Origin of the sequence: Campylobacter sp. CFSAN093260, from assembly GCF_012890095.1 — a bacterium.
GTDB classification, from domain to species: Bacteria; Campylobacterota; Campylobacteria; order Campylobacterales; family Campylobacteraceae; genus Campylobacter_D; species Campylobacter_D jejuni.
Genome location: NZ_CP040618.1, coordinates 633029 through 690699 on the forward strand (window position 1 = coordinate 633029; position 57671 = coordinate 690699).

Consider the following 57671-nt stretch of genomic DNA (forward strand, 5'->3'; position numbering starts at 1 on the left):
GGGTTTAAATGCAAATTTGGGAAATTTGGAAGGTAAAGAAATAAGATTTGGCACAGATGGTTCGAGTTTATTTAGTGCTGTAACTACTGCTTTTACTGCAGGAAGCGTCAATAATATGCACGATAGTTTAAATCCATTAAGTATCAGTGCTACTTTGCTAAATATGATGCTAAATGTAGCTTTCGGTGGCGAAGGAGTAGGGCTTATGAATATGATTATTTATGTGCTCTTAACCGTGTTTATTTGTGCATTAATGATAGGTAGAACTCCAGAATTCTTGGGTAAAAAAATAGAAAGCGCACAAATGAAGCTTATAGCTTTGGTAATTCTTATCCATCCTTTATTAATCCTTGTTTTAAGTGTATTAGCTGTTGTTTTTGCAAAAGATAGTATAAGCAATCCTAGCTTTCATGACTTGGCTCAAATTTTGTATGAATTTAGTTCTTCGGCAGCAAATAATGGTTCAGGACTTGAAGGTTTAAAAGATGATAATTTATTTTGGAATTTAAGCACAGCTTTTGCTATGTTTTGTGGGCGTTATTTGGTTTTAATAGCTCAGCTTGCTATAGCTGGATCGCTTTTGGCTAAAAATACACAAGAAAATACTGCAAATTCTTTAAAAACGGATAATTTAACTTTTATGTTTGTGCTTGTTTGTATTATATATATTTGCTGCACTTACTTTTTTTCCAGTGCTTACTTTATCAAGCGTTGCAGAATATTTATCTTTATGGCATTAAGGAGAGTCAATGTCTAAAAAACAAAATAAACTCATTGCAAAAGAAATTTTAAATAATGCCATAAAAGGAGCATTTTTAAAATTTGATCCACGCTTTATGGTAAAAAATCCTGTTATGTTTATGGTGGAAGTTAGATCGATTCTTACTTTGATTTTAAGTATTTTTCCTACTTTGTTTAATGGAAATTCTGATGAAAGAATTTATAACATCTTAATCACTTTTATTTTATTTGTAACCTTGCTTTTTGCAAATTTTGCAGAAAGTATTGCAGAAGGAAGGGGTAAAGCCCAAGCAGCTACCTTAAGACAAAGCAAAAAGGATTCTAAAGCTAGACGCATAAAAAGTGATGGCAGTGAAGAAATGCTTAATTCTAGCGAGTTAAAAATAGGTGATATAGTTTTAGTTAAAGCAGGTGAACTTATACCTAATGATGGAGAAATTATAGAAGGTGCTGCAAGTGTTGATGAATCAGCTATTACAGGTGAAAGTGCTCCTGTTATGCGTGAAGCGGGCGGTGATTTTTCTTCTGTTACAGGTGGGACTACGGTTTTAACTGATTTTTTAAAGATTAAAATTTTAGTTGGAGCTGGGGAAAGTTTTTTAGATAAAATGATCAATCTTGTAGAAGGTGCTGAGCGTCAAAAAACTCCAAATGAAATTGCTCTTAATACTCTTTTAATTGTACTTAGTTTGAGTTTTTTGGTGGTGGTTGTAAGTTTATATCCTTTTATGCAATTTTTAGGCGTGAGTTTGCCTATTTCATGGTTAGTAGCATTGCTTGTATGTCTTATTCCTACAACTATAGGGGGGGGGCTTTTATCAGCTATAGGAATAGCAGGTATGGACAAGGTAACGCGTTTTAATGTGATCGCACTTTCAGGCAAGGCTGTTGAAAGTTGTGGTGATGTTGATACTATGATTTTGGATAAAACAGGAACGATTACTTTTGGAAACCGTTTGGCAAATGAATTTTATGAAGTCCAAGGTATAAGTAAAGAAGAAATGATTAAAGCTTGTGTTTTATCCTCTTTAAAAGATGAAACTCCAGAAGGTAAAAGCATAGTTGCATTGGCTTAAAAAATGGGTTATGAATTAGAAGGTAATGATATTAAAGAATTTATCGAATTTAGCGCTCAAAATAGAATGAGTGGTGTGGATTTGCAAGATAATATAAAAATTCGCAAAGGTGCTTTTGATGCTATAAGAGCTTATATAAGCGAAATGAATGGAAAAATTCCTAGCGATTTAGAAACTAAGGTAATGGAAATTTCAAATCTTGGTGGTACTCCTTTGGTAGTGTGTAAAAATGAAAAAAATTTTTAGGAGTGATTTATCTAAAGGATACAGTAAAACACAGTAAAACCAGGACTTAAAGAGCGCTTTGATGAGCTTAGAAAAATGGGCATAAAAACTTTAATGTGTACCGGAGATAATCCTTTAACAGCAGCTACTATAGCCAAAGAAGCAGGGCTTGATCGATTTATAGCAGAATGCAAGCCTGAAGATAAAATAGAAGCTATTAAAAAAGAACAAGCCCAAGGTAAGATAGTAGCCATGACAGGAGATGGAACCAATGATGCTCCAGCTCTTGCACAAGCTGATGTAGGTATAGCTATGAACTCAGGAACTCAAGCAGCTAAAGAAGCAGCCAATATGATAGATCTTGATTCTAATCCTACTAAAATTTTAGAAGTAGTTGAAATAGGAAAAGGTTTGCTTATTACTAGAGGCAGTCTTACAACTTTTAGTATGGCAAATGATATTGCTAAGTATTTTGCTATTTTACCTGCTATGTTTAGTGTGGTTTTACCTCAAATGCAAATTTTAAATATTATGCATTTAGCTACCCCGCAAAGCGCTATTTTATCAGCACTTATTTTTAATGCTATTATTATACCTTTGCTCATACCTATTGCTATGCGTGGAGTTAAATTTAAGCCTATGAAAAGTGAGCATTTGCTTTTAAGAAATTTGAGTATTTATGGTTTAGGTGGTATGATAGCACCTTTTATAGGGATAAAAATAATTGATATTCCTACAGCTTGGATACTTAGAATTTTAGGAGTGTGATATGCTTAGAACTTTGCTTAGTTTTTTTGTGGTAATGCTAATATTGTGTACTCTTATTTATCCTTTTGCTTTAAATACAGTTGCAAAATTTATTTTTCCTTATCAATCAAGTGGAAGTTTAGTGGGTAAAGAAGGTCGTCCGACTTTGGATATAAGCAAAGCGGTAGGTTCAAAACTTTTGGGTCAAGATTTTAATAAGCCTTATTTTCTACATTCAAGAGCATCTGTATCAAATTACAATACAAGTGATACAAATGAAAGCAGTGTAAGTTCAGGTGGATTTAATTATGCTATGTCAAATCCTGCTTTAAAAGAGCGTGTGCAAAAAGATTTGCAAAAATTTTTAGATGAAAATCCGCAAATTACAAAAGAACAAATTCCTTTGGATTTATTAAGCGCTTCAGGATCAGGATTTGATCCTCATATCAGTCTTCAAGCAGCCCTAGTGCAAATTCCTAGGATAAGTCAATCTTCAAAAATCATCAAAGAAGAATTAGAAAAAATCATTCAAGAAAATACAGAGTCTAAATTTTTAGGGATTTTTGGGGAAGAAAAGGTTAATGTTTTAGCCGTTAATATAGCTATTACTAAAAGCCATGAAAAAAGAATAAACATGTAAAGACAAAGTCCTGAACAAATTCTAAAAAACTTGAGGTTAAAGCTAAGGAAGAAGAAAAAAACAAACTTGCAAAATTAAAAATTTTCTTAGGTTATGCTGCAGGTTCTGGAAAAACTTATGCTATGTTAAGTGAAGCCAGAACTTTAAGGGATAATGGAGTTGATGTTGTTTTAGGCTATATAGAGCCTCACGATAGACCTGAAACAATGGCTTTAGCACAAGGTTTTGAAAGTATAGCTAATCTTGAAATTCCTTATAAAAATATAGTATTAAAAGAATTTGATTTAGACGCTACCCTTAAGAGAAAGCTTGCTTTGGTTTTAGTAGATGAGCTTGCACACACTAATGCTAAAGGCTTGCGTAATGAAAAGCGTTTTCAAGATATAGAAGAACTTCTAAAAGCAGGGATTGATGTTTATACTACTTTAAATATACAGCATTTAGAAAGTTTAAATGATTTAGTCGCTAATATCAGTAAGATAGAAGTTAAAGAGCGTATTCCTGATCGTATTTTTGATGAGGCTGATCAGGTTGAACTTGTTGATATTGAACCTAATAAGCTTTTAAAAAGAATGCAAGATGGTAAAATTTATAAGGAAAAACAAGCCAAACTAGCACTTGAAAATTTCTTTCGCCAAGAAAGACTTATAGCTTTGCGTGAGATTGCCTTAAGAAGACTTGCTTCAAGAGTGAATTTAAGAGCAAGTGAACAAAGGCTTATTAATGATGATTTAGCTTATCATACTGGAGAGCATATTTTAGTTTGTATTAATGCTTCAAATGCAAAGGTTATTCGTGCGGCTGCAAGACTTGCTTTAGCTTTTCATGCTAAATTGAGTGCGCTTTATATAAAAAATCCCAATATTAAAGAAGAAAAAGCCTTAGAAGAAAATATAGAACTAGCTAAAAGTTTTGATGCTGAAATCATTAGCGTATATGATGATGATATAGCAAGACAAATTGCAGAGTATTCAAGTCTTAGCAATGTTTCTAAAATTGTTTTAGGTAAAAATAAAGATAAAAAAAGTTTAAAGAAGAGATTTTTGAAGCTGTTGCTAAAAAAGCACCCAATATTGATTTATATCTTGTTAATGAAAATCAAATTTCTACTCCTAAAATACGAAGTAAAAAAGGTTTTGATTTTTTAGGTTTTTTAAAAATCACAGGAGTTTTGCTTTTAGCAACTTTTATAGCTTTTGTATTTCATAAATTTAATACTCAGCCAAGTAATATGGTTATGATTTTTATTTTAGCAGTTTTTGCTTCTTCTTTTATTTCTGATAATAAAATTTTCGCCTTTTATTCTTCTTTGGTAAGTGTTTTGATTTATAATTTTTTTTAGAACCTATTTTTAGTCTTAAAGTTCATGATAGTGGAAATATTATTACTTTTACAACCATGTTTATAGTTGGATTTTTAACAGCTGTTTTTACTAGAAGATTAAAATTGCAATCTAAAGAACTCACTAAAAGAGCTTATAGAACAGCTATTTTGCTTGAAAATAGTGAAAATTTAGCAAGAGTGAAAAGCAAACAAGAGCTTTGGGAACAACTTGGAAATCAAGCTTTAAAATTATTAAATTTGCCTATTATTATTTATCCTATAAATAAAAACAATATTTTATCGAAATCTTTGTTGTTTTTTAACGATGATAAGCAAATGTTAAAAAATTGTTTTAGTGCTGATGAGATTGCTATTGCTCAATGGGTTGCAACAAATAAAGAAAGAGCAGGTGTTTGTACAAATACCCTGCCTAATGCTAATGCTATGTATTTACCTATAGAAGATGGGAAAAACTAAAGGGGTTATAGGTATAGTTTTAAAAGAAAAACGTCCCTTGCAAGACTTTCAGTATGAAATTTTAAGTGCTTTACTTAATGAGGCAGGAGTTAGAACAAGGGATATATTTTTATTATAAATCCCTTAATTTATTAATCTCATCTCTAATAGCAGCAGCTTTTTCAAACTCAAGTGCTTTAGCTGCTTCAAGCATTTGTTTTCTTAACTCTTTGACAAGTTTAGCTCTTTCGCTAGCAGGCATTTTTTCTAGTTTTTTACCTTTGCGATAAATTTCGCCTAAATCCTCTTCATTTTTTAAACTCTCTTCAATATGGCGTTTGACTGAAGTTGGCGTGATATTGTATTTTTTATTATAAGCCATTTGAAGTTTGCGGCGTTCATTTGTGGTATCCATAGCTTCTTGCATGGATTTTGTGATTTTTTTGCAAAAAAGCAAAACCTTACCATTGACATTTCTAGCTGCTCTTCCCATGGTTTGGATTAAACTTGTAGTGCTTCTTAAAAATCCTTCCTTATCTGCATCCATAATGGCAATGAGTGAAACTTCAGGTAGATCTAGTCCTTCTCTAAGTAGGTTAATGCCAATTAGCATATCAAAAGCACCGCTTCTTAAATCTCTTATGATTTCATTGCGTTCTATAGCATCGATGTCTGAGTGCATGTATTTGACTTTTATACCAAGCTCTAAATAATACCTTGTAAGTTCTTCAGCGAGTTTTTTAGTTAGCACAGTCACTAAAACACGTTCATTCCTTTGTATGACTTTTTTAGCCTCATCAAATAAAATTTCAACCTGATTATCACTATCTTTTAACTCTATTAAAGGATCAAGCAGTCCCGTAGGACGCATGATTTGATGAAAGATGTTTTCTTTGCTAAGTTCAAGTTCTAAAGGTGCAGGTGTGGCTGAAACAAAAAGAAATTGACAATTTTTATGGATAAATTCATCAAACATTAAAGGACGATTATCCAAGGCTGAAGGCAAACGAAAACCATAATCTACCAAGGTTTGTTTTCTGCTTCTATCTCCTGCAAACATACCTCTAAATTGTGGTAAAGATACATGGCTTTCATCGACTATAACAAGAAATTTTCTATCTTTAATCGCAAAATAATCAAAAAGCGTATAAGGAGTATCACCTTCTTTAAGCCCTGTTAAATGCCTTGCATAGTTTTCAACTCCTTTACACATTCCTATGCTTGTAAGCATTTCAAGATCAAATTCAACCCTTTGTTTAAGGCGTTGATATTCTACGAGTTTATTTTCATGTTCAAAATAAGCAAGGCGTTCGTTAAGTTCTGCTTTTATGTCTTTTATCGCTTGTTTTAGTCTTGTTTCACCTACACTAAACTGGCTTGTAGGATAGAGTATGAAGCGTTTTAAATCTTTGCCTTTTTTATTTTCTAAAACATTGTAATGATACATAGCATCAAGCTCATCGCCAAAAAATTCAAGCCTTACTACTTCATCTTCATAATAAGCTGGATAAATGTCTATAATATCTCCTTGAACTCTAAAATCTGCACGATCAAAAAAATTATCATTTCTTTTATAACCCATATCTACAAGTTTTTTTAAAAGTTCTTTTTGTGAAATTTGCATACCTAGTTCAAAGATTAAAACCATGCCTATGTATTCATTTGGATTACCAAGTCCATAATTTGCCGAAACACTAGCTATGCAAACTACATCTTCATAACTTAAAAGAGAAGCAGTAGCACTCAGTCTTAAACGCTCTAAGTCTTCATTAGTGGAGCTGTCTTTTTCTATGAAAACATCAGTGCGTGGAATATAGGCTTCAGGTTGATAATAATCATAATAAGATATAAAATATTCCACATGATTTTTAGAAAAAAAGCCTTTAAATTCGCTATAAAGTTGTGCACAAAGGCTTTTGTTGTGACTCATGATAAGAGTGGGCATATTAAGTTCTTTAATGACATTTGCCATGGTAAAGGTTTTTCCACTTCCTGTAACGCCTAGTAAGGTTTGATATTTGTTGCCTTTTTTTATACTTTTTACTATACCTTTTATGGCTTCTTGTTGATCAGAACTAGGTTTAAATTCGCTGGTAAGTTCTAACATTTTTCTACTTTATTTTTATTTTTGAAAAAATTTTAAAAGAAAATGCTTTAATTAAAAATTAATTGACAATAAAAACCTAAAATTAAATTTTTTTCTGCTACAATATCAAATAATATTTTCCATAAATTACAAATTTTTTAAGAAGGCAAAAATATGTTTGATGAAAAAATAATCAATACTATGACAGATAAAGTAAATGAATTAATTGAAAAGTATAACGAAGTTTGCGAAGCCAATGAGGCTTTAAGAAATGAGCTTGTAAGCGTTAAAGCACAAAATGAAGCAAAAAGTAATCAAATCATGCGTTTAGAAGAAGAACTTAAATCTCGCAATATAGAAAGCGAAGATATTTATAAGAAAATAGAGGCTGTTCTTGGCAGATAATCTAAAACAAGTCATTGTTAATGTTAATGCAAAAGATTTCATTGTTAAGTGCAGTGAAGAATTTGCAAATTTTTTAGAAGATGATATCGCTTTGATTTCAGGGGGTACTAAAAAAATAGAACTTAAACGCTTTGTAGATGCGTTTGTTAAAAAAAGTTATGAAAATTATATTCTAGAAAGAGAACTTAAGAAACTAATAAAAGCAATCAATGAAGAACTCCCGACAAAATGAATAAAGCTTTTACTCTGCTTGAGCTTGTTTTTGTGATTTTGATTTTGGGAATTTTGTCAAGCTTATCTTTATCTTTTATCAATACTACAAAAGATGAGGTTAAAATTTTAAAATTAAAAATGGACTATGAAATGCTAAGCTCAGCTCTTGCTTTAATGCGTAGTCAAATGAGACTTAAAAATTTAAATTTTCCAGAAATTTTAGATAATGCGCAAAACAATCAAGCCAAAGAAAAACTCTTTTATTGTTTAAATGATTGTGATTATTCTTTGCTTGATACACCTATTTATTCTGATTTTAAATCTTGGATAAAAATAGGTAAAAATCACTATAGATTTGCATTAAATGCTAAAGAGATGGTTGAATTTATTTATGATTCTAAAGAAGGTTTGTTAAAGTGTATAGGAAGTTCTAGATGCAAAGATCTGATATAAGATATTATGAACTTGCAATTTGTGGTTTGTATTTGGATAATTTAACTTTTCATAGTTTTGATGAAATCAAACCTTTAACACAGGTATTAGTGGATTTAAAATCTAAAAAAAATCTTAAAGCCATCGTACTTAAAGAATGTCAAAAACCTGATTTTAAAACTATAGAAATTAAAGAAATTACAAAGTATTTTCTAACTCCTTTGCAACTTGAATTGGCAAATTTTATTGTTTATTATTATGCTTCAAAACTTGGTTTTGTTTTGGGCTTTTTCGAAACTAGTCCTAAGTATGAATGTCAAAAAATGTTTTTTAAAGATACCCCTAAGCTAAGCAATCAACAACAAAATGCCTTAAGTTTTCTTCAAAAAGAAAACAATTCCTTGCTTTTTGCTGATACGGGTAGTGGCAAGACTGAAATTTATATTTCTTTGATAAAAGAGTGTTTAGAACAGGGTAAGCAAGCTTTGCTTTTAATGCCAGAAATCGCACTTACTCCACAAATGCAAAAGCGTTTAGAAGTGTATTTTAAGGATAATTTTTTCCTGTGGCATTCTAAAATTTCAAAGAAAAAAAAGCAAGAATATTTAGAGCGTTTTTGCAAGGGAGAAGTGCTTTTAGTAGCGGGTGCAAGATCGGCTTTGTTTTTACCCTTTAGAAATTTAGGACTTATTGTAGTAGATGAAGAACATGATAATTCTTATAAGGCTTCTAATCAGCCTTTTATCAATGCGAGAGATTTAGCACTTTTTTTGGGTCAAAAAAATAATATTAAAGTGGTTTTAGGTTCTGCAACCCCATCTTTAACGAGTTTTTACAAACAAAAAAGTTTTAGACTAAAAGGAACTTTTTTTGAGAGTAAAAAGCATTTTTTATATGATGAAAATGAGCTTGGTATAACGCCTATGCTTTTAAGCGAATTAGAAAAAAGTTTAAAACATCAAAAACAAGCTATAGTGTTTTTACCTACAAGGGCTAATTTTAGGCAAATCATTTGCAAGGATTGTGGGGAAACGATAAAATGTCCTTTTTGTTCTATTGCTATGAGTATGCATAAAAAGAAAAATGTTTTAAAATGTCATTATTGTAATTATACTTCTTTAATAGAGCAAAATTGTCCAAGTTGCAAAGGAGAAATGTTAGAAGCTAGAAAAATGGGGACTGCTGAACTTTTAGAGCTTTTGCAAAATGCTTTGCCTTTAGCAAAAATAGCAAAATTTGATAGCGATGAAATCACAAGCGTTAAAAAGCTTAATATTATTTTAAAAGACTTTAATGAAAATAAGATCGATATACTTATTGGCACTTCTATGCTTGCTAAAGGACATGATTATCATAGTGTGGATTTGAGTGTGATTTTAGGGCTTGATGAATATTTGTTGCGTCCTAGTTTTAGAGCGAGTGAAGAAACTTTAGCTTTAGCTATGCAAGTTGCAGGCAGGGCAGGGCGTAAAGGCGAAGCAAGAGTACTTTTGCAAACAAAAAATAGAGCTTTTTTTGAAAGGTATATAGAGAATTATGATGCTTTTTTAAAAGATGAGTTAGAAAATAGAAAAGATCTTTACCCCCCATTTAAACGCCTTTTAAGAGTTCTTATAGAAGATAAAGATCAAAAAAGTGCACAAAAACTTTGTGAAAAATTTGCTTCTCAATTTAGAAATATCAAACAGGTAGAATTGGTAGGCTATGGAATTTGTGGAGTTGAAATGCTGTATGGAAAATATCGTTTTTATTTGTTGCTTAGAAGTGAAAATCATAAAGCTTTAGTGGCAATTGAAAATTATATTTTGCAATTTAAAAATGCAAGTGCGGATATTGATCCTATTGATTTTGTGTAAGTGATATGATTATTTATCTTTGTATATTTTTTCAAATTCTTTATAATATTTCCAAGAATCAATAATATGAGGATGTGTTTGTTTTAAATGATTTAGTTCATTTTCAAATATATTAAAAAAAGTGTAAATAAGTGATTTATTTTTTATAAAATAATCTATTACATCTTTTTCTTTCATCATTTTTGATTCTGTTTCATCTATGGTTATTTTAATTTGATATAAAAAATCATACAAATAATGTTTAATTGTTGAAAATAAAAGATTGTTTTGTTCTAATTGCTTAAAATCATTTTTATCAATATATACACCCATATCATTACATAGGTCGTTTTTTATAATTTCTTGTATTATGTCTATTTTTTCATGATTGATATGTTTTCTGTCTAAAATTATGGGAATGCTAGAAGTTCTATCAATATTGAAATTTTTATTATTTTTAGGAGTATTGAGATAAAAGGTGTTATTAATATCTTTAGAATTTGCATAAAGTGTAATAGGAAAAAGATAGCGAATATAACCTCTAAATTCTTTAATTTTAAATAAATCTAATTTATCTTTATGGGGGGGGGGTAAAATTAAAATTTATAGCAAGTAAATTCATGGTATCGAAGGCCTTTGATTGGCGGATTTCTTCCATATCAAGATAGTATACATTGTCTTTGTTAAAATATTTTAATAAATAAGAGATGATAAAAACTCCTTGTTGTAGTTCATTTATATCGATTTTAATTTTATGATTTTGATGAGTAAGATAGTTGATGTAATAACGCCAATCATAAGTTAGATTAAATTCAGGGGGATAGTTTCTTAAAACTTTACTCCAATCTCTTCCCCAGCTATGCTTTAAAAGTCCTATTGGATCTCGAACTCCGCAAATAATCTTAGAATTAAAATCTAATAAAGATAGATATTTATCAAAATAAGGTAGATTAATTTCTGATATATTAATAGCATATTGAGCAATTGTATTATCATTTAGACACATGTAATTAATACAATATCTCTCTTTGCTATCAGGTGGTAAAACCCAGGAGGCAAAACAAGTTACATCGCAACATTGATTAAGGTATCTTAAAAATGCTGCTGCTCCAACGCCATGTGGAGAAATATAGATAAATTTATAGTGTTTAGGTAGGGGTAAATTTAAATCCCAAGCTAATTCTGCGCAATGTCGACTAGAATCTATTTCTATAAAATTAGGATTGATTAAAGGTGGATAAGGATGTTTTGTTGATAAATATCTATCCCTAAATTCGTTAGAATTGAGCCAAGTGCAAATTGTTTCAATATTTTTCAAAACAAAGGTAAAAAATTTTTCATTATTCGAATTTTTTAAAGCTTGTAAAAGAATTTGAGCTAGGGTTGGAGTTAGGTTATTTTTTATATAGAGTAAAAGATTTTGCATATAACCTCTTTTAATTGTATTTAATTTATATATAATTCATAAATATTTAAATGTCATGAAATTTAAATATATTATCAAAAATAAACTTTAATTAAAGCAATAAAAAGTTAAAATTTGATATTAAAATTTTTCAAAGAGTGAAGTTATGGAGTATAAAAGATTTAAAACCAGACAAATCAAAGTAGGAAATGTTTTAATAGGCGGTGATGCACCCATTTCAGTTCAATCTATGCTTTTTACTAAAACAAGAGATATAGAAGGTTCTTTAGAACAAATCAATCGTCTTTATTTTGCAGGAGCAAACATAGTGCGTTTGGCGTGCTTGGATATGGCTGATGCAAGGGCTTTAAAAGAGATTAAAGCTAAAAGTCCTCTACCTTTAATCGTAGATATTCATTTTAATCATAATTTGGCTGTATATTGTGCTGAATTTATCGATGGCGTGCGTATAAATCCTGGCAATATAGGCTCTAAAGAAAATATTAAAGAAGTGGTAAAAGCATGTAAAGAACGGGGTATCCCTATACGCATCGGTGTAAATCACGGCTCCATAGAAAAACAATTTAGTGATAAATTTGGTTATGGTGTCGATGCCATGCTAGAAAGTGCGATGTATAATATCAAGCTTTTAGAGGATTTAGACTTTTTTGATATTAAAATTTCCATGAAGACTTCAGATGCTCAAAAAACTATAGAAGCTTATGAGAGATTAAGACCGCTTTGTGATTATCCTTTTCACTTAGGGGTAACTGAAGCAGGAACTAAATTTCATAGCACTGTAAAAAGTTCTATAGCTTTAGGAAATTTACTTCTTAAAGGTATAGGCGATACTATGCGTGTTTCTATGACGGGTGAGCTTGAAGAAGAAATTCGTGTAGCAAGAGCAATTTTGCAAGATAGCGGAGTACAAAAAAGCGGAGTAAATATTATTTCATGTCCAACTTGCGGTAGGATTCAAAGTGATTTGTTAAGTGCGATTAAAATCGTAGAGGAAAAAACCAAGCATATAAAAGAACCTTTAAACATCAGTGTCATGGGTTGTGTGGTAAATGCTTTAGGCGAAGCCAAGGGCGCTGATGTGGCTATAGCCTTTGGGAAAAATCAAGGACTTGTCATAAGACATGGTGAAGTTGTAGCTAAATTAAAAGAAAGTGAACTTGTAGATAGATTTTTAGCTGAAGTTGAAGATGAGGTTAAAAGTAGGGCTGTAAAAGAATAAAAGCCTAAAAGCAAGGTTTAACCTTGCTTTTAGAATGGCCATATCGCTTCTATAACTTTACTACCCCAAGGTTTTCTTGTGCTTCTATCCACTTCTCCTTCTGTTTTATATAGAATTTTAGCATCTGCTATATATTTACTATCTATAGTATTGTCTTGACCGATGTCATAAGGACGAATAACACCGCTTAATTGTATGATTTGCTTCTCTCCGTTGATTAAAAGCTCTCTTGAACCTTCGATAAAATAATTACCATTTGATAAAATTTTAATTACACGTGTTGAAATTGTAGTATTGAAACTTTCATTTCTACTTTGTGAGCCTGTTCCTGTGTAGTTGTTTGAACTATTGGTTTGAAAGCCTATATTAGAATAAGCATTGACTTTATTAAGAGCATTAGCTACCACTCCTGAACTTCCTGTTAAAGCACCTCCGCCTAAATTTGAGGTATTAGTTCTACTTGTTGCTTTATTAGCTTGTGTGCTTTGAGTGGTACTTTCTTGTATAACAACTGTAACTAAATCATTTACATTCATAGCTTTTTTATCTGAAAATAAAGGATTATCCCCTTTGCCAAAAAGCGATCCTGGTGCACTTTCTACATTATTGCTTTGTTTTGGTGCAAGTTCTTCTACATAAGCAGGTGGTTTCATTGAAATTTGCGGATCAACCGTTGCAGAACAACCAAAAAATGCAAACGGTAACACATAAAATAAAACTTTTTTCATTTTCGTCCTTTAAAATATGAATTTTTATTTTTCTTTGTTAAAATTAGAAAAAGCAAAGAGTGTTCCACATTTATAAATTCAAGGAGAAAATGATGGCAAATCTTTATTTGATGAGATCTAGAAGTGATGAGTTAAATACTATTATTAGTACAAATTTGCTTAAAAATTATAGCAAAATTTACAAAAATATCGCAATTTATTGCCCTGTGATATACATACATCGCGTTCCTGTTTTGCAGGGTTGGTTGGAAGAATTTAATATCAATCAAACCGTAAAAAGCGCTTATGGTTTTACCTTTAGAGAGGCAATGGAGGAATTTAGCAAAGATCCTCATAATTTTTTTAATGTTATTTTAGAAGAATACGAAGAGTTAAAACGCAAATACGATTTTGTGCTTGTAAATAGTTTTTGCGAATTTGGAATACTTGATGGATTTGATCTTAGTATAAAATTGGCTAAAAATCTTAATACCCCTATCGCTGCTATTATTAACGATGAAGATAAACTTATAGCTCAAAAATATTTTGATCATGCTCTAGATGGTCGTAATTATGTTTTGATTAATGAAAATTTTAATTTTGAAGAAGTGCAAAAACTTAAAGAATATGATTTTATAACTCCTCATCGTTTTAAATATGAATTAATCAAACAAAGTATAAAAAATAAAAAAACCGTTGTTTTGCCAGAAAGTAATGATGAGAGAATTTTAAAAGCTGCTGAAATTTTATTAAAAAGTAAAGTTGTTGATCTTATTTTATTGGGCGATGAAGAAAAAATCAAACAAGATGCTACTAGATTAAGTCTTGATTTAAGTGCTATGCAAATTATGAATCCACTTAATTCAGAATATAATCAAGAATTTACTTCTATTCTTTATGAAGCAAGAAAATCTAAAGGCATGAGTTTAGAAGAGGCTAAGATGCTAGTTCAGGATAAAACTTATTTTGGAACTTTGCTTATACATACTGGAAAAGCTGATGCTATGGTTAGTGGAGCATCAACTACTACAGCTGAAACGATTCGCCCAGCATTACAGCTTATTAAAACCAAAGAAGGTATTAGTTCTGTTTCAGGAATTTTCTTTATGGGGCTTGAAGATCAAGTTTTAGCTTTTGCTGATTGTGCTGTAAATCCAAGTCCAACTGCCGAACAGCTTGCAACTAGTGCTTATGTAAGTGCTATGACTGCTAAATCTTTTGGACTTGAACCAAGAATAGCTTTGCTTTCTTATTCTAGTGGTGATAGCGGTAAAGGAGAAAGCGTAGATCTTGTAAAAGAAGCATTAAAGATTGCTAAAGAAAAATATCCTGAGTTGAATATAGATGGTCCTATGCAGTTTGACTGCGCTTATGATCCAAAAACTGCAGCAAAGAAAATGCCAAATTCTAAGATAGCAGGTCATGCAAATGTGTATATTTTTCCTGATCTTAACGCAGCAAATATTTGTTACAAAGCAGTTCAAAGAACTGCTAATGCTTTAGCAATCGGTCCTATTTTGCAAGGTCTTAAAAAACCTGTTAATGATTTAAGTCGTGGATGTTTGGTAGATGATATTGTAGATACCGTAATTTTAAGTGCAATACAAGCTCAATAGAAAGGAATGATAAATGAAAATTTTAGTTTTAAATTCAGGTTCTTCATCGATTAAATTTAAATTTTTTGATAATAAAATCGTTAAAGCCAGTGGATTGGTAGAAAAAATTGGAGAGCAAAATTCAAAGGTTGTATTAAAAAATACTTTAAATAATGAAAGTTTTGAAAGAGAATTAACAATAAATAATCACGAAGAAGGCCTTAGTATAGTTAATGAGCTTTTTAAAGAATCAGGAATTTTAGCAGATTTAAATGCGCTTGATGGCTGCGGTCATCGTATAGTTCATGGGGGAAGAAATTTAAGCGAGCATTGTTTAGTGGATGATTATGTTCTTAAAGAGATAGATAGGGTTAGTATTTTTGCTCCTTTGCATAATCCTGCGCATTTAGCAGGTATAAAAACAATGATCAAAGCTGCACCTAGTGTTGCTAATGCAGCTATTTTTGATACAGCTTTTCATCGCACTATGCCTGATTTTGCTTATATGTATGCTTTGCCTTATGATTTTTATGATAAGCATAATATTAGAAGATATGGTTTTCATGGGACTTCTCATGCTTATGTTAGTTCTAGAGCGGCAAAATTTCTTCAAAAAGATCAAAATGAATTAAATGTCATCTCTGCTCATCTTGGAAATGGTGCAAGTGTATGTGCTATAGAAAAAGGTAAGAGTATGGATACTTCTATGGGCTTTACTCCACTTGAAGGACTTATTATGGGAACGCGTTGTGGAGATTTAGACCCTGCTATTTTACCTTTTGTTAGTCATCTTAAGGGTTTAACTATAGAAGAAATAGATACACTGATGAATAAAAAAAGTGGAGTATATGGAATTTGCGGTTATAATGATTTTAGAGATATAGAAAGAGAGATAGAACAAGGTAATGATAAAGCACGCTTGGCTCTTGATATGTTTTGTTATCGTCTTGTTAAATATATAGGATCCTACTTTGCTGTGTTGCCAAAAACCGATGCTATTATTTTTACAGGTGGTATAGGAGAAAATGATAGTTTGGTTCGACAAAAAGTATGCGAGAGATTAGCTCATCTTGGTATCGAGTTAGATTTTGAACTTAACAAACAAAGGATTTCGGGCGAAAGAATGATAAATCATGCAAATTCTAAACTTAAAGTGCTTGTTATTCCTACAGATGAAGAATTAGAAATCGCTAGAATCACAGAAGAACTTATCGGTAAAAATTAAATTTTAAAAACTATATAAATCTTTCATTTATATAGTTTTTAGCAAGGTTGTATATTCACTTTGCTTTTCATTTAAAACTTTAAAAGTGCTTATCATGTAAGAAAATTCATCATCACTTAAATCATAAAGTTTTTTAACCAATAAATCATTTTTTGCTCTTAAGATATCATAAGCCTTTTTAGTTTTTGGAATTTCTTCATTTTTTATATTAAATTCTTGTTTTAGCTCATCAAAATGATGATTTTTATCATTGTAAAGCTGTAAAAGCAAAGCATTTTTAGCGAGGGTTTTATAAATTTCATTGTTTTGAATTTCTTCATCACTTGGTTGAGGCAGAGGAATTCTTTCTAGATAGGTTTTGCTTACATTGATTTGCACCATATTTCTTATGATAAAATCAACCACTAAAGAATTAAACAAAGCCAAAACAAATAAAATTCTTTCATAAGGCACTATATCCATGCAAATTGCATCATCTTTTACAATATATTGTTTCGGAATATTAGAATAAACACTATTTCCGCACCCGCAATTTTTTGGCAATAAAGAAGCTATCAAGGTTCTTTCATTTGTATCGCTTGCAATAGTTCTATATCCAAGTCTAAAAAATTCTCTATCGTATTTTATCAATTTAGGATTTAATTCTTTCCCAGTAGCTTTTTTAGCTCTTGAAAGTTCTTTGCTTTTTAATCGCTCGTCAAATTTAGCCTTTTCTAAAAAATAAGTAGCTTGGCTAAAATTTGTATCAAACTGATGTATCATTTTGCCTTCAAATAAAGGCAAAAGTCCTTCCCTAAACTCTTCTATAAACAAATCTTTATCATTTGTCATATGAAGTTCATTTACAAAATCTATATAATCAAAAGACAAGTTTTGAAAAGCATTGTAGCATTTTCTTAGAATTTCTAAAGCCTGTTTGTCTTTTAACTCCATTAAAGCTAGGTGAGTTGGGCTTAGTTTTTTGATATCTTTTAAACTTAGAGTTAAAATTTCATCTTTGTTTTTTAATGAGTTCATATCTGTTTTATAAAACATCGTTTTGATTTTGTGAGTGTGATTTGCTTGTGTGTTTTTTACTTGCATAAGAGCAAATTTATAGCTTTTATGCACATCAGCAAATATAGCTTGTCTATTTTCAAAACTATAAAAATATTCTAAAGTTTTATTTTCTAAAATTTCTTTTCTTAAAGTTAAGCTTCCATCTTCAAACATCAAAGCACTAGGAAGTACATAAGCTAAATTTCCATCTTGTTTTAAAAGAGAAAGATTTTTTTCTACAAAAAGACGAAATAAATTTCCATCTCCACTGCCTTTGTTTAAAGGATAAGCTTTTTTATAATACTCGCTTAAATCATTTATATATGCTTTTTGTTTTTCATAATTTTGCTTTATATAATCTTTCGCTAGCAAATTGTCTTGAATTTCTTTTTTCTTGCTAGCGATTAAGCTTCTATAATCGCTTTTATATTGCGGAAAGAAATCATCGTCACTAAATTTAGTTTTATCCCAAGGTGGATTACCTATGATGATATCAAAGCCTTTAAAGACTTGATTTTCTACGATTTCAGGAAATTCTAACTCATAGTTAAAGAAATTAAATTCTTTTTGATATTTGCTAATGACAGCTTTTGCTTGTTCATTTTGGCTTAAATTTTGTATATCATCTTGACTTAGGGCTTTTAGAATTTGTAATTCTTCTTTGTTGACAAAATGAAGCGTGTTGATATAGTTTAGATATAAATTTAGTTTCTTAAGTTTTGGTGTGATTTCATTTTGATAGATTTGTTTAGATTGTTTGATTTGTTCTTCGTTGGTATCTTTTAGATTGTCAAGTTTTTCAAATACTTCTTGTAAAATTTCAAATTCTTGTGTTATGGAATTTGTAAAAAGGTTGCTTGAGTTTTGTTTTATCAAATCTTTAAAATCACTTAGGTTAGAATTTATCAAAGCATTGCCGCACTTTATGTGGTGTTCTATAAAAGAAAGTGGGGTTGTAAAGATAAAACTATCTATCCAAAGGCTAAGTTTAGTAAGCTCTATGCTAAAAGGGTTTAAATCCACTCCATAAATAATGCGTTTTAGTAAAAGTCGTTTTAAAATATCACTCTCATCTACTTCATAGTCTTGCACAAAATCTTTTATATGATTTAAAATATTTTCTTTTTCTTCTTCGTAAAGTTCTTTTAAATTTGTAAAATGATCAAAATCTGATAAAACAATGTGTGTAATAGCGTTTAAAACTCCAACTAAAAAATGTCCACTACCGCAAGCATTGTCTAGTATTTTAAATTTCAAAATATTTTCATTGTTTAGTTTGTCTTTTAAAGCACTTTGGATTAAAAAATTAGCTATGGATTGAGGTGTGTAAAAGCTTGCGCTTGCTTTTCTTGAGTTGCTAGTATTTTTAAGGTAAATTTGTCCTTTTTTGTAAAAGGTGTATTTTTCTACTTTTTTTGATTTTTCTAAAATTTTGAAATCATAATTATCAAAATAACATTCTATTTCTTTTGATTTTTCTTTATAGCTTACATAGTAAATATCTTCATTTGCTATTTCAAAAAAATAAGAAAGCAAGCCTTCATAAATCGTGCCTAAATGTTCTACACTTAAAGTTTTGTAATCTCTTTTAAAGCTTAGATTTTTATCTTTAAAATTTAATAATTGGTTTAAAATGAATTTTAAATCTTTATCGTTAAAGATTTTTGGCGTGCTTAAAAGAGCGGTTTTGCTCTCATCAAACAAACCGCCATTAAAAACAGGCATGTCAAAATTGCCTTTGCCTTTGTTGTAAATGTTGAAAATATTTTCAAGTTCTCCAAAGCCACCACTTGAGCTTTCATCTTCTTGTAAATTTTCAAGTAAGGTTCTAAGACTGATTTTACTTTTAAAATACTTATGTTTTTCTAGTATAATTTCAAATTTATCTTCAAAATAAGCAATAAATAAAAGCCTAAAGATAAAATATAAAGAATTTTCATAGATTAGTTTTAAATCCGCCTTTGTTTTATTGTAAATTCTAGAGCCTATGAATTCAAATAAAGATTCATTTCCATTGGTTCCGTAAATGATAGATTTTAAATCATCTTCTATTTTGATTTTTGAAAGTTTATTGTTTTGTAGAGTTATTTCTAAATGATCTTCTTTTTCTGTGAAATTAAAAGCGCTAAATACACTATAAAAATACGCAAAAGCTTCAATATTTTGATCTTCAATGATTTTTTCTAGATTGATTTCGTAAAAAACTTTGTTTGAATTCAGTATAGAATTATCATAAAAACGCCAAAATCTACCATTGGTTAAAAAACCATAATTTTTCTTAAGATTGCCTAGATATCTTAGAATTTGAAAGTGAGGGTTGTCTTTTACTTTTTTATTGTCTATTTCTATATTATAAGCTTTTGACTCTAAAATGATTGTGAAATCATTGCTTGATTTTTTTGTTTCTTTGTCTAAATTTTCGTATTTTGATTTTAATTTGTCATTGCTAAAAAGTAGAAAATCAGGTTTTTCCAATTTTCCTTGTATGATTTTTTCATCTTGTCTTACAAAGCACCACCCTAAAATTTCTAATACTTTTGATATAAATTCATCTTCAAATTGATGTTCGTTTTGTTTTATAAATTTATTTTTGTCGTAAATTTTTGTAATTTTAGTTAAAATATCTCTAAAGGCTTTTTGATTTGCGTTGAAATTATAAATCTTAGGAAAGTCAATTTCTAAAGAATAGCTTGTAAAAAGATTATTGTTGAGGTATTTTTTAAGTTCTTGATAGTAATTCATGGCTTTCTTTCTAAAGTATTTTTAAAAATTTGACATTTTAAATTATATCTAAAAAACTTTAAAGACTTGTGCTTATTTATAAAAATGATTTTTTAGTTGGAATTAATTTTCTTTGGATAAAATTTTAATTAAAAAATAAAGCGTGGATTATGAAAAAATTTAAAGAATTTAGCCTTCGTTTTTTATTTAAAGTATCAGAGCAACCTGTTCTTATAAGAGATTTATTAGAGGCAAATGCACTTTTTAACGATGGAATGCTTGTAGATCCTTCTAAGCTAAATTTTAATTTCAAAATTCTAAATTCTTATATTTATTTTGGTGTTTTTTGCGCTGTGATTTTATTGCCATTGCTTTTGATTACTCATTATTTTTTAACAAAGCTTGACTTTCATATAAGCATAGTGAGCGCTGTTATGGTTACTGCTTGTGTATTTATAGGATATGATATTTTTAAAGTTTATACTCGCAAAATAATCTCAAAAAAAATAATACAAAAAGCCTGGGCTTTACACTTTCCTTATTTTGCTTATGAAAAGTACTCTACAATGGCGGGTGAATTTTATAAAGAAGCTTTAAAAGAAGAAATTCCAAAAGCAAATTTAGAGCAGTATGTTTTAGATAAGATTATTCATTCTAAATAATCTAAAATTTGATTTTGGAATCGCATATTTTCAAGTCTTCTTTTTAAGTCTTTATTTTCCTCGTTTAAAACACTTTCTTCTGTTCTTAATGTAGCAATCTCTCTACTAAGATAATAAATTTGATTTCTAATATAAATTTGTGGGGCAAATAAAAATAATGCAAAACTAACAAGTAAAGCTGCAAAAAGAAGATGATTGAAGTTTAGGTTTCTATCTTCTTTGGTAGCATTAGAGAAGCCTTCTAGTAAAATATTTTTTGCCTTTTGAGCATCTTCATCATTTTGTTGTTTTTCTTGAGCTTGATTAGATGGTTTTGGAAGTTCTTGTTTATTTTCTTGTGGTGTTATTTTTTTTTGTAAATTTTCTAAACTTTTCTTGATATTAGGTTGATTTTTAACATCTAGTTTTTTTTCTATAATTAGAGGTTTTTGTATTTTAGTTTCTGTTTTTTGAATTTTTTCTATAGAATTTGTAAGTTCCTTTTTTTCTTGTTTTGTTTGAGTGGTAGCTTGATTGCTTTTTGTTTGAATTTGTGTTTTGGTTTGGATATTTTTTATTTCATTTGCTTTTTTTCTGCTAAATAAAAAATTTTTTTTAGTTTTTTTATTTTCTTCTTTTCTTCTTTCTTTCATTTTGGAAAAAATTTTTTTAGCAAGAGATTGCTTTTCTTCTAATTTAACATTGATTAGATCTTCTTTTAAATATATATTTGATTTTTTAGTATGTTTTGACTCATACTCTTCATCGAGTTCTTCTAAGAATTTATTAGGAGTCTTTTTTTTAAAACGACGTCTTAAAATATCATCGCTAGAAATTTCATCTCTTAAATCATCATCAAGCGGTTTGCCTTGATTTATGGCGCGAGAAAATTTCAGCATTTTTTGGCGTATGTTTTGGCGTTCTTTTATAAAATCATCTTCTAGCATTATTTATTGTCCAAATTATTAAAATAAAAAGCCCGCATTTTAGCACAACTAGAGCGAGAATTTTTTAAAAGTTCTTCCTTGCTCGCACTTATAGCTTTTTTAGTTATTATTTGTCCTAGGCTATGGTTATTTCCACATTCGCAACGCATTATTTTTTCATTGCAAATGCAGTTTTTTGACCATTTTTTGAAAAATTGTTTTACTATTCTATCTTCTAAAGAATGAAAGCTAATGATAGCTAAAATGCAATTTTTTGGTTTTAAATTTTCTAAATGTTCAAGAAAATCTTTAAGCACTTTAAGTTCTTGATTTACTTCTATTCTAATGGCTTGAAATGCTAAAGTAGCTTTGGAAATTTTTCTATGATTTTGTTTACCTTTTCCTATGATTTGATAAAGCTCTTTGGCACTTTTGATTGGATTTTTACTTCTTTCTAGGCAAATTTTTTCAGCAATAAAATGTGCATCATGTAATTCTCCATAATCTTTAAAAATGGAAGTTAATTGCTCTTTTGTATAAGTATTAATAATCTTATAAGCCGATATTTTGGAGTTTTGATTCATTCTCATATCCAAAAAGTCAGAATTTACACTAAAACCTCTTTCGTTATTATCAAGCTGAAATGAAGAAACTCCAATGTCTGCTAAAATACCTCTTAATTCTTCTTTATGTGAAATTTTTTCTAAAACTTCACTAAAATTACTTTGCATAAAAGTTATCCTATTGCGAAAATCTTTAAGACGTTTTTTAGAAAATTCTAAAGCTTGTTGATCTTGATCACAAGCAATGAATTTAAGATCAGGATGATTTTTAAGCAAAGCTTCACTATGTCCGCCAAATCCTAAAGTGCAGTCTAAAAAATAACCTGTTTTAAGATTTTTAAAAATCTCTTGAACTTCATTAAGCAAAACTGGGATATGAGGAATTTCCAAAATCAATCCTAATAAATTTTTATAAATTATAATTATAACTAAATTTCATTGTAAAAATCATAAAATTTAAAGAACAAATATTTTTTGGTAAAAATTTTATAATTAAACTCCACTTAAACACTTCTACGATACAATATCTAGTTTAAATTTAATCAAGGAATGATATGCTTACTTGGATGCAACATCACAAAAAATATCTTGTTGTTACTATATGGGTTAGTACTATAGCTTTTGTTGGCGCTGGCTTTTTAGGTTGGGGTGCTTATGATTTTAATCTCAATAGAAGTTCGAGTGTTGCAACTGTAGGAAATGAAAAGATAGGTTTTAGTGAATTTGATACTAGATATAGACAAATTTTAAGTTATTATAATCAAATTAGCAATGGTGCTTTAACTCCAGAAAATGCTGAGCAACTAGGCATTAAAAATATAGCTTTAAGCTCTCTTGTTGAAGATAAGCTTTTGTTAAATTTTGCCAAAGATTTGGGTATTGGCGTAAACGAGAATGAAATTTTACAAAAACTTGCAAATACTAGAGAATTTCAAGATCCTACAGGGGATTTTAACAAAACAATTTATTATGAACTTTTAAATGCCAATAATTTAACTCCAAAAGATTATGAAACACAACTTGCAAATGAAGTAATTGCCGATAAACTTAATCAAATTTTTAATATTCCTAGCAAAGATGAGGAATTAAAAATGTTAGCTTCTAGTTATTTTATGCAAGATGCTTTAAGTATTGCAAAAATTGATTATGACAAAAAAAATATTAAGATTAACGAAGAGGATTTAAAAAAGCTTTGGAATGAACATAAAGAAGATTATAAAACTAAAAAAATATATGAAATTTCAACTTATTTTTTGCCAGTTAGCAATGAGAAAATTGACGACAAAGAATTAGAAAAATTTTATAATCAAGATGAAAATAAACTAAAATATAAAGATTTTGCAGGTAAAGTGATGGATTTTCAGTCTGCTAAAAATGAAGTTGCTAAAGATTACGCCTTAATGCAACTAAAGAATGTGGCTAATGCTAAATTTTTAGATTTAAAAAATGGGAAAGATAATTTTCAAAAAGATCAAAATATTAGTGAATCTGATGTTTATTATCCAATTGATCTTTTGAATAAAGCTAAAAATGGAGATGTTTTACGGCCAGCACCTTATAATAACGGATATATCATAGTTAAACTAAATAAAGTAGATCCTATAAGAAATAAAACTTTTGAAGAAGCTAGAGAAGAAGTTTTACCTATGTATTTAAGCGAACAAACTAGAAAAAATTTAGAAGAAAAAGCTAAAAATAGTTTAGTAAATTTTAAAGGCGATGATATAGGCTTTGTAAGTCGAGATAGTTCTCGCGAGAGTGTAAAGGTTAGCGATAAAATATTAAACGATTCTGAATTTGCTTATTTTTTAATGAATGTATTTAATACTGATCAAAATAGTTCTTATGTGGTCATTAATGACAATAAAGCAATATTATATAAAATAAATAAACAAAAATTAGATATGAACTCCGATAAATTTGAACAATACAAAACTATGCTTGAACAAAATTTGCAAAATTTAAAAGCAAATGAGCTTAAGCAAGAACTTGTTGATGAACTTAAAAAGATATATCCGATAAAAATTTATTATAAAGGGAATTGATTTTGAATATATTAGGAATTGACTTAGGCTCAACCCAGACTTGTGCCATTATTGCTCAAAAAGATGAAGATGGATTAAAAATTATTGGTTTTTCCAAGTCGAAAACCAACGGGGTTAAAAAAGGTGCCATTACCAATATAGAGCTTGCTTCTAAATCTATTGAAGAGGCTGTTAGAAGTGCTGAGATGATGAGCGGAGTTCATTATGATAGGGTTGTGGTGTCTATATCAGGTGCTTATACTAAAAGCGTTGATAGCATAGGTGTTGTTAATATTCCAAATCATGAAATAGGCATTAAAGAAATTCATCGTGCTGTAAGTACAGCTAAGCATACTGCCAATCTACCAAGTGGTTATGAAATTATCCATGTTTTGCCTTATAATTTTAAGGTTAATGATCTTGAACATGTTGATGATCCTTTGGGAATGAGTGGTAATCGTTTAGAAGTTTCAACCCATATAGTGATTTCACAAGAATCTCATATTAAAAATCTTAAGAAAGCAGTTGAATTAGCTGATTTAAGAGTGGATAATATAGTTCTTTCAGGATATGCTTCAGCTATAGCTTGTTTAGATGATAGCGAAAAGGAATTAGGTGCTGTTTTGATTGATATGGGTGGAGCGATTTGTGATATGGTTGTTCATACTGGAAATTCAATTAGATATAATGATTGTTTGCAAATTGGCTCGATTAATATCACCCAAGATTTATCAATGGCATTGCATACACCTTTAAAAGAAGCAGAAAAAATCAAGCTTAATTATGCAGCTCTTTCACAACAGCCTAATACCCTTATACAAATTCCTTCAATGGGTGATGAAAGAAAAGTTAATGAAGTTTCTTTGGATATTATTTCAAACGTAATTTATGCAAGAGCGGAAGAAACTTTGATGATTTTGGCAAAAATCTTAAGTGATAATCGTTATGCCAATGCTATAGGTGGCGGAGTTGTTTTAACAGGTGGAATGACTAAGTTAGCAGGTATTGATGAGCTAGCTCCTGCAACATTTGATAATCGCTCAGTTAGACTGGCTACTGCAAGAAAAGATTTGATTACTGGTTTTAGTGAAATTTTTAATGATCCTGAAAATACTTGTGCTATAGGACTTTGTTTATATGGAGCGGGATATTTTACGCCTTATGAACTTGATTCTAATGAGAAATTAAGATATAAAGGGGAAATTGAAAATTTTAATCGTCAAATTAAACAAGATATTGTTTTGCAAAAAGATACAGAAAGTGAAATAAAATCTGATTTTTTTGATGAAAATTTGCAAGAAAATGATACAATTGCAATACAAGAACAATTAGATTTTAAAGAGCCAAAAGAAAAAAAACCTAGTGTTTTTTCAAATATCTGGCATAAAATTATGAATCAATTTTAACAAGGAGAAATTTTTATGAGTGAATTTTTAGTAGAAGAAATGCAACATAATAAAGGTGCAAAAATTAAGGTTATAGGCTGCGGTGGCGGTGGCGGTAATATGATTAACCATATGGTTAAAATGGGATTAAATGATCTTGATTTAATTGCAGCGAATACTGATGCACAAGCTATTTCAATTTCATTAGCAAAAACTAAAATTCAACTTGGCGAGAAAAAAACTAAAGGTTTGGGCGCTGGTATGCTTCCTGAAGTAGGTGCAGAAAGTGCTAGAGAAAGTTTTGAAGAAATAAAAGCAAGTCTTAGTCAAAGTGATATTGTATTTATTGCTTCAGGTTTTGGTGGAGGTACTGGAACGGGTGCCACTCCAGTTATTGCACAAGCAGCTAAAGAGATTGGAGCTTTAACTGTTTCTGTTGTAACTATGCCTTTTGCATTCGAAGGAAAACAAAGAAAAAAACTTGCTGAAAGCGGTCTCCTTGAGCTTAAAAAAGAAAGTGATTCTATTCTTGTAATTCAAAATGAAAAATTATTGAGCATTATTGATAAAAAAGCAGGCATTAAAGATGCTTTTAGGTTGGTTGATGATATTTTAGCTCGTGCTGTAAAAGGTATGGTGTCTATCTTACTTGATAATGGAGATATTAATGTTGACTTTGCGGATGTAAGAACCATCATGAGTCATCGCGGACTCGCGCTTATGGGTGTTGGTAGTGCTAGCGGTGAAAATGCTATAGAAGAGGCTCTTTCAAACGCTATAGAATCTCCTTTGCTTGATGGAATGGATATTAAAGGTGCCAAGGGAGTTATTTTACATTTTAAAACAAGTTCTAATTGCTCTTTGTTTGAAATTTCGGCAGCAGCAAATAGTATACAAGAAATTGTTGATGAAAATGCTAAGATTATTTTTGGTTCTACCACAGATGATAGCATGGAAGATAGAGTTGAAGTAACTATTATTGCGACAGGGTTTGAAGATAAAGATACAGTAGCTAAAAAATCTACCGAAGAAGCTCAAGCTTCTAAGAAAAATCCTTATTTAAGTCTTAAAAAGGTAAGCGGTGGTTACGATGAAGAGATAATGGCGCAAATTGAAACACCAACTTTCTTGCGTCGTCAAATGGATTAAAATTGATTTTTAAAGCAAGATTGAGTCAAATCTTGCTTTTTATAGTTTAAAATTCTCTCCTAATAATCTTTCAAATATTTATTTTTCTTTGTTTTTAAAAGTTGGAACACTCTTTGCTTTTATAGTTATAAAATCTTAAATTTATAGGTGAAAATATGCAAAATGGATATTATCAAGCAACTGGCGGAATGGTAACTCAGTTTAATAAACTTGATGTGATTACTAATAATCTTGCCAATATCAATACAAGTGGATATAAAAGAGATGATGTGGTTATTGCAGATTTTAAAAGGATTTTTAAAGAAACTCAGGATGAGTTGCCTATAGAAAATCACACAAGAGATGCATCTCGTTTTGTAAATACTACAATAGATGGCATCCCGCAAGTTTCTCAAGAATATACGGATTTCAGCCTAGGTTCTTTAAAGGCCACAAACAATCCTTTGGATTTGGCAATGACTAGAGAAGATGCTTTTTATTTGGTTCAGACCAAAGATGGAGAAGTAAGATTAGCCAAAGATGGAAATTTTCAACTTGATGATGAGGGTTATTTGGTAAATAAGCAAGGATACAAGGTATTAAGTAGTGATTATTTTAATAATCCTCAGAATGCTGGCATACGCATTCCTAATGGTGCTGTTCAAATTAGCGTTGATAAAAACGGAAGCATTGAAGTTGATGGAGCTCAAAATGCAAGATTATTTGTAGCACAAGTAGATGATATAAGAGCTTTGCAAAAAGATGGGGATAATGTCTATAAAATAGATGATCTAACCCGTATTAGAGATTTGAAAAACTCCAATGCTATTCGCCAAGGTTTTTCTCAGGGATCAAATGTTAATCCAGTTACTGAAATGGTAGGACTGATTGAAGCAAACAGAATGGTAGAAATGTATCAAAAAGTTATGACAGCTCATATGGATGACTTAAATCAAGAAGCTATCAATAAGCTTGCAGCTGTTAAATAATTTAAAATAAAATAAAAAAGGATTAAAAATGATGAGATCACTTCATACTGCTGCTACAGGAATGGTAGCGCAGCAAACACAAATTGATGTTACTTCAAATAACATCGCCAATGTTAATACAGCAGGTTTTAAGAAAAGTCGCGCAGAATTTGCTGATCTTATGTATCAAGTTATGAAGTATGCAGGAACTTCAACTTCAGCTACTACTCTTTCTCCTTCGGGTATAGAAGTGGGTGTGGGTGTGCGTCCAACAGCGGTAACTAAAGTTTTTACTGAAGGAAATTTAAAATCAACAAGTACTGATGGTCTTGATATGGCTATTGCAGGTAATGGGTTTTTTCAAATACAACTTCCTGATGGCACTATAGGATATACTAGAAATGGGCAATTTACAAAAGATAATGAAGGTAATATTGTAAATTCAGATGGTTATAGACTTTTACCTGAAATGACAATACCTGAAGGCGCAACAGCAATTAATGTTGCTACAGATGGAACCGTTTCTGTAATGCTACCAGGGGAGCAACAAGAAACTCAAATTGGCCAAGTGGAGCTAGTTCAGTTTATAAATCCAGCGGGTCTTCATTCTATGGGTGATAATCTTTATCTTGAAACAGGAGCAAGTGGTGCACCTGTTGCGGGTATAGCAGGACAAGATGGGCTTGGAACAATAAGACATGGATTTATAGAACTTAGTAATGTTCAGCTTGTTGAAGAAATGACAGATCTTATCACAGGACAAAGAGCTTATGAAGCGGGTTCTAAGGCCATTACAACAAGTGATGATATGCTAGGAATTGTAAATCAGCTTAAGCGATAGTTGATATAAAATAAATAATTTTTAATTCTTTTTTGTTTAATGGCGTGTTAAACGCCATTAAATTTTTTAGCAAGAGTAGCAAGTTTTAAATTCATAAGCAGTTGGACGAGCTTCTACTGGCCAAACTTGTGTTTCAAATTTTAAATGCTGATAGTCATCGATAAAAATATCGCTCATTACAGGTTTTAAATAAGAATTATGTCGGATTAAAGCTTCTAAACTTCCTCTTAGAGTATGTGGTAATTGCTCTATCCCTTTTTCACGTATTTCATCCAAAGTAAGATCAAATAAATTTTCATCCATAGGACCCACAGGAATGGTTTTATTTTTGATTCCATCAAGACCTGCCATTAAAAGACTAACAAAAGCTAAATAAGGATTAGCAGTGCTATCAGGGAAGCGAATTTCTATACGAGCTGAATTTTTACCTATGCCATAAGGAACGCGACAACTTGCTGATCTGTTTTGACAAGAATAAGTTAAAATACAAGGAGCTTCAAAGCCAGGAACTATTCTTTTGTAAGAGTTGGAACTTGGATTTGTAAAAGCTGCAACACTTCTAGCATTTTTTAAAATTCCACCTATATAATTTATAGCAGTTTGACTAAGTCCACTGTATCCATCTTTATCGTAAAATAAATTTACTCCATCTTTCCATAAGCTCATATGAACATGCATACCATTGCCATTATCTCCGTATAAAGGTTTTGGCATAAAAGTGGCAGTTTTGCCATTTAAATGAGCTACCATTTTTACAACATATTTATAAATTTGAACATTGTCAGCTGCTTCTACAAGCGTGCCAAAATTTACTCCTATTTCAGCTTGTCCTTGTGCAACTTCATGATGATGAACAAAAGTTTTAAGACCTACTTTTTCAAGGGTTTGAACCATTTCAGAACGAATATCTACTAAAGAATCAATTGGCTGAACTGGAAAATATCCACCTTTGTTTCTTGGCCTATGTCCAGTATTGTAGCTATCGGTAAATTCTCTATCATCATTCCACTCTCCTTCTTCGGTATCAACTTCATACTTAGAACAATGAGTAGTATCAACTATTTTTACACTATCAAAAACAAAGAATTCATTTTCTGGTCCAAAGTAAGCAGTATCAGCTATGCCACTATTTTTAAGGTATTCCATTGCTTTTTTTGCTATGCTTCTTGGACATTTTTCATACATTTGTCCTTTGTAAATATCATATACATCACAAAACACTATGATAGTAGGATCAGCCGTAAAAGGATCTAAAAAAGCACTTTGTACATCAGGTTTTAAAATCATATCTGATTTTTCTATAGGTTGCCATCCATGGATTGAGCTTCCATCAAATGGAATACCAGTTTGAAATGTTTCTTCATTGATTGCATGAAGATTATAGGTAATATGATGCCAAGTTCCTATCATATCTGTAAAACGAAAATCAACAAAAAACACTTCATTTTGTTTGCAAAATTTGAAAAAATCATCTATATTATTAACAAATTTTCCCATATTTTTACTCCTTTTATGTAATTAAATTTATAAAATTATATCATAAAATTTTTAATTAAGATTTAATTAATATATTTTTTTTAATAAATTTAAAAATTTAATTTAAAAAGATTAAAAAATAAAAATTTATATTTTTGTTTTAGATAAAATTGATTATAATTTTGAGCAATTATTGAAAATCTAGATTTAAAAAAGGGAAAAAAATGACTCAAGAAGAGCTTGATGCTTTGATGAATGGTGATGTTGATCTTGATTCAGAGACAGAAGCAGAGGTAAAAACCGAAGAATCGAATACCGAAGAAGATGCTTTGATGTTAGAAGATGTCAAAATAGCTGATTACAAACCTAATCCTAGCGTGGTATGGCCACCACCCCCACCAAATCAGGAGCATAAGGTTGTACATCAGTTAGATGATGTTACAAAAGATAGCGAGCTTAAAGCAACGGAAATGATGGATAAGCTTGAAAGTATTAATAATTTTTTTGCGGATTCTGAAAGTTTACTCAAAGAGATAAATAAAGCAATAGAAAAAAATATTGATATTTTTTCTAAACTTAGTGAAAAATTTCCTAATGTGGAAAGTTTCAGTGAAGCTTTAGAATTAAACAATCAAGCTAAAAAAAGTTCTAAGGAGATTGTCGGAAATCTTCAAAGCGGACAAGATGAAGTGATGATGGCAATGGATGCAATGCAGTATCAAGATATACATCGTCAAAAAATCGAACGTGTTATTAATGTAATGCGTGCTTTAAGCCGTTATATGAGTTCCTTATTTGAAGGTAAAATTGATGATAAAAAACGTGTAAGTTCTGCAGTGCATATTGAAGGTGATGGTACTGCTGATGTTGTAAGTAATGATGATATAGAAGCTTTAATTGCAAGTTTAGGGCAAAAATGATCATTCCTGAAATAGTAGCTCCTGCAGGAAATTTCACAAAATTAAAAATTGCTTTAGCTTATGGCGCAGATGCGGTTTATGCGGGTGTGAATAATTTTTCTTTAAGATCACGCACTGCAAGAGAATTTAATTATGAAAGTTTTGAAGAAGCTATCAAATATACTCATGAGCGTGGTAAGAAAATTTATGTTACTTTAAATGGTTTTCATTTGAGTTCTCAAATTGAAGGTTTAAAAAGACATATTTTAAAATTGCGTGAGATGAAACCTGATGCTTTTATTGTAGCTTCTGTTGGAGCTATGCGTCTTGTTAAAGAACTTGCACCTGAAATTTCTTTACATGTTTCTACTCAGGCAAATATTTTAAATTATTTAGATGCTCAAGTTTATAAGGATATGGGTGCTAAAAGGGTTGTAATTGCCAGAGAATTAGGGCTTAAAGACGCTAAAGCTTTAAAGGAAAATTGCGATATTGAACTTGAAGCTTTTGTGCATGGTTCGATGTGTTTTGCTTATTCAGGGCGTTGTTTAATAAGCTCTGTGCAAAGTGGAAGAATGAGCAATCGTGGATCTTGTGCAAATGATTGTAGATTTAATTATGAGCTTTATGCTAAAAATCCAGAAAATGGCACTTTATTTCGCTTAGAAGAAGATGAAAATGGTACTCATATTTTTAATTCTAAAGATTTAAATCTTTGTTCTTATATAGAAAAAATCATGCAAGAAAATTGTATCAGTGCTTTTAAAATAGAAGGGCGTACTAAAAGCGAATATTATGTTGCGCTTACAACAAGGACTTATAAAATGGCCATACAAGATGCTTTAGAGGGTAAATTTGAGTCAAGTAAGTATGAAAAAGAGATTGCTACACTTAAAAATCGTGGTTTTACAGATGGCTATCTTGTTTCGCGTCCTTTAGAAAAAACCGACACACAAAATCATAATACAAGCATAGAAGAAGGTTCTCATCAAGTGCATGCTATAAGCGAAGATGGAAGATTTTTTAAATGTAAAGGGAAAATCGTTTTAAACACGCCTTATGAAATTTTAACCCCTTTAGGCGATGTGATTCAAACTTGCGATAATGAACTAGGTAAAATTTATCAAAAAGAGGGTAAATATTTTATAGAGTTTAAAAAACTTATTGCTAAAAACAATAAAGAATTTAGCGAAATTCATAGCGGTAATGAACATGAAATCCAATTACCAAATAAAATCAGTGCATTAAGTTTTTTAAGAAAGGAAATATAGATGAATTTTGTTTCTATTTTAATGGGAAGCAAGAGTGATTATGAGACTATGAAAGAGGCTGCTAAAACTTTAGAAAGTTTTGGTGTAAAGTATGAACTTATCATCTCATCAGCTCATCGTAGTCCAAAAAGAACAAAAGAGTATATTGCAAATGCTGAAGAAAAAGGTGTGAAGGTTTTTATAGCAGCAGCTGGAATGGCAGCGCATTTAGCTGGAGCTGTTGCAGCTTATACAACAAAACCTGTTTTAGGAGTGCCTATGTCAGGAAGTAATCTTGCAAGTATGGATTCTTTGTTTTCTACGGTGCAAATGCCTAGTGGAATTCCTGTAGGAACTTTAGCTATTGGTAAGGCTGGAGCAATCAATGCTGCTTATTTGGCTATGCAAATTTTAGCTATTTATGATGTTGATTTAGCACAAAAGCTTAAAGAAGATCGTCTTGAAAAAGAAAAAAAACTTGTATCTGATTCAAAAGAAGTAGAAGTTTTATTATAAGGGATAAAAATGCAAACCTATCTTGAACTTGAAGAATTTTGTAAACTTGTGCATTTAAATGAAGATGTGGTTAAGGGTATGATGGCCAATGGGGCTTTAAATTTTAAAGAAGAAGAGGGTAAAATTTACATCGAAGCTCATCAAGGTACTTTTAGTGTAGTGCCTAGTTCTGCAAAATCTCAAACTGCAATGGTAAATTCAATGACTTTAGCAGGAGAAAGTTTTGTTGAAAAAACAATAGGAACTATTTTAAATTTACATGAAAAAGTTTTAGATGCTAAAGATGAAACACTTGAAGCATTAAAAAATGAAAATAAATTTTTAAAAGATGCCCTTTATTCTATGCAAGAGCTTTATGATGAAGATAGAAAAACTATAGAAACCTTAAACAATGAGTTAAAACATGCGCGTGAAGAGATAGAATTTCTCAAGCGTAAATATAAATTAATGTGGAGTAAAACTGCAGAAATTTTTGGAGCTAAGACAGAGCCTGATTTGGAAATGAATAAAAATTTAGAAAAACCTATTGAAAATATGGAACAATAAAGAGAGATACAATGACTTTTTCACAAATGATACTTAATTTGCAAAATTATTGGCAAGAGCAAGGTTGTGCGATTATGCAACCTTATGATATGCCAGCAGGTGCAGGAACCTTTCATCCAGCAACTTTTTTAAGAAGTTTAGGAAAAAAACCTTGGGCAGCTGCTTATGTGGCTCCAAGTAGAAGGCCTACTGATGGACGTTATGGTGAAAATCCTAATCGCTTAGGTGCTTATTATCAATTTCAAGTTTTGATTAAACCTAGTTCTGATAATATTCAAGAATTATATCTTAAAAGTCTTGAAAATTTGGGTTTTGATTTAAAAAGTCATGATATTCGTTTTGTTGAAGATAATTGGGAGAGTCCAAGTTTGGGTGCTTGGGGTTTAGGCTGGGAAGTATGGCTTGATGGTATGGAAGTCACTCAATTTACTTATTTTCAGCAAGTTGGTGGTATAGCAGTAGATTTAGTAAGTGCTGAAATTACCTATGGTCTTGAAAGAATAGCCATGTATCTTCAAAATGTTGATAATGTTTATGATATAGTTTGGAGTGAATTTAATGGAGAAAAAATTAAATACGCAGATGTGCATAAGCAAAGTGAATATGAATTTAGTAAATACAATTTTGAAGTAAGTGATATTAAAATCTTAAATGAGCAGTTTGAAAACTCTTACAAAGAATGTAAAAATATTTTAGAACAAGGATTAGCTTTACCTGCTTATGATTATTGTATGCTTGCTGCACATACTTTTAATCTTTTGGATGCAAGAGGAGCAATTTCTGTAGCACAAAGACAAGATTATATGTTAAAAATTCGTGAACTTTCAAAAAATTGTGCTGAAATTTATAAGAAAAATTTAAATGAAACTGAGTGAAATTTATAATTTTTTAGATCAATTAAGCCCCTTTAATATCCAAGAATCATGGGATAATAGCGGAATTTTACTTGGAGATAGGGATAGTGAAATTTCAACTGTTTATTTAAGCTTAGATATTGATGAAAATATCATTAAAGAAGCGAGTGAAAATTCTTTAATTATCACACATCACCCTTTGATATTTAAAGGTTTAAAAGATTTATATGACAAGACTTATCCTAGGGCTTTTATCAAAGAAATGATTTGTAAAAATATTTCTTTAATCAGCATGCATACAAATTACGATTTAAGTCATTTAAATACTTATTTTACGGAAGAAATTTTAGGTTTTAAAATTTCTTTTAAAGACGAATTTTTAATTTATGTAGAAAATTCTATATCTTTTGAAGCTTTGTGTGACTGGGTGAAAAAAAAGTTAAATTTACAAATTTTACGTGTAAGTGATTGTGGCAAAAAAGACATTAAGCGTATTGCTATATGTACTGGAAGCGGCGGGGATTTAATTTCTAAAGTAGATGCAGATTGTTTTTTAAGTGGAGATTTTAAATATCATCAAGCTTTAGAGGCGCTTAGCAATCAAATCAGTCTTATTGATTTAGGTCATTTTGAAAGTGAGAGATATTTTTCTCAATGTTTAGCAAAAGACTTGAAAAATTTGCCACTACAAGTTATAATAACAGTTTCAAAAAATCCATTTCAATATTTTTAAGGAAAATAAATGAATAAATATCTCAAACAATTAGTGCTTTTATCAAAAATAGATCAAGAAATTGATAGTTATGAACCAAAAATAGACAGTATTAATAGGACTTTAAAAGATGCTGAGTTAAAAATAGGAAAAATCAACGCAGATTTAGAAAAAATCGATGAAGAAATCAAAGATATAGAAAATCAAAAAATACAAAATAATGCTCATATTTCCGAGTTTTCAGCAAAAATTAAAGATCTTTCTAAAAAAAGTGGTGTGGTAAAAACAGAAAAAGAAGCTAATGCTTTAAAAATTGAAGAAGATATTGCAAAAGAGCAATTAGACGCTGCAAATGATGAGATTGTAAGACTAGATAAAATTTTAGAGAATAAAGAAACTTATAAAAAAGAACTTGAAGAAGAAAAAATCAAACAAGAGCAAAATATTAACGAGATTAGAGTAAGCATTAAATCTGAAATGGAAGTTCTTGAAAAAGATAGAATGAGTGTTTATGATAAAAAAACTAAACTTGTGAGTGAGATGAATCAAAAAGTTTTAAGTTTTTATGAGAAAATTCGCAAATGGGCGAAGAATACTGCTGTAGTTCCTGTTAAAAAACAAGCATGCTATGGATGTTTTATGAAAATTTACGATAAGACTTATCTGTCCGTTGTAAAAGGTGAAGAGATTGTAACTTGTCCTCATTGCGGAAGAATTCTTTATAAAGAGCAAGAAGAACAAAATTGATCTTTTTTTATTATTTTTTAACTTGGACGGCATTTTTATTTTGTGCCGTCTTTATTCTTTTACTTTCTTTTTTAAAATCCAAATACAAAATTAGTTTAAAATCTCGATTTTTTCTTTATAAAAATTTACATCAAGAAAAAGCTGATGTACATTTTCATGCTTGTTCTTACGGGGAGGTAAGAAGTATTAAAGCTTTGGTTTTGAAATTTGATTCAAGAATAACTACTATTACTCAAACAGGTTTTGAATGTGCAAAAGAATTTTGTAAAAAGGTAAATTATCTTGCTTTTGAAAATTTTTTGCCTTTTTGGCTTAAGCCTTGTAAGGTTTTGGTAATTTTTGAAGCAGAATATTGGCTTATGCTTGTTTTTATGGCACGTATTTATAAGGCTAAGATTATTTTGCTTAATGCGAGAATATCTGATAAGTCTTATCATTCTTATCAAAGATTTTCTTTTTTTTATAAAAAAATTTTTTCTTATATTGATGAAGTTTTTGCTCAAAGTGATTTAGATAAAGCAAGACTTGAAAGTTTGGGAGCTAAAAATGTTAAAATTTTTAAAAATATTAAGGCAAATTTAGAAATTAAAAATAATAAAATTTATACCAAACCTAAGGAAAAACTTATCATTTTTGCCAGTACGCATAAAGATGAAGAAGAGCTTTTGCTTGATCATTTTAAACTAGAAGAAAATGAAAAACTCATTATCGCCCCACGACACCCTGAACGTTTTAAAGAAGTTGAAAATTTGCTTTTAAACAAAGGTTTAGAATTTGAAAAATTTAGTTCTTTAAAAGATGAAAATAAGAAATTTTCTAAAAAAATTTTGCTTTTAGATGCTTTAGGGGAGCTTGTAAATTTTTATGCAATTTCTGATGTTGTTGTGCTTGGAGGTTCTTTCATAGAAGGCATAGGAGGACACAATCCTATAGAAGCGGCATATTTTGACAATGTATTAATCAGTGGGAAATTTATTCACAATCAAAAGGTTTTGTTTGAAGAAGTGGAAAATGTATATTTTTGTGAAAAATTAAAGGATTTAAATGATAAAGTTCATTATTTAAATTTAAAAGCTAAAATTTCCAAAAAAGAAAATTTAGATCTTATCATACAAACTATACAAAAGGGAATTGATGCAAGAAAAAGCTTATAAACTCTTAGCTTTGCAAGAAAAAATTTCAAATCGTGAAGCTAAAGATTTGATTGATAAGGGTTGTGTTTTTTCATATGGAAAAAAAGTTGTGGTTGCTAGAGCTTTGATGAGCGATAAGGCAAGATTTAATGTGATAAAAGCTAAAAATCCTCAAATTATTTTTGAAGATGATAAGATTATTGCTATTAATAAACCTTATGCTTATGTGAGTGAAGATTTAGAGAAAAAATTTAATGCCAAGCTTTTAAATCGTTTAGACAAAGAAACAAGTGGTGTGATTTTGCTTTGTAAAGATGAAGATTTTAGAAAGCTTTGTATAGAAGAATTTAAAAAACACAGGGTTTATAAAAGTTATATTGCGGTTTTAGATGGGGTTTTGGCTGAAGAGGTTGAAGTGAATGAACCTATTTTTACTATAAAAGTAAAAGGCGGGGCGTTAAGTAAAGTTTCAAAAGATGGTTTAAGTGCCTTAAGTATCATTACTCCTATCATGATGCAGTCAAAAAAAACCTTAGCAAAAATAGTTATTCAAACAGGTAGAACTCATCAAATCAGAGTGCATGCTAAATTTATAAAACATGGCGTTGTAGGTGATGAAAAATATGCTAAAATTTCAAGCGATAGAATGTATTTGCATAGCTATGAAATTAAAATTTTTAATTATCATTTTAGGGCTAATTTAGATAGTGGTTTTGCAAAATTTGGCTTTGATATAAAAAATTTAGATTTTTAAAGCCATTTAAGAAAAAATTTTGTATAATGCAAGGTTTAATTTAAAAATTTTATAGAAAGGTGATAAAGTGTTTGAGTTAGTCAGCGAATCTTTTAAATCAGCGATTAATAAATTACGTTTTGTTGATGATGAAAAAGCACTTAAGAACGCTTTAGAAACCTTAAAAAAAGCTCTTTTAAAAGCAGATGTTCACCATAAGGTAACTAAAGAGCTTTTGACTTTGATAGAAGAAGATGCAAAGCAAAACGGAATAGGTCAAAAACAATTTTTAAATGCCATTAAAATAAATTTAGAAAATATTTTAAGTGTCAATGGCAAAAATCAAGGTTTTGTTTTTGCTTCTAAACCCCCAACAGTAGTTCTAATGGCAGGTTTGCAAGGGGGCGGTAAGACTACAAGCACTATCAAACTTGCAAATTATTTAAAATTACGCAATAAAAAAGTTTTAGTTGCAGCTTGTGATTTACAGCGTTTAGCGGCAGTGGAGCAGCTAAGACAACTTTGTGAAGCTAATGAAATTGAACTTTTCTTTATAGAAAATGAAAAAGATCCTATTAGGGTTGCTAAAGAGGCTTTAAAAAAGGCTGAAAGTTCTATGGTGGATGTTTTGCTTGTGGATACTGCTGGACGTTTGGCTATAGATGAAGCTTTGATGGATGAGTTAAGAGCAGTTAAGGATGTCTTAAATCCTGATGAGATTTTTTATGTTGCTGATGCAATGAGTGGTCAAGATGGGGTTAAGACTGCTGCTAGTTTTAATGAAGTTTTAGGTATCAGTGGGGTAATTTTATCAAAATTTGATGCAGATACTAAAGGTGGAGTAGCCTTAGGTATAGCAAAACAAATCGGTATTCCTTTAAGATTTATTGGTGTGGGTGAAAAAGTAGCAGATTTAGAAGTTTTTATACCAGATCGTATAGTAAGTCGTATTATGGGTGAGGGTGATTTGGCAACTTTAGCTGAAAAAACTGCTGCGATTATTGATGAAAAAGAGGCTAAAAAACTCAATCAAAAAATTAAAAAAGGTGAATTTAATTTTAATGATTTTCTTAACCAAATGGAAAGTATTAAAAAATTAGGAAGTATGAAGTCTTTAATCGGTATGATACCAGGACTTGGTGGAATGGCAAATGCGGTAAAAGATATAGATTTGGATAATTCTAAAGAAATCATACGCATTAAAGCAATGATTTCTTCAATGACTCCAAAAGAAAGAGAAAATCCTGATTTATTAAATAATGCTAGAAAGCGTCGTATAGCAGAGGGAGCAGGTCTTTCTCAGGTAGAAGTCAATCGTTTTTTAAAACAATTTAGCAATGCAGCAAAACTTGCAAAAAGATTTTCAGGTAAAAAAGGAATGGAGAGTTTGACACAAATGATGAGTCAAGCTAGAAGACAGTTTTAAATTTTATTTATAAATACTTTTTATAGTATCTATAAATAAAATTTTTAATTTTTAAGGAGTGTAAATGACAGTTATTAGACTTACAAGAATGGGTAGAACCAAAAGACCATTTTATCGTATTGTAGTTACGGACAGTAGAAAACGTCGTGATGGTGGTTGGATAGAAAGTATTGGGTATTATAATCCTATGGTAGAACCTGAAGTAATTAAAGTTGATGCAGAGCGTTTAGCTTATTGGAAAAGCGTTGGTGCAAAACTTAGCGATAAAGTTGCTTCTATCACTAGCAAATAATCATGGTAGAGAATTTTCTTAGAGAATACGCAAAATTAATTGCAGATTATCCTGAACAGATTGATACTCAAAAAATTGAATTAAGTGAAAATTTTTTTGAGATTGTTCTTTTTGCACATAAGGTTGATACAGGTAAGCTTATAGGTAAAAATGGAAAAATGATCAATGCTATAAAAACTGTAATCTCTGCTTATAAGAGCAAGGATGCAAGTTTTTATAGAGTAACGGTAAAAGCACTTGAGTGAAAAAGATTTTGTTCAAGTTGCAAAACTTGGTAAAACTGTGGGTCTTAAGGGTTATGTAAAATTGCATAACCTGAGCGACTTTTCTTCTCAATTTAAAAAAGATGCTACTTTTTTTATAAAAAACACTAAAGAAATGTTAAAGATTAAGCATTATAATACAAGCAATTCTACTGTTTTATTTGAAAATTATGAAGATATAGAAAAGGCCAAAGAATTAACTAATCTTATTCTTTTTCAGAGTATCGAGAAAAGCAGACAAACTTGTAAATTAAAAAAAGATGAGTTTTTTTATTTTGATATTTTAGAGTGTGAAGTTTTTGAAGAAGATAAAAGATTAGGTAAAGTGGTTGATATCTTGGAAACTGGAGCTTCTTATTTATTTGAAATTCAAAGTGATGAAAAATGGGTTGAAAAAAAATATCCTAAAATATTTTTTATTCCATATTTGGATAAATTTGTTAAAAATATAGATATAGAAAAACGACAGATTTTTTGCACGCAAGATGCTTTTTTAATTTTAGAAAATTCATGAAATTTAGTTTCGTTTCTTTGTTCCCTAATCTTATGGAATTTTACTTTCAAGATTCTATACTTGCAAGAGCAAAAGAAAAAAAACTTTTCAAACTTAATTTTTATAATCCAAGAGATTTTTCTAAAAATTCTTATCATAAAGTCGATGATTATAAAATAGGTGGTGGAGCTGGACTTTTGATGCAAGCTGAACCTATGTATGAGGTGCTAAGAAGTATTCAAGAAAAAAAAGAAAATCCCTATTTTATTTTTTTAAATCCAAGTGGTAAAACCTTTAATCAAAAAGACGCCAAACGCTTAAGTAAAAAAGAACATATAGTTTTTGTATGTGGGCGCTATGAAGGTATAGATGAAAGAGTGCTTGAAATTTTTGCGAATGAAGTTTTTAGTATAGGGGATTTTATTTTAACTGGAGGAGAATTACCTGCGCTTGTAATGTGTGATGCAATTTTAAGAAATGTTAACGGGGTTTTAGGAAATATGGAAAGTTTGGAAGAAGAAAGCTTTGAAAATAATTTACTCGAAGCGCCTGCTTTTTCAAAACCTTTTATTTTTGAGAAAAAAAATAAAAAATTTTATACTCCTTCAGAGTTTTTAAAGGGTAATCACGCTAGAATTGCAAGTTTAAAAACTACTTTGGCGTCTTGCAAAACGAAATTTTTTCGTCCAGATTTATTTTTAGAGCATGAACGCAAAAAATAAGGGATTTTTTATGAAAAATAAATATATAGAACAATTTGAAGCAAAACAAATTGAAGGTAAAAATGTTCCAGATTTTCGTGCTGGTGATACTTTAAAGCTTGCAATTCGCATTAAAGAAGGGGATAAAACAAGAATCCAAAATTTTGAGGGTATTTGTATTGCTAGAAGAGGTAATGGCGTAAGTGAAACTTTTATCGTGCGTAAAATTGGCGCTAATAATGTTGGCGTTGAGAGAATTTTCCCTATTTATAGTGAAAGTTTAGAAAGTATTACTGTTTTGCGTCGTGGTCGTGTACGCCGTGCAAGATTATTCTACTTAAGAGATAGACGTGGTAAAGCAGCGCGTATTAAAGAGCTTAAAAAATAATTTATAATTATTTTCTATTATAAGTCTAACAATTAAATAATTATAATTAATTTATAATTATTATTTATTTGATTTTAATTATTAATAATACTCTTGTATAATATTTCTTGTAAATATTATACAAGGAGAGAAAATGTTTTCTATTAAAAAAACTTTATTAATACTAGCAAGCGTGCCAATGTTTTTGAGTGCTACTGAATATCAATTAAGTACTCATGTCTTGGATATTACTTCTGGACAACCTGCTCCTAAAGTAAAAGTTGAGCTTTATAAGTTGGAAGCAAATCAACAGTGGAAAAAAGTAAGTGAAGAATTTACCGAAGAAAATGGTAGAATAGGAGATTTATTACCATATGAAAAAGCTGAAAATAGGGCTTTTGGAATTTATAAGCTTAAATTTTTTACAAAAGACTATTACACATCACACAAAATAAATACTTTTTATCCTTTTGTAGAGGTAAGTTTTGAGCTTTCTAAAGATCAGAAACATTATCATGTTCCAATAACCCTTTCTCCTTTTGGTTATTCAACTTATAGAGGAAGCTGATAAATAAAACGAAAGAAAAAACCATGTGGGCTAAGAATTCTTGGAAAAACTATCCTATAAAACAGCAACCTATCTATCCAGATCAAGAGGAAATGAATAGAGTTTTAGCAAGACTTGAGAAGCTTCCTCCTTTGGTTTTTGCTGGAGAAGTGAGAAATCTTCAAAAGTCTTTAGCAAGAGTTTGTAAAAAAGAAGCTTTTTTACTTCAAGGTGGAGATTGTGCTGAAAGTTTTGAAAATTTTGGCGCTGTAAATATCCGTGATATGTTTAAAATTTTACTTCAAATGGCTATAGTACTTACATTTGCTGGTGGATGTCCTGTTATAAAAATTGGTCGTATTGCAGGGCAGTTTGCCAAGCCAAGAAGTAGTGATTTTGAAGAGTTAGATGGTATAAGTCTTCCTAGTTATCGTGGTGATATTATTAATGGTTTTGAATTTAGTGAACAAGCACGCATTCCTGATCCACATAGAATGCTTGAAGCTTATTATCAAAGCGCAACAACGCTAAATTTGTTGCGTGGATTTGCTAAGGGTGGTTTAGCAGATTTACATGAAGTACATCGTTGGAATTTGGGCTTTTTAAAAAAGAGTGAACTCCATAAGCAATATACTGATATCAGTGAAAAAATTTCACAAGCTTTAGCTTTTATGGAAGCTTGTGGAATTAATACAAGTAATACTCCAAGTCTAAGAGAAGTTAGTGTTTATACTTCACATGAAGCTTTACTTTTGCCTTATGAAGAAGCTTTAACTAGAGTGGATAGTTTAAGTGGGGAAATTTACGATTGTTCAGCTCACATGCTTTGGATAGGTGAAAGAACAAGGGCGCTTGATGAAGCTCATGTGCATTTTTTAAGTGGAGTAAAAAATCCTTTAGGGGTTAAAATAGGACCTAGTGCAAGTGCTGATGATATCATAGCTTTAGCAAATGTTTTAAATCCAAATAATGAAGAAGGAAGATTAAATATTATTATCCGCATGGGTGCAGATAAAATTATCAATAATTTGCCAAAAATTTTCTCTAAACTTAAAAGTGAAGGTTTAAATTTAGTATATAGCATAGATCCTATGCATGGAAATACGGTAAAAGCAGGCAATTTTAAAACACGTGAGTTTGATAAAATTATGCAAGAAGTGAGATCTTTTTTTGAGATTGCAATAAGCGAAGGGGTTTATCCAGGTGGAGTGCATCTTGAAATGACTGGGAAAGATGTAACAGAATGCACAGGTGGTGCAAGCAATGTTACTGCTCAAAGCTTGGAAGATCGTTATGAGACTCAATGCGATCCAAGACTTAATGCGGATCAAGCATTAGAACTTGCTTTTTTAATCGCAGATTTGGTAAAAAAGGCTAGAAAATGAAACTTTATGGTATTAAAAATTGCAATTCTGTAAAGAAAGCTATGGATGCTTTAACACAAAAAGGTATTGTGTTTGATTTTATGGATATTAAAAAGATTAATCAAGATATTTTATACACATGGTTAAAACAAAAATCTTTTGAAGAACTTATCAATACTGCTGGATTAACTTCTAAAAAACTTGGCTTAAACAAAGAAAAAGTTAAAAATTTAAATGAAAAAGAACTTGAAAAAATTGTATTGGAAAATCCAAGTTGTATTAAGCGTCCTATTATCGAGTATGAGCAAAACATATATATTGGTAAGGAATATGAGAAAATGTTATGATAGAGTGTTTGATTACACTCTATTTTTTATTAATTGATTAATTTCATTTTGATATGGAAATCTTTCACTTTCGCAATTAATAAGTTGTGTTTTAGAGAAGATAACTTTTCCGTCTACTTCAACGATAAAATCACCTCTGCCGCCAATTTCAAATTCTACTTCAACATCTTTGAAATCGCTTTGTAGTTCTTCTGCAACCCTTGCAGCTTGTGGGCGATAATTTCAAAGATTGCAATAAGCAATTTTTACTTTCATCATTTCATCCTTTGAGAAGTTCTTTTTATTAAGATTAAAATCTTAGATTTTATTATAGTTTATTTTGGCTGAATTTTTGCCTTTTTGTAAAATTTAAGTTGAAATTTAGGGTCAATTTCTTTCAAATTCAGCGAGAAAAATTTATAATTTTTATCAAAATTAAAATAAGCCTTAAAAAACTAAAGGAAGAAAATGAGTCAATTTACACACTTGCATTTACATACAGAATATTCTTTGCTTGATGGAGCCAATAAGCTTAAAGAATTAGCTTTGACTTTAAAAGAGCAGGGTGCTACAAGTGTGGCTATGACAGATCATGGAAATATGTTTGGGGCAATTGATTTTTATCAAACAATGAAAGCACAAGGTTTAAAACCTATCATTGGTATGGAAGCGTATTTACATAATCACGATGAATTAGATGATAAAAGTTCTCGTCAGCGTTTTCACCTTTGTTTGTATGCAAAAAATGAGATCGGATATCAAAATTTAATGTATTTAAGTTCTCAAAGTTATATTAAAGGTTTGTATTATTATCCGCGTATCAATAAAAAGCTTTTGGAAGATCATAGCGAAGGTCTTATTTGCTCTTCTGCTTGCTTGCAAGGTGAAGTAAATTGGCACTTAAATACTTATAGTGAAAGAAATGTGCGTTTTGGTGCAAAAGGCTATGAAGCAGCAAAAGAAGCGGCATTATGGTATAAAAAAGTTTTTAAAGATGATTTTTATTTTGAAATCATGCGTCATGGTATAGGCGATCAAAGAATGATAGATGATGATATTATCAGACTTTCTAAAGAATTAAATATAAAAATCATTGCTACAAATGATACGCATTATACTTTTAAAGAAAGAGCGGCTGCCCATGAGGTTTTTATGTGTATAGCCATGGGAAAAAAACTTAACGATCCTGATAGAATACGTCATAGTGTGCATGAATTTTATGTTAAAAGTCCTGAGCAGATGAGTGAGCTTTTTGTAGATATTCCAGAAGCTATAGAAAATACACAAGAAATCGCACAAAAATGTAATTTAGAGCTTAATCTTGGCAATCCCACTCCACCGAATTTTAAATTTACAAGAGAATATGCTAAAGATCATAATATTATCTTACCTGAAGAAACAAAAGAATTTAGCTTTGATAATGATGACATGGTTTTTGAAGAACTTTGTAAAAAAGGACTTGAAGAGAGATTAAAATTTATCGATGAAAGTAAGCATGAAGAATACAAACAAAGACTTGAAGTAGAAATTAACATCATTAAAAATATGAAATTTTCAGGTTATATGCTTATTGTTCATGATTTTATTAAAGTGGCTAAGGATAAAGGTATTCCAGTAGGCCCTGGAAGAGGATCAGCTGCAGGAAGTTTGGTTTCTTATTGTTTAAGGATTACGGATTTAGATCCTATTCCTTATAGTCTACTTTTTGAGCGTTTTTTAAATCCTGAGCGTGTGAGCATGCCTGATATTGATGTGGATTTTTGTCAAGACAGACGTGCTGAAGTGATTGATTATGTGATTGATAAATATGGAGCAGATAAGGTTGCACAGGTGATTACCTTTGGTAAACTTTTGGCTAAAGGGGTGATTCGTGATGTGGCTAGAGTTTGTGATATGAGTATTCAAGATGCTGATGAACTTGCTAAACTTGTGCCTGAAGAGCTTAAAATCACTCTTGATGCTGCTTATGAAAAAGAACCTAAAATCAAAGAATTTATCGATCGTCATCCTAAAGGTCCTGAAGTTTGGGAGTATGCAAGAGCTTTGGAAGGATTAAATCGCAATGCTGGTATGCACGCAGCGGGTGTTGTAATTTCTAATGAAAGTTTATGGAAGAAAACTCCGCTTTTTAGACAAAGTAAAAATGATGAAAGACATTTAGTAACGCAGTATTCTAAAGATCATTTAGAAGATGTGGATTTGATAAAATTTGACTTTTTAGGTCTTAAAACTTTAACAGTAATTAATAATGCAATCAAGCTTATTAAAAAGCGTTACAATAAAGACATTATTTGGGAAACTATAGATGTAAATGATAGCAAGGTTTATAAAACCATACAAAGTGGAAATACTTTAGGGATTTTTCAAATCGAATCAGGCGGTATGCAAAGCTTAAATGCACGCTTAAAACCAGAGCGTTTTGAAGATATCATTGCGGTTCTTGCGCTTTATCGTCCAGGCCCTATGGAATCAGGAATGCTTGATGATTTTATCGATAGAAAGCACGGTTTAAAAAACATAGAATATCCTTTTGACAGTTTAGAAAAGGTTTTAGAACCTACTTATGGGGTTATTGTTTATCAAGAACAGGTTATGCAAATTGTTCAAATTATAGGTGGCTTTTCTTTAGGGGGTGCTGATGTAGTGCGTCGTGCTATGGGTAAAAAAGATCCTGAGAAGATGAAGAAGCTTAAGACTGATTTTGCAGATGGAGCAGAAAAACAAGGATATGATAGAGTAAAAGCTGAAGATTTATGGGAGCTTATCGTAAAATTTGCAGGATATGGTTTTAATAAATCTCACTCTGCGGCTTATGCGTTGATTACTTTTCAAACAGCTTATTTAAAAACTTATTATCCTAGTGAATTTATGGCGGCGCTTTTAACAAGCGAAGAAAACAATGTGGATAAAATTGCTGTTTATATTGATGAGATGAAAAAAATGAATATTAAACTTTTACCTCCATCGATTAACAAAGCGATCCGTGAATTTAGTGCTTTAGAGCAAGATGGCAAGGATGCTATTATATACGGACTTGGGGCTATAAAAAGTGTGGGTATTCCTGCAGTTGAAAATTTACTTGAAGCAAGGCAAGATGGAGAATTTAAGGATATTAATGATTTCTTAGGTAAGATAGATCCTACCAAGATAAACCGTAGAACATTAGAAAGTCTTATTAAGGCAGGGGCTTTTGATGAGTTTGGTTTTACTAGAAAAGCTTTGTTTGATAATATGGAAAATCTTAGCGAAGCATCGCGTAAAATGGCTGAAGTAAGAAAAAATGCTGCAAGTTCTCTTTTTGGTGAAGAGGAGTTAACTTCAGGTGTTCAAGTAAATTTTACTCCCAAAAATGAAGAATTTGAAGTGATGGAAAAATTGGGATATGAAAAAGAAATTTTAGGAATTTATGTTTCAGGCCATCCTTTAGATCGATTTTATGAACAAATTAATGCCATAGATTATGTTAAAAGTTTAGAGTTTGAAGGTTTAAAAAACAATGGAGAAATTTTAAGTATAGGTAAAATTGAAGATTTTAAATCTATGATGAGTAAAAATAATAAGCGTTATGGTAGAATTGAAATTTTGGATTATTATTCTTCGTTTGATGCTACTGTATTTGAAAGTAATGTAGAAGAAATAGAAAATATCATTAAAGATGAAAATTTGAAAAATAATGCTTATGGTTTTGTATTGGGATTTAAAGCTGAAGGAGGGGAAAAGCCCAGCTTTTTTTTAAAAGCAATTAAAGACTTGCAAAGTCTTGAAGATGGTGAGATTAAAGCTATAAAAAAAATTGGCACAAAAAAAGATTTTAAAAATAAAGAAGAAAATCATTTTACCGCAGAACCTAAGGAATTTGAAAAAAATATCATAGAGCTAGATTTGACAAGGTTAAATAGAGAATTAATCTATGAAATTCATGAAATTGCTAGAAATGCACATAATCCTAATGAAAAAAATAATAAAAAACTTGTTTTAAAAGTTATTAGCGCGGGATCTTGCCTGCTTTATCATACAGATTTTATTATCTCTGATAGTATAGTAGAGGAAATTTCTAATAAATATGCTTAAGTAAGATTGTTTTACTTAAGATTTTTAAATAAAATGCTTCCGAGTCTTACCAAGTTGGATCCGCATTTTATAGCAATTTCAAAATCATTACTCATCCCCATAGAGCAAATCTTAGCCCCATGTTTTTGAAGAATTTCATAAATTTTAAATGTAGTTTCAAAGCTTTTTATAATATTTTCTTTATCTTGGCTGTGTGATCCTATGCTCATTACGCCACAAAGATTTAAATTAGAGCATTCTTCTTGTATTTGTAAATATTCTTCTACGGCTTGATTTGGATCTAGACCGCTTTTGCTATTTTCATTTGCACTATTGATTTCTAATAAAGTATTTAATTTATAATCAAGTCTTTTGTCCATAGCTTTAGCTATTTTAATACCATTGCAAGAGTGCCATAATATAGGTTTTTGTTTGATTAAGAGATTGATTTTGTTGCTTTGTAGCGTTCCTATAAAATGCCACTTTATGTCTAGTTTTTTTTCATCAAGATTTTCTTTTTTTTGTGCTAGAGCTTGGACTTGATTTTCTCCAAATTCTACTATACCTTGATCAAAAAGCTTTTCAATTATACTTGCATCGACATACTTGCTTGCGGCTACAAGACGAACGTTTTTGGTTTTTTCTAAAATTTGCTCTAAAGTCATTTTGATAAAAAATAAGCCCTATTTAGGGCTTATTTTATTGTAATAAATTAGCAATTTTGCTTTGAAGCTGCATGTTGGATTGCGCAGCAACAAAAGCAGCAGCATTTTCTTTTAGATAATTGGCATTAAAATCATTGACATTTTTTGCCATGTCATTATTTAGTAAATTATTTTCAGCTGCTTTTGAGTTGATGCTATTTTGAACACTTGCATTAATATTTGATGTGATGGCATTGATACCTGAGCCTATTTCACTTCTTAAACTTCCAAGTTGATCCATAAAATTTGTAATACTATCTTGATTATCTATGCTTAATCCATCTGTTGCTAATGGATTTAAATTTGTAGTTTCAGTTCCGCTACCTACTACAAAATTCATAGTTTGAAAGACATTTTTTCCATTATAAGTTGCATTATTAAAAGAATCATTGATGGATTCTTGTATGCGTGTTGCTTCTGTTCTTAGCATTCCTTTTTGAGAATCATTAAGTGCAGCATTGTTCATTTTTACTGAAAGTTCATTAAGTCTATCTGCGCTTTGAGAGATATTGGTAAGGCTAGCATCTGCAATTTGTAAAACCCCTATAGCATCATAAGCATTTGCGACACCTTGATCTATAGTGCTTGATTGAGATCTTAAAGAATCAGCAATAGCTAAATTAGCACTATCAACTCCACTTATTGCGCGAACAGCTGCAATATTTTCTAAAGCTTTATCGCTAGCTTTTTGTGCATTATTTAAATAATAATTTTGTTGCATTATAGTTGCATCAGAGATCATCATGGCCCTCCTTCTCTTTTGGATTTATTTAATATTTTATCATTTTTTTGCTATTTTAAAGCTTAAGAAATATAAAAAAACTTGCATTATCAAGATGATTTTAATCACCACTTCACTTGCATTATGGATGCTGATAAATTCTTGAGTTTTTGTAGCGTTTTCGCCTAAGTTTTGGAGTTCAATTATGGTATTAGTAAAATAAAAAACAAATATTAAGCTTAAAATCAAAATAAGCAAACTCAGCATAAATTTTGAAAATTTTATATGAAATTTCATTTCATCTTTTATAAGAGAATAAATTTCATATAAAAAATTAACCACTGAAACAAAAATCAGCAAATATCCCATCTTAATAAAAATTTGCGTCATCATTAAGCCACTTTGAAAATGGCTCAACACTCCTTCTCCTATAAGATTTTGAGGAAAAAAAATTGTTGGTGCAACAACTATTCCTAGTATGAGTTCAACCCCTATGATGGAGGCAAGTAAAAATAAATTAACAGCTTTCAAGAGTTTCTCCTTTTATTTTTTATCATAACGCATATTTGTAAATTTAGCTATAAAAGCACGATTATAACCTTGTTCATCTTTGAAAAAATCAACAATGAAATTATTTTGATATAAAATTTTTTCCAAAATTTCTTTTTGATCATAGCCAAATTCGCAAGCTAAAAATTTAACTTTTTTATCAAGGGAAAAATGTATGATTTCTTCTAGAATTTCATATCCTTTTTCTCCGCCAAATAAAGCCTCTTTGGGTTCTTTTTGCACCCAAATATCTATAGGATATGAATTTTTAATATAGGGTGGATTTGAAAAAATAAAATCATAATTTTCTTTAATTTGCTTAAAATTACAAAGTTTAAAGTCAATCAAGTGATCGACTTTGTGTAATTTGGCATTCTCTAAAGCTAATTCTAAGGCTTTGGGATTGATATCACAGGCTGTGATTTTTAACCCAAGTTCTTTGGCTAAAACAATGCTTAAAATTCCGCTTCCAAATCCTATTTCTAAAATCCCATTAAAAGTATTTTTTTTGCATAAATTTAAAATTTGAAAAAGTAAAATTTCACTATCGTAGCGAGGGATTAGAATACCTTTTTTTATCTTAAATTCTAAGCCCCAAAAATCTACTTTTTCAAATATATATTCAAAAGGTTCTCCAGATTTAAAACGCTTTATAAGCTCAAAATAAGGTTCATGATCTATTTGTATATCTTGGTTTAAAAATAACCAAGCTTTATCTTTTTTTAGATATTCACAGAGTATAAATACTGCTTCATTTTCATAACCTTTTAAGCTAGATTTAGCTTCCATAAGAGCATTTTTTATAGTCAAGAAAGAGCCTTGATTCTATCACTAATACTTGGATGACTGAGATAAAAAAATGCATATATTTTACTTGTTTTGATAAAAGCTTTATTTTCTCTTGCTAGAGCTATCAATGCATTTTTCATATCTTCTTTGCTTGTAACTTTAGCTCCGTGTTGATCAGCTGCAAATTCATTTTTTCTACTTAAGGCGTTAAGTATAGGAGAGATTAAAAAGCTAAAAATATTTGCAAAGATAAATAAAAGAGCAAACACGCCACCATTTACTCCTTCTAGATGACTTTCTAAGTAAACAAATTCAGGTAAATTTGCAAAAACAAAAAAAAGTAAAAACATAGTTATAGCGCCGTTAAATAAAGCTTTGATAATATCCTTATGAACAAAATGTCCAAGCTCGTGTCCTAAAACAGCTAAAAGTTCTCTTTCATTTAAGGCTTTTAATAATGTATCAAAAAGCACCACTCTTTTGCTTTTAAAAAGTCCACCAAAATAAGCATTTAAACGCTTATCTCTTTTGCTTGCATCAATAACATAAACCCCATTTGCACTAAACCCACATTGTTTCATTAAAGAGCTGATTTTTTTCAGTAAATTTTCATCGTCTAGTTTTTCCATTTTATTAAAAATAGGTGCTATTAAGGTAGGGTAGATGAGATTTATAATCACTATAATACAAAAGGCAAAAATAAAGGCTGCAATCCACCAAAAAGTTCCAAAAAAATCATAGCAAAAAAGCAAAGCATAAAGGATTAAAAATCCAAATATTAAAGTTAAAATAAGACTTTTCATAGTATCTTTGATAAAAAGTTTTACAGTCATATTTGAAAAACCATGGGCTTTATCTTTGATAAAACTTTCATAAATACTTAAAGGTAGATTTAGAATACTTGTGATTATTAAAAAAGATAATAAAAATAAAGTATTTTCAAAACGAGTGTTGTTTAAGATAAGTAATTCTTTAAGGTATAAAAATCCAAAACCTATCCATGCAATACTGATGATTAAATTATAAAAATTGGAAAATAGTTTAAATTTTTCATTTTCGATGGCAATATCTGCTGCATTTTGATAGTCTTTTTCGCTTAAAATTTGAGCTTGTTTGTCTTTTTCTCTTTCTAAGAAACGAATTTGAGCATAGGAAATCCAAGATAAAAGTGCTGTGTAAAGACATAAAATTGCAATTAAAGTCATTATTTTTCCTTGATTGGTTTTTTGCGAATTCTAGCTTAAAATAATGAAATAAAGTTAATAGTTTAAAATCTAAAATAATATTCTTTTCAACTAAGTTGGTGTATATTTATAAAAAAAGGATTAAAGAATGTTTTTTAAGAAAAAGATTTCACAAAAACAAAAAGAAAAGCCTAAAATTCCAATCAATGATGTGATTTTAGATGACAGACTTTGTAAGTTTAAAAATAAAGTGCAAAAGATAAGCAAAGATGAAGCTTCGGCAAGTCTGCTTGCTAGACAATTAAGCAGACTTATCAGAGCTAATAAATTTTAATTTTGACATTTTTTCTTAGGGCGAAAAACCTTAATAACTTCATCATTTGCTTCTATATAAGCACCTTCTATCAAATCGATACAGTAAGGTATAGCCGGAAAAACAGGCTCTAGGCATTCTTTTATAGCCTTAGGATTTCCTGGTAAATTAATGATAAAAGATTTATTGCGAATTCCTGCACTCTGTCTTGAAAGTATAGCTGTTGGGACATATTTTAAACTTTCTAAGCGCATAAGTTCTCCAAAACCTGGCATCATTTTATCACACACGGCTTCCGTGGCTTCTGGGGTTACATCACGAAGTGCTGGACCTGTACCTCCGCTTGTAACAATCAAATCGCATTTTTTTTCATCTGCTAGATAAAGTAATTTTTTAATGATCAAATCATAATCATCAGGGATTAATTCTTTATGATAAATAATATCATTTTTTATATATGAATTTAACACTCTTTCAATTTCAGCAGTGGCTTTATCTTCGTATATGCCACTACTTGCTCTATCGCTTAGGGTTAAAATTCCTATGTTTATTGTATCCATTGTTTCTCCTTAATAAATTTTTATAACCATCCTTTTTTCTTGAAAACAACCAAAGGTAAAATGATAGAAATTACCATCACGCCAAGCACTATGGGATAAGCATAGTGAAGTTCAAGTTCGGGCATGAATTTAAAATTCATACCATAAACAGTTCCTATTAAAGTAGGTGGCATCATGGCAACAGTTGCAACGGTGAAAATTTTAATGATTTTGTTTTGTTCTATGTTGATTTGGCTGGCTAAAATGGTTTGGATATTATCTAAGATATTAAGTTGCGAAACGCTAAATTCAACCAAAGAATTTAAGTCTTTTAAAACTATAGTGAGATTTTGTTTTATATCTTTATCGATTTTATCGCTTTTTAGCAAAGAAGTCATAGCGCGACGCTTATCAAACAAAGAATCTCTTACGCGCATATTAAGCTCTTGCAAACTTGAAATATCCTTTAGCATTTCATCATAACTATATTCATCTTTTTTTTCTAAAACACTTGTTCTTAAGCGTCTTGCTTCTTTATCTATCCATTCTAGTAAATCCGCATCTTTTTCAACGCGCACTTCAAACATTTTATCAATAATATCAAAACCATCTTCAAAATTCTTTGGACTAGCTAAAATCCTTGCTTGAATTTCTTCAAAAGTGCTAAATTCGTTATATCTTATAGTAAATAAGATATTTTTAGCGGTAGCAAAAGTAACAATTTCTGTGCGAAGCTTGATTAAATTCCTATCCTCTTCATCATTTTTAAGATCTCTTACTAAAAAATGAGCATTGATGGTTATTGTCGCATTATCTTCCCAATATTTTGCGCTAAGCTCTATTTCTTCCCTTTCTTCTTTTGTAGGAAACTCAAGATTAAATTCACTTGATATAAAAGCAATTTCTGCTGCACTTGGATGAAGTAAATCAATCCATAAAATATTTTGTGGTAGTTCTTGACTATCGAGATTAAAATTGATTCTTTGAACTAAAGCATTTTGAGTTTTGATATAAATATAAAGCATGATCGCTCCTTGTTTATGACTTTAAAATTATAACCTTGTTTGCTTAAAAATTAACTTGTTTCTAAAATGTTTCTAAAACCCATTAAATTTTCAAAATATTTTTTGAAAGGAAAAAAATGAGTAAGAAATTTTTCTTAAGTTTAGGTCTTGTTGCCTTATTGTTTTCAAATTCACAAGCTATTGATGAGAATTTGATTAAAGCTGCGCAAGCAGAAGGTAGGGTAAATTCTTTAGCTATGCCTGATACTTGGGCAAATTGGAAGGATACTTGGGCAGATCTTAAAAATCTTTATGGCATAGAACATAGCGATACAGATATGAGTTCAGCTCAAGAAATTGCTAAATTTAAAGCCGAAAAGAAAAATGCAAGCGGTGATATAGGAGATGTAGGAGCTTCTTTTGGAGAGATAGCAGTTAAACAAGGAGTAGCTCAGCCTTTTAAGACAAGCTACTGGGATCAAATTCCAACTTGGGCTAAAGATAAAGATGGAAATTGGCTTTTAGCTTATACAGGAACCATAGCTTTTATAGTCAATAAAGATGTAGTAAAAGATATACCTAAAACTTGGCAAGATTTGCTTAAGGGAAATTATAAAATTACCGTGGGTGATGTAAGTGTAGCAGCTCAAGCTGTGAGTGCAGTTTTAGCAGCTAATTATGCCTTAGGCGGGGATGAAAAAGATTTAAGTCCTGCTTTAGCTTTTTTTAATACTTTAGCCAAACAAGGAAGACTTGTAAATAATGATGTAAGTATAGCCAATCTTGAAAAAGGTGAAGTTGAAGTGGGTTTAGTTTGGGATTTTAATGGTTTAGGCTATAGAGATAAAGTGGGCAAAGATCGTTATGAAGTTTTAATCCCTGCTGATGGTAGTGTTATTTCGGGTTATACAACTATTATCAATAAATACGCAAAACATCCAAATACGGCTAAATTAGCCCGTGAGTTTATACTTTCTGATAAAGGACAAATCAATCTAGCAAAAGGTTATGCAAGGCCAATAAGAATTGATCATATTATCTTGCCAGATGATATAAAAGCCAAACTTTTACCAAGTGAGCAATACAAAAATGCAAGAGCAATCAAAGATCAAAAAGCTTGGGAAAAAAGCGCTAAAGAATTACCACAACTTTGGCAAGAAAAAGTTATAGTGGATATGAAATAAAGGAGATTGGATGAAAAAGGTTATTTTAACAAGTGCTATGCTTTGCAGTGTTTTATTTGGAGTTCAAGAGTATGAGGCCAATTTAGCAGGGCATATTATCATAGATTCTAAAAGTACAGTAAAACCTCCTAAGGATGCTCCTGATTTTTTTAAAACTTATGGGAAATTTGCAAATATCACTAGAGAAGAAAAAATTGGAACTTTTAAATCTAAGGGAAACAGGGAAACAGATTTTTATTTACCTTTTAAAAATCAACCTATACAAGGACATAGTGGGATAAAATATATTCCAAAAAAAGATGTTTTTTGGGTAATTAGCGATAATGGCTTGGGTAAAAAGTATAATTCTTATGATTCTATGCTTTATGCTCACGAGTTTAAATTTGATTTTAAAAACTCAAAATACGAACTTTTAAAAACAGTTTTTTTTAAAGATAGTGATAAAAAATACCCCTATCCTATAACCACCGAAACAACCAAAGAAAGGTATTTAAGTGGGGCTGATTTTGATACTGAGAGTATACAGGTTATCAATGATGAATTTTATATAGGTGATGAATTTGGTCCTTATTTGCTTCATTTTGATAAGAATGGGAATTTGAAAGAAGTTTTTGATGTGTATGTGGAGGGTAAAAAACTTATTTCTCCTGATAATCCAAGTTTAAAATTTAGCGATAAGCCTGATGGAGAAAATGAGAAATTTAATATCAAGCGTTCTAAAGGCTTTGAAGCTATGGCAAGCTCTAAAGATGGTTCTAAACTTTATTTGCTTTTAGAAGGAAGCATTTATAATAACAACGCTTATGAGAATGAAAAAGGTAAAGAATATCTAAGAATCATAGAATTTGATGTAAAAAATAAAAAATTCACTGGAAAAACTTATAAATATTTCTTAGAAGATAAAAGCCATTCCATAGGTGATTTTAATATGATAGATGATAAATACGGCATCATCATAGAAAGAGATCAAAAAGAAGGCACTAAAGATAAGGCTTGCAAAGAAGGTGAAGATACTAAGCATTGTTTTAATAATGTAGCTCAATTTAAAAGAATTTATAAGGTTAAATTAGATGATAAAACTCATGAAGCTCAAAAAATTTCTTATATAGATCTTTTAAATATTAAGGATAGAAATAAAATTTCTAAAAAGCCTTTGGTAAATGATAAATTTGTTTTTCCTTTTGAAACCATAGAAGGTGTGGATATAGTAGATGACTCTCATATAGTTATAGAAAATGACAATAACTTTCCTTATTCTTCAAGTAGAGAACCTAATAAGACCGATGATAATGAGTTTATTTTGCTTGAAGTAAAAGATTTTTTAAAGAGTAAATGATGTCCAAAGTTATTTTAGTTGTGCTTGATGGCTTAAATTGTAAAAGCACTAGTATAAATATGGGATATTTAAATGCACTTTGCAAAGAGAATTTAGGCAAATTTTATTCTTTAGAATGCGAACTTCCTAGTATGTCTCGTCCTTTATACGAGTGCTTATTAACAGGCGTAAAGCCTGTTTTAAGTGGGATAATTAATAATAAATTGAGTTTTTCAAAACAAACAAGCATTTTTGACCTTTGCAAAGAACAAGGCTTAAAAGCTGGAGGCGCAGCTTATCATTGGGTTTTTGAGCTTTATAATAAAAAAGAATTTATTCCTTCTTTACATCGCCATATAGAAGATGAAAATTTAACTTTGCCTTATGGACATTTTTATTATGAAGATGATTATTTAGATTCTCATTTATTTGCAGATGGGGAGCATTTAAGAAACAAATATAATCTAGATTTTACTCTTATACACTCTATGAATATAGATGATGCAGGACATAAATTTGGCTCACACTCTATCGAGTATGCCAATAAAACCAAAAAAGTTGATAATTTGATTTCTGAGTATTTGCCTACTTGGTTAGAACAAGGTATTAATGTAATCATCACAAGCGATCATGGTATGACAGAGGGTAAAAGTCATGGAGGCTTAAGCGAAGATGAAATTTTAGTGCCTTTTTTCACTTTTGGTAGTGCTTTTTCGTATGAAAATGCCAAGATAAAACAGGATGAAATTTGTGGCAGTGTCTGTGAAATTTTAGGACTTAAACACGATAAGAGATATAATGATGAAATTTTAAAGGCCAAAAAATGAAAGAAAAATTTCTAGCCTTTTTAAGTATTTTACCTTTTTTTATAGTTTTTACTTTTTTTATGATAGCACCTTTGATTTGGATTGTTTTTAATGCTTTTTATGTAGAAGAGGATGAAATTTATTCTTTAGCCAATTTTATACATATTTTTGAGTCCAAATTCTATCTACAAAGCATTATAAATTCTTTACAAATCAGTTTTATTTCTAGTATTTTTGGACTTTTAATAGGGCTTTTGGCGAGCTATTCTTTATTTGTTTTAGCTCCATCAAAAATATGTAAATTTCTTTTTTCTTTAAATACTATGATAAGTAATTTTTCAGGAGTTCCTTTAGCTTTTGCTTTCATTATAGTTCTTGGAAGCAATGGTGTAGTTAATGTGTTTTTGAAAAATTTAGGCATAGAGCCTTTTGTTAGTGTTTATGCTAATTTCGGGGTAAATATTGTTTATGTGTATTTTCAAATTCCTTTGGCAATCTTGCTTTTGCTTCCAGCTTTTAAAAGTCTTGAAAATTCACATTTAAATGCTTGTAAAATGTTAGGTGGAGGCAATTTTTTATATTGGTTAAAAATAGCTTTGCCTTTGCTCGCTCCTGCTTTGTTTGGTGTTTTTGTGATTTTATTTGCCAATGCTTTTGGAGCTTATGCGACTATTTATGCTTTAAGTTCGGGAAATTTTAATGTCGCTCCTGTAAGAATCGCTGCTTTAATCGCAGGCGATATCAATCTTGATCCTTATATGGCTAGTGCTTTAAGCATCATTATAACTATTATCATGCTTGTTGTTACCTTTATAGCCAATTTCCTTTCTAAAAAATATAATTTTAAGGTGCTTTAAATGAATGAAAATTTGAGTTTAAAAGCTAAAATTTATCATTATGCAGTTTTGTTTTTGGTTTTTTTATTTTTAGCTTTGCCTTTAATGGCTACTTTTTTATATTCTATTTCCACTTCTTGGGGTGTAAGTGTTTTGCCTGATGATCTTACGCTTAAATGGTATCAAGAACTTTTTCATGACGAAAGATTTTTACTTGCTCTTTGGCATTCTTTGCTTGTTTGTGTGGGCAGTATTTTACTTTCTGTGATTCTTGTTTTTCCTTTGGTTTTTGTGTTAAATTATTATTTTTTAAAATTAAAAGCCTTTGTAAATATACTTATTATCATGCCTTTTGCTGTACCTCCTATAGTTAGCTGTGTGGGGCTTTTGCAACTTTATGCTGACAATATAGGAGGCACAGCTTGGATACTCATTTTTACTTATTT

56 protein-coding genes and 4 pseudogenes (2 of these 60 running past the window's edge) are annotated in these 57671 nt (G+C 30.2%); 45 read left to right on the forward strand and 15 right to left on the reverse strand.

Annotated elements, in window-relative coordinates; all coding sequences use genetic code 11:
• The 7 genes and pseudogenes from kdpA to FBF22_RS08615 all read left to right on the forward strand — a co-directional run.
• Positions 1–757, forward strand: a pseudogene (gene kdpA / locus FBF22_RS03290) (potassium-transporting ATPase subunit KdpA); it begins 434 nt to the left of the window's first position.
• A pseudogene (gene kdpB / locus FBF22_RS03295) lies at positions 750–2810 on the forward strand (potassium-transporting ATPase subunit KdpB). The pseudogenes kdpA and kdpB overlap by 8 nt, the downstream one beginning before the upstream one ends.
• Before the next feature lies 1 nt (position 2811).
• Positions 2812–3429, forward strand: coding sequence for a potassium-transporting ATPase subunit KdpC (kdpC, locus tag FBF22_RS03300; protein ID WP_002884662.1), 618 nt, complete (start codon positions 2812–2814; stop codon positions 3427–3429).
• Positions 3430–3551: 122 nt separating this feature from the next.
• On the forward strand, positions 3552–4577 hold the full coding sequence (locus FBF22_RS08465) for a sensor histidine kinase KdpD (RefSeq protein ID WP_237914538.1): 1026 nt from the start codon (positions 3552–3554) through the stop codon (positions 4575–4577).
• A 23-nt stretch (positions 4578–4600) separates the two neighbouring features.
• Positions 4601–4839 (forward strand): annotated as a pseudogene (locus FBF22_RS08470) (DUF4118 domain-containing protein); the annotation flags it as partial.
• Between the two features lie 36 nt (positions 4840–4875).
• Positions 4876–5229, forward strand: a complete 354-nt coding sequence (locus FBF22_RS08475; RefSeq protein ID WP_237914540.1) for a hypothetical protein — start codon at positions 4876–4878, stop codon at positions 5227–5229.
• Positions 5216–5347, forward strand: coding sequence for a hypothetical protein (locus tag FBF22_RS08615; protein ID WP_256379349.1), 132 nt, complete (start codon positions 5216–5218; stop codon positions 5345–5347). Before FBF22_RS08475 ends, FBF22_RS08615 begins: the two co-directional genes overlap by 14 nt.
• Here FBF22_RS08615 and uvrB read toward each other — a convergent pair.
• Positions 5342–7315, reverse strand: coding sequence for an excinuclease ABC subunit UvrB (gene uvrB / locus FBF22_RS03310; RefSeq protein ID WP_002884660.1), 1974 nt, complete (start codon positions 7313–7315; stop codon positions 5342–5344). The genes FBF22_RS08615 and uvrB overlap by 6 nt on opposite strands.
• A gap of 153 nt (positions 7316–7468) precedes the next feature.
• Between uvrB and FBF22_RS03315 the strand changes: the two genes are divergently transcribed.
• From FBF22_RS03315 to FBF22_RS03330, 4 genes are read left to right on the forward strand one after another with little or no spacing between them, the layout of a single operon-like run.
• Positions 7469–7699, forward strand: a complete 231-nt coding sequence (locus FBF22_RS03315) for a hypothetical protein (RefSeq protein WP_002852327.1) — start codon at positions 7469–7471, stop codon at positions 7697–7699.
• Entirely contained in the window at positions 7689–7931 is a 243-nt protein-coding gene (locus FBF22_RS03320; protein ID WP_002854947.1) for a hypothetical protein, read from the forward strand. The genes FBF22_RS03315 and FBF22_RS03320 overlap by 11 nt, the downstream gene beginning before the upstream one ends.
• Complete coding sequence (locus FBF22_RS03325) at positions 7928–8365, forward strand: prepilin-type N-terminal cleavage/methylation domain-containing protein (protein WP_002852324.1); 438 nt, start codon at positions 7928–7930, stop codon at positions 8363–8365. Before FBF22_RS03320 ends, FBF22_RS03325 begins: the two co-directional genes overlap by 4 nt.
• Positions 8347–10200 carry a primosomal protein N' gene (locus FBF22_RS03330; RefSeq protein WP_002884657.1) on the forward strand — a complete coding sequence of 618 codons (1854 nt, stop codon included), beginning with the start codon at positions 8347–8349 and terminating at the stop codon, positions 10198–10200. The genes FBF22_RS03325 and FBF22_RS03330 overlap by 19 nt, the downstream gene beginning before the upstream one ends.
• 9 nt (positions 10201–10209) lie before the next feature.
• On the opposite strand, the pseudogene FBF22_RS03335 reads toward FBF22_RS03330, so the two are convergent.
• A pseudogene (locus tag FBF22_RS03335) lies at positions 10210–11605 on the reverse strand (DUF2972 domain-containing protein).
• A 145-nt stretch (positions 11606–11750) separates the two neighbouring features.
• On the opposite strand from FBF22_RS03335, the gene ispG reads away from it, so the two are divergent.
• Complete coding sequence (gene ispG, locus FBF22_RS03340; protein ID WP_002854766.1) at positions 11751–12824, forward strand: flavodoxin-dependent (E)-4-hydroxy-3-methylbut-2-enyl-diphosphate synthase; 1074 nt, start codon at positions 11751–11753, stop codon at positions 12822–12824.
• A gap of 29 nt (positions 12825–12853) precedes the next feature.
• Here the strand turns inward: ispG and flgH are convergent, their stop codons facing one another.
• Complete coding sequence (gene flgH, locus FBF22_RS03345) at positions 12854–13552, reverse strand: flagellar basal body L-ring protein FlgH (protein WP_002864738.1); 699 nt, start codon at positions 13550–13552, stop codon at positions 12854–12856.
• Between the two features lie 89 nt (positions 13553–13641).
• Here flgH and pta point away from each other — a divergent pair, with 89 nt between their 5' ends.
• Together pta and FBF22_RS03355 are read left to right on the forward strand one after the other, a co-directional pair.
• Positions 13642–15147, forward strand: a complete 1506-nt coding sequence (gene pta / locus FBF22_RS03350; RefSeq protein WP_002864739.1) for a phosphate acetyltransferase — start codon at positions 13642–13644, stop codon at positions 15145–15147.
• A gap of 13 nt (positions 15148–15160) precedes the next feature.
• Positions 15161–16351 carry an acetate kinase gene (locus FBF22_RS03355; protein WP_002864740.1) on the forward strand — a complete coding sequence of 397 codons (1191 nt, stop codon included), beginning with the start codon at positions 15161–15163 and terminating at the stop codon, positions 16349–16351.
• Between the two features lie 27 nt (positions 16352–16378).
• On the opposite strand, the gene FBF22_RS03360 is transcribed toward FBF22_RS03355, so the two are convergent.
• Positions 16379–20131, reverse strand: coding sequence for an Eco57I restriction-modification methylase domain-containing protein (locus FBF22_RS03360; RefSeq protein WP_002884654.1), 3753 nt, complete (start codon positions 20129–20131; stop codon positions 16379–16381).
• 149 nt (positions 20132–20280) lie between these two features.
• On the opposite strand from FBF22_RS03360, the gene FBF22_RS03365 reads away from it, so the two are divergent.
• Entirely contained in the window at positions 20281–20772 is a 492-nt protein-coding gene (locus FBF22_RS03365) for a hypothetical protein (protein ID WP_002852223.1), read from the forward strand.
• Here the strand turns inward: FBF22_RS03365 and FBF22_RS03370 are convergent.
• Together FBF22_RS03370 and rsmH are read right to left on the reverse strand one after the other, a co-directional pair.
• Entirely contained in the window at positions 20760–21698 is a 939-nt protein-coding gene (locus FBF22_RS03370; protein ID WP_002852050.1) for a hypothetical protein, read from the reverse strand. The two genes, FBF22_RS03365 and FBF22_RS03370, sit on opposite strands and share 13 nt — an antisense overlap.
• A complete protein-coding gene (gene rsmH / locus FBF22_RS03375) occupies positions 21698–22636 on the reverse strand; it encodes a 16S rRNA (cytosine(1402)-N(4))-methyltransferase RsmH (RefSeq protein WP_079264883.1) in 939 nt (312 codons plus the stop codon). Before rsmH ends, FBF22_RS03370 begins: the two co-directional genes overlap by 1 nt.
• A gap of 158 nt (positions 22637–22794) precedes the next feature.
• Here rsmH and FBF22_RS03380 point away from each other — a divergent pair, with 158 nt between their 5' ends.
• The 5 genes from FBF22_RS03380 to flgG all read left to right on the forward strand — a co-directional run bounded on the left by FBF22_RS03380 (position 22795) and on the right by flgG (position 28586).
• Complete coding sequence (locus tag FBF22_RS03380; protein ID WP_002864745.1) at positions 22795–24285, forward strand: peptidylprolyl isomerase; 1491 nt, start codon at positions 22795–22797, stop codon at positions 24283–24285.
• Positions 24282–25670, forward strand: coding sequence for a cell division protein FtsA (gene ftsA / locus FBF22_RS03385; protein ID WP_002859607.1), 1389 nt, complete (start codon positions 24282–24284; stop codon positions 25668–25670). The genes FBF22_RS03380 and ftsA overlap by 4 nt, the downstream gene beginning before the upstream one ends.
• Before the next feature lie 15 nt (positions 25671–25685).
• Entirely contained in the window at positions 25686–26798 is a 1113-nt protein-coding gene (ftsZ, locus tag FBF22_RS03390) for a cell division protein FtsZ (protein WP_002852071.1), read from the forward strand.
• Positions 26799–26953: 155 nt separating this feature from the next.
• Positions 26954–27766 (forward strand): flagellar hook-basal body protein, encoded by an 813-nt coding sequence (locus FBF22_RS03395; protein WP_002869823.1) that lies wholly within the window; start codon positions 26954–26956, stop codon positions 27764–27766.
• Positions 27767–27794: 28 nt separating this feature from the next.
• Positions 27795–28586, forward strand: coding sequence for a flagellar basal-body rod protein FlgG (gene flgG, locus FBF22_RS03400; RefSeq protein WP_002852142.1), 792 nt, complete (start codon positions 27795–27797; stop codon positions 28584–28586).
• A gap of 66 nt (positions 28587–28652) precedes the next feature.
• On the opposite strand, the gene glnA is transcribed toward flgG, so the two are convergent.
• A complete protein-coding gene (gene glnA / locus FBF22_RS03405; RefSeq protein ID WP_002884645.1) occupies positions 28653–30083 on the reverse strand; it encodes a type I glutamate--ammonia ligase in 1431 nt (476 codons plus the stop codon).
• Positions 30084–30286: 203 nt separating this feature from the next.
• Between glnA and FBF22_RS03410 the strand changes: the two genes are divergently transcribed.
• The 18 genes from FBF22_RS03410 to FBF22_RS03495 all read left to right on the forward strand — a co-directional run bounded on the left by FBF22_RS03410 (position 30287) and on the right by FBF22_RS03495 (position 43252).
• Entirely contained in the window at positions 30287–30982 is a 696-nt protein-coding gene (locus FBF22_RS03410) for a hypothetical protein (RefSeq protein WP_002859609.1), read from the forward strand.
• Positions 30979–32232, forward strand: a complete 1254-nt coding sequence (locus tag FBF22_RS03415; protein ID WP_002852318.1) for a peptidase U32 family protein — start codon at positions 30979–30981, stop codon at positions 32230–32232. The genes FBF22_RS03410 and FBF22_RS03415 overlap by 4 nt, the downstream gene beginning before the upstream one ends.
• Complete coding sequence (gene purE / locus FBF22_RS03420; protein ID WP_002852194.1) at positions 32233–32727, forward strand: 5-(carboxyamino)imidazole ribonucleotide mutase; 495 nt, start codon at positions 32233–32235, stop codon at positions 32725–32727.
• A 9-nt stretch (positions 32728–32736) separates the two neighbouring features.
• Entirely contained in the window at positions 32737–33273 is a 537-nt protein-coding gene (locus FBF22_RS03425; RefSeq protein WP_002852251.1) for a DUF3972 domain-containing protein, read from the forward strand.
• Positions 33274–33284: 11 nt separating this feature from the next.
• Positions 33285–34148, forward strand: a complete 864-nt coding sequence (gene glyQ, locus FBF22_RS03430) for a glycine--tRNA ligase subunit alpha (RefSeq protein ID WP_002885719.1) — start codon at positions 33285–33287, stop codon at positions 34146–34148.
• A complete protein-coding gene (locus FBF22_RS03435) occupies positions 34135–34860 on the forward strand; it encodes a Nif3-like dinuclear metal center hexameric protein (protein ID WP_002885717.1) in 726 nt (241 codons plus the stop codon). Before glyQ ends, FBF22_RS03435 begins: the two co-directional genes overlap by 14 nt.
• A gap of 9 nt (positions 34861–34869) precedes the next feature.
• Positions 34870–35586, forward strand: coding sequence for a zinc ribbon domain-containing protein (locus tag FBF22_RS03440; RefSeq protein WP_165433246.1), 717 nt, complete (start codon positions 34870–34872; stop codon positions 35584–35586).
• Positions 35583–36740 carry a lipid IV(A) 3-deoxy-D-manno-octulosonic acid transferase gene (gene waaA, locus FBF22_RS03445; RefSeq protein ID WP_002852277.1) on the forward strand — a complete coding sequence of 386 codons (1158 nt, stop codon included), beginning with the start codon at positions 35583–35585 and terminating at the stop codon, positions 36738–36740. The genes FBF22_RS03440 and waaA overlap by 4 nt, the downstream gene beginning before the upstream one ends.
• A complete protein-coding gene (locus tag FBF22_RS03450) occupies positions 36721–37473 on the forward strand; it encodes an RluA family pseudouridine synthase (RefSeq protein ID WP_002852134.1) in 753 nt (250 codons plus the stop codon). Before waaA ends, FBF22_RS03450 begins: the two co-directional genes overlap by 20 nt.
• Positions 37474–37540: 67 nt before the next feature.
• Positions 37541–38878, forward strand: a complete 1338-nt coding sequence (gene ffh, locus FBF22_RS03455; protein WP_002852163.1) for a signal recognition particle protein — start codon at positions 37541–37543, stop codon at positions 38876–38878.
• Between the two features lie 64 nt (positions 38879–38942).
• Positions 38943–39170 carry a 30S ribosomal protein S16 gene (rpsP, locus tag FBF22_RS03460; protein ID WP_002852274.1) on the forward strand — a complete coding sequence of 76 codons (228 nt, stop codon included), beginning with the start codon at positions 38943–38945 and terminating at the stop codon, positions 39168–39170.
• A gap of 2 nt (positions 39171–39172) precedes the next feature.
• Positions 39173–39415, forward strand: a complete 243-nt coding sequence (locus FBF22_RS03465; RefSeq protein ID WP_165433245.1) for a KH domain-containing protein — start codon at positions 39173–39175, stop codon at positions 39413–39415.
• Positions 39408–39947 (forward strand): ribosome maturation factor RimM, encoded by a 540-nt coding sequence (gene rimM / locus FBF22_RS03470; RefSeq protein ID WP_002868041.1) that lies wholly within the window; start codon positions 39408–39410, stop codon positions 39945–39947. The genes FBF22_RS03465 and rimM overlap by 8 nt, the downstream gene beginning before the upstream one ends.
• Entirely contained in the window at positions 39944–40648 is a 705-nt protein-coding gene (gene trmD, locus FBF22_RS03475; RefSeq protein WP_002868040.1) for a tRNA (guanosine(37)-N1)-methyltransferase TrmD, read from the forward strand. The genes rimM and trmD overlap by 4 nt, the downstream gene beginning before the upstream one ends.
• 10 nt (positions 40649–40658) lie before the next feature.
• Complete coding sequence (gene rplS / locus FBF22_RS03480) at positions 40659–41015, forward strand: 50S ribosomal protein L19 (protein WP_002852307.1); 357 nt, start codon at positions 40659–40661, stop codon at positions 41013–41015.
• A gap of 133 nt (positions 41016–41148) precedes the next feature.
• Positions 41149–41562 (forward strand): hydroxyisourate hydrolase, encoded by a 414-nt coding sequence (uraH, locus tag FBF22_RS03485; RefSeq protein WP_002852246.1) that lies wholly within the window; start codon positions 41149–41151, stop codon positions 41560–41562.
• A gap of 23 nt (positions 41563–41585) precedes the next feature.
• Entirely contained in the window at positions 41586–42926 is a 1341-nt protein-coding gene (locus FBF22_RS03490; RefSeq protein ID WP_002867848.1) for a 3-deoxy-7-phosphoheptulonate synthase class II, read from the forward strand.
• A complete protein-coding gene (locus FBF22_RS03495; RefSeq protein WP_002854966.1) occupies positions 42923–43252 on the forward strand; it encodes an ArsC/Spx/MgsR family protein in 330 nt (109 codons plus the stop codon). The genes FBF22_RS03490 and FBF22_RS03495 overlap by 4 nt, the downstream gene beginning before the upstream one ends.
• 12 nt (positions 43253–43264) lie before the next feature.
• Here FBF22_RS03495 and FBF22_RS08620 read toward each other — a convergent pair whose 3' ends face one another.
• Positions 43265–43507 (reverse strand): SelT/SelW/SelH family (seleno)protein, encoded by a 243-nt coding sequence (locus FBF22_RS08620; RefSeq protein WP_257406500.1) that lies wholly within the window; start codon positions 43505–43507, stop codon positions 43265–43267.
• Positions 43508–43699: 192 nt separating this feature from the next.
• Here FBF22_RS08620 and dnaE point away from each other — a divergent pair, with 192 nt between their 5' ends.
• Complete coding sequence (gene dnaE, locus FBF22_RS03505; RefSeq protein ID WP_165433244.1) at positions 43700–47302, forward strand: DNA polymerase III subunit alpha; 3603 nt, start codon at positions 43700–43702, stop codon at positions 47300–47302.
• An 11-nt stretch (positions 47303–47313) separates the two neighbouring features.
• On the opposite strand, the gene FBF22_RS03510 is transcribed toward dnaE, so the two are convergent.
• Genes FBF22_RS03510 through FBF22_RS03530 form a run of 5 tightly spaced genes read right to left on the reverse strand, consistent with a single transcriptional unit; the run spans position 47314 to position 51249 of the window.
• Positions 47314–47946 (reverse strand): YggS family pyridoxal phosphate-dependent enzyme, encoded by a 633-nt coding sequence (locus tag FBF22_RS03510; RefSeq protein WP_002852054.1) that lies wholly within the window; start codon positions 47944–47946, stop codon positions 47314–47316.
• A gap of 34 nt (positions 47947–47980) precedes the next feature.
• Positions 47981–48730 carry a flagellin C gene (gene flaC / locus FBF22_RS03515; protein WP_002860035.1) on the reverse strand — a complete coding sequence of 250 codons (750 nt, stop codon included), beginning with the start codon at positions 48728–48730 and terminating at the stop codon, positions 47981–47983.
• A gap of 36 nt (positions 48731–48766) precedes the next feature.
• The gene (locus tag FBF22_RS03520) at positions 48767–49237 is read right to left on the reverse strand and encodes a DUF4149 domain-containing protein (protein WP_002867845.1); all 471 of its coding nucleotides are present in this window, start codon (positions 49235–49237) and stop codon (positions 48767–48769) included.
• Positions 49238–49249: 12 nt separating this feature from the next.
• Complete coding sequence (locus FBF22_RS03525; RefSeq protein WP_002852083.1) at positions 49250–50065, reverse strand: HemK/PrmC family methyltransferase; 816 nt, start codon at positions 50063–50065, stop codon at positions 49250–49252.
• The gene (locus tag FBF22_RS03530; RefSeq protein WP_002874574.1) at positions 50062–51249 is read right to left on the reverse strand and encodes a M48 family metallopeptidase; all 1188 of its coding nucleotides are present in this window, start codon (positions 51247–51249) and stop codon (positions 50062–50064) included. The genes FBF22_RS03525 and FBF22_RS03530 overlap by 4 nt, the downstream gene beginning before the upstream one ends.
• A 127-nt stretch (positions 51250–51376) precedes the next feature.
• On the opposite strand from FBF22_RS03530, the gene FBF22_RS03535 reads away from it, so the two are divergent.
• Complete coding sequence (locus tag FBF22_RS03535) at positions 51377–51562, forward strand: hypothetical protein (protein WP_002825403.1); 186 nt, start codon at positions 51377–51379, stop codon at positions 51560–51562.
• Here FBF22_RS03535 and mog read toward each other — a convergent pair.
• Positions 51559–52101: a molybdopterin adenylyltransferase gene (gene mog / locus FBF22_RS03540; protein WP_002842823.1), complete on the reverse strand. Its 543-nt coding sequence runs from the start codon at positions 52099–52101 to the stop codon at positions 51559–51561. The genes FBF22_RS03535 and mog overlap by 4 nt on opposite strands.
• 20 nt (positions 52102–52121) lie before the next feature.
• The gene (gene corA, locus FBF22_RS03545; protein ID WP_002873011.1) at positions 52122–53105 is read right to left on the reverse strand and encodes a magnesium/cobalt transporter CorA; all 984 of its coding nucleotides are present in this window, start codon (positions 53103–53105) and stop codon (positions 52122–52124) included.
• Positions 53106–53221: 116 nt separating this feature from the next.
• Here corA and FBF22_RS03550 point away from each other — a divergent pair, with 116 nt between their 5' ends.
• The 5 genes in view from FBF22_RS03550 to FBF22_RS03570 are tightly spaced (at most 10 nt apart) and all read left to right on the forward strand, a layout consistent with a single transcriptional unit that may run on beyond the window.
• A complete protein-coding gene (locus FBF22_RS03550) occupies positions 53222–54268 on the forward strand; it encodes an extracellular solute-binding protein (protein ID WP_002871928.1) in 1047 nt (348 codons plus the stop codon).
• A gap of 10 nt (positions 54269–54278) precedes the next feature.
• Entirely contained in the window at positions 54279–55604 is a 1326-nt protein-coding gene (locus tag FBF22_RS03555) for an esterase-like activity of phytase family protein (RefSeq protein ID WP_002874572.1), read from the forward strand.
• A complete protein-coding gene (locus FBF22_RS03560; protein WP_079263678.1) occupies positions 55601–56410 on the forward strand; it encodes an alkaline phosphatase family protein in 810 nt (269 codons plus the stop codon). The genes FBF22_RS03555 and FBF22_RS03560 overlap by 4 nt, the downstream gene beginning before the upstream one ends.
• The gene (locus FBF22_RS03565; protein ID WP_002784190.1) at positions 56407–57246 is read left to right on the forward strand and encodes an ABC transporter permease; all 840 of its coding nucleotides are present in this window, start codon (positions 56407–56409) and stop codon (positions 57244–57246) included. The genes FBF22_RS03560 and FBF22_RS03565 overlap by 4 nt, the downstream gene beginning before the upstream one ends.
• Positions 57247–57671, forward strand: partial view of an ABC transporter permease gene (locus tag FBF22_RS03570; protein ID WP_002781812.1) — the 5' portion only. Its footprint extends 355 nt past the window's final position; only the first 425 of its 780 coding nucleotides appear in the window; its start codon is at positions 57247–57249; the stop codon falls past the right edge of the window.

Coding starts and splice junctions, on each gene's coding strand:
- FBF22_RS03535 (WP_002825403.1), top strand. CDS start 51,377: ATGTTTTTTAAGAAAAAGATTTCACAAAAACAAAAAGAAAAGCCTAAA.
- FBF22_RS03510 (WP_002852054.1), bottom strand. CDS start 47,946: ATGACTTTAGAGCAAATTTTAGAAAAAACCAAAAACGTTCGTCTTGTA.
- glnA (WP_002884645.1), bottom strand. CDS start 30,083: ATGGGAAAATTTGTTAATAATATAGATGATTTTTTCAAATTTTGCAAA.
- FBF22_RS03380 (WP_002864745.1), top strand. CDS start 22,795: ATGCTTACTTGGATGCAACATCACAAAAAATATCTTGTTGTTACTATA.
- kdpC (WP_002884662.1), top strand. CDS start 2,812: ATGCTTAGAACTTTGCTTAGTTTTTTTGTGGTAATGCTAATATTGTGT.
- FBF22_RS03330 (WP_002884657.1), top strand. CDS start 8,347: ATGCAAAGATCTGATATAAGATATTATGAACTTGCAATTTGTGGTTTG.
- uraH (WP_002852246.1), top strand. CDS start 41,149: ATGTTTTCTATTAAAAAAACTTTATTAATACTAGCAAGCGTGCCAATG.
- ispG (WP_002854766.1), top strand. CDS start 11,751: ATGGAGTATAAAAGATTTAAAACCAGACAAATCAAAGTAGGAAATGTT.
- FBF22_RS03490 (WP_002867848.1), top strand. CDS start 41,586: ATGTGGGCTAAGAATTCTTGGAAAAACTATCCTATAAAACAGCAACCT.
- FBF22_RS03565 (WP_002784190.1), top strand. CDS start 56,407: ATGAAAGAAAAATTTCTAGCCTTTTTAAGTATTTTACCTTTTTTTATA.
- FBF22_RS03530 (WP_002874574.1), bottom strand. CDS start 51,249: ATGACTTTAATTGCAATTTTATGTCTTTACACAGCACTTTTATCTTGG.
- FBF22_RS03360 (WP_002884654.1), bottom strand. CDS start 20,131: ATGAATTACTATCAAGAACTTAAAAAATACCTCAACAATAATCTTTTT.
- uvrB (WP_002884660.1), bottom strand. CDS start 7,315: ATGTTAGAACTTACCAGCGAATTTAAACCTAGTTCTGATCAACAAGAA.
- FBF22_RS03560 (WP_079263678.1), top strand. CDS start 55,601: ATGATGTCCAAAGTTATTTTAGTTGTGCTTGATGGCTTAAATTGTAAA.
- FBF22_RS03395 (WP_002869823.1), top strand. CDS start 26,954: ATGCAAAATGGATATTATCAAGCAACTGGCGGAATGGTAACTCAGTTT.
- FBF22_RS03440 (WP_165433246.1), top strand. CDS start 34,870: ATGAATAAATATCTCAAACAATTAGTGCTTTTATCAAAAATAGATCAA.
- FBF22_RS03315 (WP_002852327.1), top strand. CDS start 7,469: ATGTTTGATGAAAAAATAATCAATACTATGACAGATAAAGTAAATGAA.
- FBF22_RS03465 (WP_165433245.1), top strand. CDS start 39,173: ATGGTAGAGAATTTTCTTAGAGAATACGCAAAATTAATTGCAGATTAT.
- FBF22_RS03355 (WP_002864740.1), top strand. CDS start 15,161: ATGAAAATTTTAGTTTTAAATTCAGGTTCTTCATCGATTAAATTTAAA.
- FBF22_RS08465 (WP_237914538.1), top strand. CDS start 3,552: ATGTTAAGTGAAGCCAGAACTTTAAGGGATAATGGAGTTGATGTTGTT.
- FBF22_RS03365 (WP_002852223.1), top strand. CDS start 20,281: ATGAAAAAATTTAAAGAATTTAGCCTTCGTTTTTTATTTAAAGTATCA.
- FBF22_RS03435 (WP_002885717.1), top strand. CDS start 34,135: ATGAAACTGAGTGAAATTTATAATTTTTTAGATCAATTAAGCCCCTTT.
- flgG (WP_002852142.1), top strand. CDS start 27,795: ATGATGAGATCACTTCATACTGCTGCTACAGGAATGGTAGCGCAGCAA.
- flgH (WP_002864738.1), bottom strand. CDS start 13,552: ATGAAAAAAGTTTTATTTTATGTGTTACCGTTTGCATTTTTTGGTTGT.
- FBF22_RS08615 (WP_256379349.1), top strand. CDS start 5,216: ATGGGAAAAACTAAAGGGGTTATAGGTATAGTTTTAAAAGAAAAACGT.
- FBF22_RS03550 (WP_002871928.1), top strand. CDS start 53,222: ATGAGTAAGAAATTTTTCTTAAGTTTAGGTCTTGTTGCCTTATTGTTT.
- FBF22_RS03325 (WP_002852324.1), top strand. CDS start 7,928: ATGAATAAAGCTTTTACTCTGCTTGAGCTTGTTTTTGTGATTTTGATT.
- ftsZ (WP_002852071.1), top strand. CDS start 25,686: ATGAGTGAATTTTTAGTAGAAGAAATGCAACATAATAAAGGTGCAAAA.
- FBF22_RS03410 (WP_002859609.1), top strand. CDS start 30,287: ATGACTCAAGAAGAGCTTGATGCTTTGATGAATGGTGATGTTGATCTT.
- corA (WP_002873011.1), bottom strand. CDS start 53,105: ATGCTTTATATTTATATCAAAACTCAAAATGCTTTAGTTCAAAGAATC.
- rpsP (WP_002852274.1), top strand. CDS start 38,943: ATGACAGTTATTAGACTTACAAGAATGGGTAGAACCAAAAGACCATTT.
- FBF22_RS03555 (WP_002874572.1), top strand. CDS start 54,279: ATGAAAAAGGTTATTTTAACAAGTGCTATGCTTTGCAGTGTTTTATTT.
- flaC (WP_002860035.1), bottom strand. CDS start 48,730: ATGATGATCTCTGATGCAACTATAATGCAACAAAATTATTATTTAAAT.
- FBF22_RS03495 (WP_002854966.1), top strand. CDS start 42,923: ATGAAACTTTATGGTATTAAAAATTGCAATTCTGTAAAGAAAGCTATG.
- FBF22_RS03415 (WP_002852318.1), top strand. CDS start 30,979: ATGATCATTCCTGAAATAGTAGCTCCTGCAGGAAATTTCACAAAATTA.
- rplS (WP_002852307.1), top strand. CDS start 40,659: ATGAAAAATAAATATATAGAACAATTTGAAGCAAAACAAATTGAAGGT.
- FBF22_RS03425 (WP_002852251.1), top strand. CDS start 32,737: ATGCAAACCTATCTTGAACTTGAAGAATTTTGTAAACTTGTGCATTTA.
- dnaE (WP_165433244.1), top strand. CDS start 43,700: ATGAGTCAATTTACACACTTGCATTTACATACAGAATATTCTTTGCTT.
- mog (WP_002842823.1), bottom strand. CDS start 52,101: ATGGATACAATAAACATAGGAATTTTAACCCTAAGCGATAGAGCAAGT.
- trmD (WP_002868040.1), top strand. CDS start 39,944: ATGAAATTTAGTTTCGTTTCTTTGTTCCCTAATCTTATGGAATTTTAC.
- glyQ (WP_002885719.1), top strand. CDS start 33,285: ATGACTTTTTCACAAATGATACTTAATTTGCAAAATTATTGGCAAGAG.
- FBF22_RS03370 (WP_002852050.1), bottom strand. CDS start 21,698: ATGCTAGAAGATGATTTTATAAAAGAACGCCAAAACATACGCCAAAAA.
- FBF22_RS03450 (WP_002852134.1), top strand. CDS start 36,721: ATGCAAGAAAAAGCTTATAAACTCTTAGCTTTGCAAGAAAAAATTTCA.
- pta (WP_002864739.1), top strand. CDS start 13,642: ATGATGGCAAATCTTTATTTGATGAGATCTAGAAGTGATGAGTTAAAT.
- purE (WP_002852194.1), top strand. CDS start 32,233: ATGAATTTTGTTTCTATTTTAATGGGAAGCAAGAGTGATTATGAGACT.